Source organism: Pseudoalteromonas sp. SG45-3, from assembly GCF_014164075.1.
GTDB lineage: Bacteria > Pseudomonadota > Gammaproteobacteria > Enterobacterales > Alteromonadaceae > Pseudoalteromonas > Pseudoalteromonas distincta.
The window spans coordinates 1-57,671 of record NZ_JACJEN010000019.1 but is presented as its reverse complement, the minus strand read 5'-3'; the positions used below and the strand labels follow the sequence as shown (position 1 = coordinate 57,671).

The following is a 57,671-nucleotide window of genomic DNA, read 5'->3' as shown; positions in this document are numbered from 1 at the left end:
CGTGATTCATTATGCGCCGCAAAACTTGCTGGAGTTGCGTGGTTAATTTGTGAAGTTGCTACAAGCGCTGTTGTCATACCGCGCTCTTTTGCTATTTCCAGCATGGTTTTAACTGATTTTTTGTCTGTATCTACTGCAATTGCGCCATTGTAACTTTTATGACCGCTACTAAGTGCTGTAGCACCTGCTGCGCTGTCTGTCACATAAGTATGGTCATCAGGGTAGGTACGAGCCATACCCTTTAAAATAGTGTCAAAAACCGTGCCTTCTACTTCTTTTGTTGCAGGGTCGTCTTTAAAATAGCGATAAGCCGTGGTGTAAGCCGGACCCATGCCGTCACCAATCATATAAATTACATTTTTAGGTGCTGATTCTGCGTAAGCACCAGAAGCGGTGCATAAAAGTGCCAATAAGCTGATCTGTTTTTTCATGGTTGTACCTTATGAGTGTACCTTATTTAATAGCCGCTGATATTGTATACAGATAGTATGATAAATAAATGAATATCTAAGATATTTATAATTTAGGGTTATATGAATAGAATTGTAGTTAACGCTGTTAGTTCTATTTATTTAAATTATACTGGTTATAGCTTAACTACATATGATGCTATCACCTTTTAATTGTTCAAAAGGCATACAAAGCAAATATATTTAAAAAGATCAGCTTATTTTTTTTTGTAATTAAGCTTATGATATCGTTTAAATTTTATTTTATATTTTTTACTTTCTTTAGAACATCAAGATAATTAAATAGCGAATTTGGCACCATTTTCTCGGTTAGTGGTCTGACAACTTGTATGCTATAAATAATGATGCTCTAAATTAATAAAGGACTTGCCGTGCAGCCATTTAATATTGAAACCAATAACTTGAATATTCATGGCTTAAAAGTAGGTTCTGGGGATGAAATAGTAATAGCGTTGCATGGTTGGTTAGATAACTGCCACAGTTTTATACCAATGTTAAGTAAAGCTAAGCCAAAGCACACTTGGTACTGTATTGATTTTGTCGGGCATGGTTTATCATCTTGGCGAAGTGATGATGCACATTATTATTTTGTTGATTATATTGATGATGTGTACCAACTTATTAATGCGCTTGGTGTTAAAAAAGTGCATTTAGTTGGGCATTCGATGGGAGCCATGGTTGCAGGGCTTTTTGCTAGTTGCTTTGGTGATTATGTAAAATCTGTTACCTTTATTGAGGGGATTGGGTGTGTTACAACTCCCAGCGAAGGCGTATGTGAACAGCTAAAAAGTGCAGTATTAAATAGAGCGCGTTTAAAAAATAAGAAGCAGAGAGTTTATAAATCGAAAGAGCTTATTTATGAAGCACGTGCTCAAACAACCGATTTGAATAGTGAGCTTATTGCTCTTTTAATGCAGCGAAATATAAAATCGGTTTTAGATGGTTATACATTAACAACTGATCCAAAGCTTAAAAATCACTCAGGTTTTAGGTTTAATGAGGCGCAATGTATTGGTGCAATAAAAGATTTAATTGCACCGTGCCAATTAATTTTAGGTAACGAAGGTTATTCGTTTGTAAAACAAAATCTGGCAAAGTATATTAGTTATTACAATAGCTTAAAGGTAATTAATGTAGATGGTGGGCACCACTGTCATATGCAAAGTAGTGAACTATGTTTTAAGCATATTCAAGACTTTATGCTGCAAAATGGTGCATGTTAATTGTAAGTTTACGTAAAATGTGGGATTATTCCTCCATTAGAGTATTTGCTCAATTGTTAAAGCGCCTTACTTAGATTAAGGTTAATAAAAATATAATTATAAACAGGGGCTAAGAGTGGAAAAAATCTGGCTTAAGCGCTACCCAGAGGGTATGCCTGAAACAATCGATCCTGAGCATTACAACTCGTTACTCGAAGTGTTCGAAAAAAGTTTTACTGACTACACCGATTTACCTGCATTTACTAATATGGGTAAAACGCTGTCTTATAGCGAAATAAATACAGCAACAAAAAAAGTTGCTTCCTACATTCAAAATGATTTAGGTCTTAAAAAAGGCGACAAAGTTGCCGTAATGATGCCTAACTTACTACAAACACCAGTCACCATTTTAGGTATTTTACGTGCAGGTTGTGTGGTTGTAAATGTTAACCCACTTTACACTGTGCGTGAGTTAGAGCATCAGTTAAAGGATTCTGACACTACCGCTATTTTCATTTTAGCAAACTTTGCTGACACACTTGAAAAGTCACTTGCACACACTGATGTTAAACACATTGTAGTAACGCAAGTAGGCGATATGGTTGGTGGGCTTAAAAAGCACATAGTCAACTTTGTTGTTAAGCACATTAAAAAAATGGTGCCAAAGTTCAACTTACCAAACACAATTAACTTTTCAGACGTTCTAGCTGCAGACGAAACTAAATATACACGTCCTGAAATGAGCTTGTCCGATCTTGCTTTTTTACAGTACACCGGTGGCACAACAGGTGTATCAAAAGGGGCAATGCTGAGCCATGGCAATATGGTTGGTAACCTTGAGCAAGTTTCAGGCTGTTTAGACAAAGTGTTAAATCGTGGTACAGAAGTTGTTGTTACCGCTTTACCGCTTTATCATATATTTGCTTTAACAGCTAACTGCCTGACGTTTATGAAGTACGGTGGTTTAAATATATTAATCACAAATCCACGAGATATGCCTGGGTTTGTTAAAGAGCTAGGTCAGCATAAATTTACAGCTATTACTGGTGTTAATACGTTATTTAACGGTTTATTAAACACACCAGGTTTTGCTGAACTTGATTTCAGTCATTTAAAAATGTCACTTGGTGGCGGTATGGCCGTGCAACGTCCTGTTGCTGAAAAGTGGCAAAAAGTGACTGGCTCAAAATTAATGGAAGGCTATGGCCTTACAGAATGTTCTCCATTAGTAACTATTAGTCCTTATGATTTAGAAGCATATAACGGCTCTATTGGTTTGCCTGCGCCTAATACTGAGATTAAGCTAATACTTGATAACGGTGAAGAGGCCGCTAAAGGTGAACCGGGTGAAATGTGTGTGAAAGGCCCGCAGGTTATGGTGGGCTATTACAATCGACCAGATGCAACAGCTGAATGTTTAAAAGATGGCTGGTTTGCAACAGGTGATATTGCAACTTATGACGATGAAGGTTTCTTCTTTATTGTAGATCGCAAAAAAGACATGATCATTGTATCTGGCTTTAATGTTTTCCCTAATGAGATAGAAGAGGTAGTGGCTATGCACGAAGGTGTGCTTGAAGTTGCTGCTATTGGTATTCCTCACGATGTAAGTGGTGAACAAGTTAAAGTTTTTGTTGTTAAAAAAGACCCTTCTTTAACTGAAAAAGATATAATAAGTCACTGTCGTGATAATTTAACTAATTACAAGGTCCCAAAACTGGTAGAGTTTAGGGATGAGTTACCTAAAACTAACGTAGGTAAAATACTCCGAAGAGCCTTGAAAGATTAGCAACCTATAAAAAAGCCGACATATGTCGGCTTTTTTATTGTAGGAGATTAAGTGCAATACCAATTGATCGAAACCCAAAATCAACTGAACACTTTTGTTGAACAAATAAAAAATAAGCCTATTTTAGCTATTGATACTGAGTTTATGCGTCGTCGCACTTTGTATCCAGAAGTTGCACTTATCCAAGTTTTTGATGGTGAGCATTTAGCGCTTATCGATCCGTTAGCTGAGCTCTCATTATTCGATTTTTGGGAAATACTAAAAGATCCTAGTGTTTTAAAAGTACTGCATTCTCCTTCAGAAGATATTGAGGTTTTTCAAAAATACGCAGGCTTTGTTCCATCCCCACTTTTTGATACACAATTTGCGTTGCAGTTACTTGGGGAAGGTAACTGTATGGGCTTTGCCCTTATGGTAAAAGAGTTGCAAGGTATTGAAATAGATAAAAGTGAGTCACGCACTAACTGGCTACAACGTCCGTTAACTAAAAAACAGTTAGATTATGCTGCTGCAGATACTTTTTACTTATTGCCGTGTTTCGAGCTGATTATAGAGCGTATTAATGCCGCTGGGTTCTTTGACATTGTAATAAACGAGAGTGAGCTGATAGCTAAAAAACGTGCGTTTCAAACACCAGACGAGCTTTTATATAAAGATATTAAAAATGCATGGCAACTCAAACCGCACGAACTTGCAGTTTTAAAAGAACTTGCTGTATGGCGCAGAAACAAAGCCATTAAGAAAAATTTAGCGCTAAATTTTGTGTTAAAAGAACATAACATGACTGAAATTGCCAAACGTGGTCCTTCAAGTTTAAATGCTCTACGTCAAATTCCAGGAGTTGAAGCTATTGAAGTTAATCGCTCTGGTGTAGATATAATCAAGTGTATTGAAGTTGCCAAAGCAGTACCAGATGCTGAGCATCCTGAAGTACTTAAGCGCTTAATTGATTTTCCTACTTATAAAAAAGTAGCCAAAGATATTAAACAAAAGATCACTAAAGTCGCTAAAGAGCACAATATACCAGAAGACGTTATGGCCTCTAAAAAGCAAATTAATCAATTGATTAGTTGGAATTGGAAGTTAACTAATGAGCAAAAACAAAGCCATATTAAGCCTGATTTATTAAGCTCTTGGCGCTATAACTATGTTAAAGACGCTTTAAAAGAATGGGATACTTAAGACTAGATATTTTTTTTACTGTGTAATACTTATACCAATCCGCAATAATACTTAATCATTTTGCGGCGCTAAACGTGTCGTTACCTGTGTTAAAAAATCTCATTTAGAACAACTAAATAGCGATTTTCTTGCTTAGCTATCAACACGTTTTTCCATCCTCAAAATAGATCACTTAATTAAGCGAATTGGTATTATCTATAATTTTTGTGTTACATAGTGAAAAAGTTTTAGTTGCATGCAAGGGATTAAAACGTAGATATTTAGAAAGTTATTAAAAAGTAAATGAAAATAAAGAGGGCGCTTATAAAGCGCCCTTTCTTCAATTACTTCTTTTCTTCATCAGGTAGTGTAACGTTTAGCTCAAGTACGGCTAAATCGTCTTCGTTTTGATCAAACTGAACCTGAACTGCATCGGTACTTACGTTCACGTATTTACGGATCACATCTAAAATATCTTGTTTTAATTGTGGTAAGTAATCCGGCGTTCCTCGCTGAGAACGCTCGTGCGCGACAATGATCTGCAATCGCTCTTTTGCTAGTGACGCACTGTTTTTCTTTTCTGAGCGGAAGTAGTCAAGTAAAGACACGTTAACCTCCAAAAATCCGTTTAAATAAGCCTTTTTTCTCAACGTCTAAGAAGCGAAAATCGACGGTTTCACCTAGTAAGCGGTTAATTGCATCAGAATAAGCTTGGCCTGCATCAGATTCTGTATCCAATATAACAGGTTGGCCTGAGTTTGAAGCACTTAATACCGCTTGCGATTCAGGAATAACCCCTAATAATGGGATTGACAGAATATCTTGCACATCTTCTACCGATAGCATTTCACCTTTTTCAACACGACCAGGGTTATAGCGTGTTAATAGTAAGTGTTCTTTAATATTTTCTAGGCCTTCTTCAGCACGTTTTGATTTGCTGTGTAAAATACCTAAAATACGATCTGAATCTCGAACTGACGACACCTCTGGGTTTGTTGTAACAATTGCTTCATCAGCAAAGTACATCGCCATCATAGCGCCAGCTTCAATACCTGCTGGTGAATCACATACTATGTAATCAAAGTCTTCTTTTAGTTCATTTAGTACGCGTTCAACACCTTCACGTGTTAAAGCATCTTTATCACGAGTTTGTGAAGCAGGTAGTAAAAATAATTTATCTACACGTTTATCTTTAATAAGCGCTTGGTTAAGGTTTGCCTCACCATTAATTACATTTACAAAGTCATAAACAACGCGGCGTTCACAACCCATAATTAAATCTAAGTTACGTAAACCAATATCAAAGTCGATAATAACTGTTTTATAGCCTTTTAACGCTAAGCCTGTGCCAATTGCAGCACTTGATGTTGTTTTACCAACACCGCCTTTACCTGAGGTAACGACAATTACTTTTGCCATGAGATTTATCCTTTAACCAAAGCTGAAATTTCTAATGATTCGTCTTTTTGTTGTATTTGCACTGCATTTCCCCAATGTTCACCTTGTAGCGAATCACTGATCCAGTAATTACCATCTATTGAAACCAGCTCGGCTTCAAGTTTTTGGCAAAAAATGTGTGCTTCTTTAAAACCTTTTGCGCCTGCAATAGCGCGACCGCGTAGGGTGCCATAAATATGCACATTCCCATCGGCAATGACTTCCGCACCATGACTAACTGCGCCAAGTACTATCAAATCTCTATCTTTTGCATAAACTTGTTGTCCAGAGCGAACTGTACCGCTGATAATTTGCGCTGGTAAATGCACCGTTTTTTCTACAATCGATGTATTGGGCTCTTGTTTAACAGGTTCGCTCTTAACGTCTTGTGAATAATTTAAAACAGATAAGCCAGCAGCCTTTGCTTGAGTATGTTGCTCATCTGAGCCATTACACACACCAACCGCATTAAAACTCATTCGCTCGATTAATGATTTTAAGTGAACAAAATCAAGTGAACTGTTTTTAATTTCAATTAAATTAACGACAATAGGCGCACCCTCAAAAAACTTAGGGGCCTGGGCTATTTTTACATACAGTTGTTCTGCTAAAAGGTTTATATCAGTACTATAAAGATGCAAAACTGATAACGTAAAAAGATTCCCTTTTAACTCAAAAATTTGGTCCGACATACACGCTCAATTGATTTGTCTGATTAGAAATTAATTTTAGATAAACGTAGGCTGAATAGGGCCTTTATTGAAATTTCTAATCTAATTTTTCTAACTTATTATTACTCTCATGTTATAGTGTGCGGCATTGTTAAGCAAGAATTTATAGGGCCATAATGCTCACTGCAGTATATAAAAGTAAGAAAAAAGCGGATACGTTCTTATTTGTTGAAAAAAGAGATGATTTTAGTAAAGTTCCGGAACCTTTGATGGCTATGTTTGGTCAACCTGTTTATGTGATGATCATCAATTTAGCAAAACGTGAGCATTTAGGTGGGGCAGATTTAGAAACTGTAAAAGCAGCGTTATCAAATCCTGATAAAGGCTACTACTTACAAATTCCACCACCTGAGCAAAATTTGCTAAGCCAATTACGAAAAGACAATGGAGTTGATAGTGATTAAAAAACTTATCGTTATATTATGTGGTGTATGTTTAAGCTCACCTGTTATGGCAAAAACTCAGGCTGAATTTCAAGATTATTTAGCGAATTTAAAGCAAGAAGCTATCGCAAAAGGTTACGAAGCCAAACTTATTGACGATGCGTTTGCAACAACAACGTATAAAGAAAAAGTGGTTTCGGCTGACAAAAACCAGCCAGAAGTAAAAGAAACCCTTGAAACGTATTTACCAAAACGTGTACCACAATGGAAGATTGACCGCGCACGTAAGCTTTACGCAGAAAACAAAGAGGTACTTGAAAAAGTAGCGAAAGAGTTTGGCGTACAAGCACGCTTTATAGTCGCGCTTTGGGGGCTTGAAAGTAACTTTGGTACAATTCAAGGCGGTCATAACGTTATTTCATCATTAGTGACACTTGCTTTTGATGGACGCCGAGAAGCACTTTATAAGCGCCAGCTTTGGGCTGCACTGGATATTTTAAAGTCGGGCCACATAACGCTTGATAAATTTAAAGGCTCTTGGGCAGGCGCAATGGGGCAAACGCAATTTATGCCTACCTCTTTTAATGCTTACGCGGTTGATTACAATAACGATGGCCGTAAAGATATTTGGACTACAAAAGAAGATGCTTTTGCCTCAATTGCTAATTATCTAAAGCAAGAAGGCTGGAACGACTCTCTTACGTGGGGTCGCCAAGTTCAGTTACCTGAAAACTTTGATAGTAAATACGTTTTAGTGCGTGGTACCAAAACTCGCAAGCAGTGGTTAGAATATTGGAACGACTCAGAGCGCTCATTAGCTGATTGGCAAGCACTGGGTGTTCGTAAAGCTGATGGTTCTGATTTACCTAATGTAGACGTACGTGCTGCGCTGGTTATGCCTGATGATATAAATGGTCGTATGTACTTAGCGTACGATAACTACAAAGTGTTTATGCATTGGAATCGCTCGTATTACTTTGCTACTAGTGTAGGTTACTTGTCGGACAGAATTGGTTATCCAAAAATCTAATTTTTAAAATATACCTATAAATAAAGCCGCAATTGCGGCTTTATTCTTTTTTGAATATCTTTTCTTTTAGGTCAATAACTTTACCAATTCCAGAACCTAGCTTCATTAGCTTATTAAGTTGCTCTGGCGTTAAACGCTGTAGTTCTGATGACCATTTAGTGACGGTTTCAAGTAGGTTGTGAATCTCACCCATTTGTTTTTGTGCATAAAGCTCATCATCGTTACTGGCTTCGTCTAATAAGTTATCGCGTAGTAGTGTTAAGGTGGGCTCAATTTCACGTTTTTTACGTTCTTCAAATACGCGATTTGCCATATCCCAAATATCGCCAGCAGGGGCGTAGTACTCTTTACGATCGCCAGGAATATGCTGTACTTTAATTAACTGCCACGATTGCAGCTCTTTAATGCCCATACTTACATTACCGCGAGAAATACTAAGCGCATCTGCAATCTCATTAGCTGTCATTGGGTTTTTAGTAATAATCAGCAAACCACACATTTGTCCGATCGTACGATTGAATCCCCATCGGCTGCCCATCTCACCACAATGCATTACAAAGGCAAAATTTTTTTCGGATAAACTCATAGCTTAGTAACTTTCAGTAATTTCAGAAAGTAAATGCTAGCATGCTCATTATGGATAGCAAGTTCTTAGCAGGCTTATAAGTTAATTTAAATGACTAAAATATGATTTAGATTAATATTTATACATCTATATTAGGATATGTTGTACACAACAATACATAAATAAATCCTTATCTTTAATTTTCTTCACATACGATGGAATGACTATGAAAGCTGCAATTAATACTCAATACAAAGGTAAATTAGAAATAACAGACTTACCAATTCCTGAGGTGGGAATAAATGATGTTTTAGTAAAAATAGCGGCCTGTGGCGTTTGCCATACCGATTTACATGCCTGTCATGGGGATTGGCCAGTAAAACCAAAAATGCCATTAGTACCAGGGCACGAAGGTGTCGGTGTTATCGAAAAAGTCGGAAGCAACATTAAGCACTTAGAAGTTGGCGATAGAGTCGGTATTCCTTGGCTCTATAGTGCATGTGGGCACTGTGAGTTTTGTCTAGATGGTAAAGAAACACTGTGTTTATCGCAGCACAATACTGGCTATTCTATTGACGGTAGTTATGCAGAATATTGTTTAGCGCATGGCGACTACGTTGTAAAAATACCAGAAGAACTCGGTTTTTCTGAGGCTGCTCCATTATTTTGTGCAGGTGTTACAACCTATAAAGCATTAAAAGTATCCGGTGCTAAACCAGGGCAGTGGGTTGCTATTGTTGGTGTGGGCGGGCTTGGTCATTTAGCAGTACAGTACGCTAAAGCAATGGGTTTTAATGTAATAGCTGTTGATACAGGTAAAGAAAAACTCGCGCTTGCTAAAGAGCTAGGCGCAGATATCACCCTCGATTTTAAAGAGGTGGTTCCAAGCGAAGCTATTTTTGAACAAGTCGGTGGCGCGCATGGTGTTGTGTGTACTGCAGTGTCTAAAGCGGGGTTTGAACAAGCCTATAAAAGTGTACGCCGTGGCGGTAAATGCGTATTAGTGGGATTACCTCCAGAGGATATGCCACTTCCTATTTTTGATACTGTGCTTAATGGCATTTCAGTAGTGGGCTCTATTGTTGGTACGCGTAAAGATTTGCAAGAATGCTTGGAATTTGCAGCGCAAGGTAAAGTAAAAGCGATTACTGAAGAAAAACGCTTAGAGGACATTAACGAAATTTTTGATGATATGCTCAAAGGTGAAATTAACGGTCGCATAGTGGTTACTATTTAATTTAGATTAAGCGTTTATAAAACACAAAAAAGCACGGCTTCTAAATTAGAAAACCGTGCTTTTTAAGTATTTAACTAACCTGAGCGCTGAAAATAGCTGCTTGAGATAGATTTATTTATCCAGAGTTCAGGTTAACCAATTAAAGTGTGTAACTAAAACTTAGTTTTGCATTACGCTCTTCCCCTGGCATACCACCTAAAAACATCGCTTTTGAGTAATACTTTTTGTTGAACAAGTTATTTAAGTTTAACTGCATATGCCATTTATCAGTTGTATACGATACAGCTGTATCGTAAGTCGTATAACTTGGTACATAACCATCAGGAATCGAGAATGAACTTGAATTAGTACTTCTGTTATCTACAAACGTAATACCACCACTTATATTTACAGCTTCAGGTAAATTAAACATATCTGCGTAGTAGGTTACCCACGTACTTGCTGTTACGTAAGGCACACCTTTTTGGCGTGTGTCGTAACTGCTGCTGTTAGGATTACTTTTGTCACGTGCATCTTGATAAATACCGTTTACGTTTACTTTCCATTTATCGTTCAAGTAAGCATTTAAATCAAGCTCAACACCTTTTGTTTGCTCTTTACCATCATAATAGCTTTCAGGTACATCTGAGCCTGATGTTAATGCGTCATAAAGCGGGTTTGCGTATTCTAAATTAGTACGAGAGCTTTCAAATATAACAACAGATGCGAGTAGTTGGTCATCAAATGCTTTAAATCTAAAGCCTAGGTCGTTACTTATAGACTCTGAATCTTCACGGTCAGCTTCGTTACCTGCCACAGAGCCTAATACACTATACGCTGTACGCCCTTTTGAATGATTTACAAATACAGATAAATCTTCAGATGGCTGATACGTTGCACCAAGGTTATACGTTAAGCCAGAATCTGATGTACTCGCTTCAGGTGTTGGCTCTGCACGGCTAGAACTGTAGCGCTCATCAACACCAAAGTGCTCATAAGTTTGCTCAATTCGGTTATATGCCACACCAATACGCGTTGTAAGTTCTTCAGTTATGTAACCAACATGTTGAATGCCTAAGCCCCATGCTTGTACTTTTTTATTGTAGTCACTTGTTTTAAGCGGATCGTAATCTTCAAAGTTACCGGTTGGCCAATTTGGTTCTCTTATATCGTAAATATACGGCAAAGAACCTTGGTACTTTACATCACCATCATTGTTTGTGAGTACGTAATCCTGATCCCATATTGAGAATTGTTTAAAACGAATATCTCTATCTTCGTAGTTGGCGTTAACTAGTAATTCGTTATCTACGTCGCCTAACATAAAGTCATAACGTAAATCTAAGAAGTACTGCCATGATTTTTCATCTGCTTCTACTTGGCGGTATTCTTGTCGGCGTGCTGCATACGGGTAAAGTACACCGTCTTCAACTAATGGAGCACGAGGGTCGTTATTAATTATTCCATCGCGTGTTGAATAGACGTAGTTATATGCACCAGTTTGGCGCGCAAAACTTGATGTGTAGTTACGGTACTGTAGCTGCTGGTTTAAAAACAAATCGTCAGTAATGTAATAGTTATGCGTTAATTTAAAACGCAGCTCTTCACCTTCGTTAGCATCAGCCATTGGTGAAATAATACCATTTGTGCCAAAGCTATAAGGTGTTAAGCCATCAGATGCAGATAATGAATTAGCAAGTTGGTCGCGCTGTGCATCACTTAACTGTACGCCGCTTCCTGTCGGATCGTTTACTAAATCGGCACCAGTTACTTCACCCGCGCTTAAGCCGTTTGCAGTTTCTGCACTGTAAATACGAATAGGATGACCAATAGAATCAACCGCTATTTCATCTTTTATATAGGCTGCAGAAAGCATGATGTTTTGTCTGTCATTAAGCACGTATTTAAGTGAGGTATAAATTTCGTCGCGATCTTCTTTTAAATCGCGAAATCCGTCACTTGACGCTGTTTTAGCCATAACACGATAAGCTAAATCATCTGTTATAGCGTTAGTGCTATCAAACGATAATGAATAGCTATCCCACTGGCCAAGCTCAGCCGATACTTTGTGTTTTTCTTCAAACTCGGGTTTTTTTTCAATTAGGTTAATTACGCCACCTGCACTACCAATGCCATATAAACCTGTTGCAGGGCCTTTTAAAACCTCAACAGATTCAACATTTGTAAGTGAACGAGTTGGGTTAAATGTATTACCCAGGCCTGCACCACCATACATACCATCGTAGGTGTAGTTTGCATCTAAACCACGAATTACTAAGTTATCACCAATACCGTAATTATTACCTGCTTGTGTTAAGCCACTTACGTTTCTAACTAAATCTTGTAAGCTATCTACACCTTGAGATTCAATCAGTTCTCGGTCAATAATTACTACCGGTGCAGGAGTTTCCATTAAAGACATGTCTGATTTAGTAGCAAGACCAGAGCTCATCACCACGCGGTTTTGCTTTTCGTATACGCTGATGCGTTCAATATCAGCATCAACTTGTGTATTTTGGGCAAATGCCACATTTGCATTTAAACAAGCAAGAGTAATAAGAGAGTACTTAAACGTTTTCATAGAGTGATAACTATTCGCGTTATTGAATTTGCGCGAATGATAATGGTTATTGTTTTTAAAGTGAATAGAAAGTTCATTTTATTTGATTAAATAAAACTGTTCGGATAATTAATAGACAAAAGCGAGTCTAATAGGGGGGGCGGTGACCCTTTTATGGCATATTCAATATTGGTGAGAGTTTTATTAAGGCTGAGTAAACTCAGCCTTAATAGCGTGTATTTACAATTGGTTTTTATAAACAACCCCTGCTTTCATTACAAAAGGTACTGCCTCTAAGGTTTTAATACTTTTAAGAGGATTTGCTTTAACCGCAATTATATCAGCTGCAAATCCGGTTTTAATTTGTCCTAACTGAGTATCCATTTTTAATAACTTAGCGCTATTAATAGTTGATGCTTGAATGGCTTGTAGTTCTGTCATGCCAAATTCAACCATGCGGCTAAACTGTTTTGCATTATCTCCGTGCGGGTAAATTGCTGCATCGGTACCAAAGACCATTTTAACACCCGCTTTTACAGCACGGCTAAAGCTATCACGTTGCCTTTTAGAAACTTGGCGCTCTTTATTTAGGTTTTCTTCGTCTACGCCGTTTTGCTCGCCATAAGTGAGTGTGTATTCGGTGTTATAAATATCCATAGAAAGCCAAGTTCCATGCTCTTTGGCAAGCGCTATCGCTTCGTCATCTAAAAAGCTGGCATGCTCTACGCTATCAACACCTGCTTTAATGGCTGTTTTTATACCGCTTGTACCGTGTGCGTGAGCAGCTACTGGTAAATCTCGCATGTGGGCTTCATCAACAATGGCTTTCATTTCTTCAAAAGAATACTGCTGTGCACCTACTTTAGTCCCTTTTGAAAATACTCCACCTGTGGCGCAAAACTTAATAGCATTTGCCCCGAATTTAATATTTTCGCGTACTTTTATACGCGCAGCCCATGGACCGTCTGCGACGCCACTTGAAGTATATTTAAGCTCAGGAGGTAGGCGGTTGTTATCACAGTGCCCGCCAGTAATGCCGAGTGATGGGCCTGCAGCCCAAATACGAGGGCCAACTATGTCACCCGCATTTATGCCGTCACGCACGGCTATGACGCTGTAACCTTCTGCGCCAACATTACGTACTGTTGTAAATCCAGCTTCTAAGGTTTTTTTAGCAAAATGAGCCGCTTTAATCGCCATTCTAGGAACTGACTGGCCTAAACGTTCAGTGCGCGGCACCGTAGGGTCGCTTGTTAAATGCACATGCATATCCATTAAACCTGGCATAAGGGTCAAATCAGGGAGTTGAATATGTTTATCATCTTTAGTTAGCGTTGGTTTTTTATTTTGTTCAACATTAGTGATCACGCCATCATCTATAGTAATTAAGGGCGATTTAATGAGCTTGCCATCTTTAACATCAATCATGGCTTTAGCCGATAGGTATGTAACTGCATGGCTATTAAAAGTGGTTAAGCAAAGTAAGGCAATAGAGGTGCTGAGTAGTTGTTTTTTCATTTTATTTTTCTTTTAAATCATATTTGAATTAATAGAAATGTAACAAGTTCAGATAAAAGTGCAAATTTAATACGATGAATGCAATCTATCGTAATTTCTTTATTAAGCACGGTTTAATGCGCATAATTAAAAAACGATATTAAAAAGGATTATCATGAAATCAATTAAATTAGCATTAGTTGCCAGTGGCGTTATGTTTGCTTTAAGTGGCTGTATGAATACTGAGCTTAGTACACAGACTAATACCAGTACACAGTTAAACACAGTTAACGCATCAGCAGGTATTGTTTCAGAGCTTTCAGCAGAGCAACAACTCGATGTACTTGTTGCACAGTATTACGATGAATCGCTCACATATAGCCCCATCAGCGCAACGTACAATGGTCGTAATGAGTTTAACGATCAATTCACGCCTGTGATTTCAAAAGAAAATAGAGCAAAAAAAGCCGCTTTTTATAAAAAATATCAACAGCGATTAAACTTTATAGATAAAGCACAGTTAACAGGGCAATCGCTTTTAAGTTTTGAAATATTAGAGCGTGACCTTGCACTTAAATTAGAAGGCATGCAGTTTCCTGATTACTTACTACCAATAAATCAAATGGCAGGTGCGCATAACACCTTTGCAGGTTTTGGTTCAGGTCAAAGTGCTCAGCCGTTTAATACCGTTGAAGATTACACGGCTTTTATCTCGCGCAGCGAAGGTTTTGTAAAGTGGCTTGCCAGTGTAGAGCGCTCAATGGCGCAAGGCATTAAACTAGGTATTACGTTACCAAAACCACTTGCTGAAAAACTGCAGCCACAATTTGCGGCTCATGTAGTTAAAAATGCTGAAGACTCACTGTTTTGGGGATCAATTAAAAAATTACCAGAATCGTTTAGTGCACAGCAAAAGCAAAAAATTACAGCGCAGTATCGTCAATTGATTATGCAGCACTTAGTACCGGCTTATAAAAGCATGAGTGACTTTTTAGCTAATCAGTATATTCCTAATAGTCGAGAAAGCGTTGGTTATATTGACTTACCAAACGGTAAAGCATGGTATGAATACCAAATTAAGAAAAACACAACGCTTAGTTTATCTGCAGATGAAATTCACGACATTGGATTAAGTGAAGTGTCGCGCATTTTAAGCGAAATGAAAAAAGTAAAAGAAACCGTAGGCTTTAAAGGTGAGCTATCTGAATTTTTTGATCATTTACGTGATTCAGATGAATTTTACTACGACACGCCTGAGGAGTTAATTGAGGCATATGAAAACGTTAAGAAAAAAATAGATGCGCGTTTGCCTCTACTTTTTAACATAGCCCCCAAAGCACCTTACGTTGTAAAAGCAGTTGAAGCCTACAGAGCGCAGTCGGCAGCAGGTGCATCCTATGCATCTCCGGCGCCTGATGGCTCTCGCCCTGGTATTTTTTATATCAATGCTTATAACTTAAAAGCGCAGCCTAAATTTTTACTCGAAACTTTATCGATTCACGAAGCAGCCCCAGGTCATCACTTTCAAATAGCACTTCAGCAAGAAATAGAGGGCTTACCTGATTTTCGTAAATTTGGTGGCTATACCGTGTTCGCAGAAGGTTGGGCGCTTTACGCAGAAAGCTTAGGCAAAGAGCTAGGCTTATTTACCGACCCTTATATGTGGTATGGACGTTTATCGGATGAGCAATTACGCGCAATGCGTTTAGTGCTTGATACTGGTTTTCATGCAAAAGGGTGGACGCGTCAACAAGGTATAGATTACATGCTTGCAAATTCATCTATGGCTAAAAGTGATGTAATTGCTGAAGTAGAGCGATATATTGCATGGCCAGGACAAGCGCTTTCTTACAAGTTAGGGCAATTTAAAATTCAAGAATTACGTGATTTTTCTAAAAAAGAACTCGGTGATAAATTTGATATTAAAGCGTTTCACACGCAAATATTAATTGATGGCGCATTACCAATGCCAATCCTTGAGGAAAAAATTAAGCGTTGGGTTAAATCTCAAAGCTAATTTGTAGCGCAAAGCCAGTACTTTGAAAGGGTATTGGCTTTGCGCCATTTACAGCAATACGGTAGAATGCGCGCTCTTTAGGGGGCACGAGTAAACTATGTTTGATCAACAATTAGCAAATACACAATTTTGGCTTAAAAAAAGCTTAAGCGACATGAGTCAAAACGAATGGGAAGCCATTTGTGATGGATGCGGAAAATGTTGTTTAAATACGTTTATTGATAGCGAAGATGAAGACGAATTTACCGCCACCGATCAGTTACGCGAAGGTGAGCAATTAATATTTACTAATATTGTATGTCAGTATCTTGATAACAACACCTGTGGTTGTAGCGAATATGAAAACCGCCAAACGCTTGTTCCTTCTTGTGTAAAACTCACAAAAGAAAACCTTAAAGACATCTTTTTTATGCCACAAAGCTGCAGTTACCGTCGTTTACATGAAGGTCGTGGTTTGGCTTCTTGGCATCCGTTATTAAATAATGGTGATAAAACAAAGATGCATGAGCTAGGTATTTCTGTAAAAGACAAAACAGTAAAAGATTGCGATGTAAAGCTCGACGACTTTGATTTGTACATTGCAGAATGGCCAACAAAGGACGTAGATTAATGAGTAAACAACAAGCCGTAATTGGTTTAATCAATCCTAAAAGCCCGACTAATGTTGGCGGTGTATTGCGAGCAGCTGGCTGTTATGACGCTAAACAAGTTTTTTTTACAGGCAATCGCTACTTAAACGCCAAAAAGTTCCATACAGATACAAAAAATGTAGTGGAGCGTATTCCTTTAACCGAAACAGATAATTTAGAAGCAATAAAGCCACAAGGCGCAACGGTTGTGGTTATTGAGCTTATTGAAGGTGCAACACCTTTACCTGAGTTTAAACATCCTGAAAATGCATTTTATGTATTTGGCCCCGAAGATGGTTCTGTATCAAAAGACGTCTTAAAGTGGTGTGATGAAGTGGTATATATTCCAACTATTGGCTGTATGAATTTAGCGGCAACCTGTAATGTAGTTTTGTATGACCGCTTAGCTAAATTAGGCGGCGTTGAGAGTAGTGACGATACTATTATTAGCTCTCGTGATACAAACAATAAAATGAGGTGGCAAAAAAGCTGATTAGTTAAGGTTTATTTGTGCAAAAGTGTTAGTAGTAGCTAAACTTAAAAACACTATTAATCACAAATAGATACTAAAATGCGCTGGTTTTATTTTATATTATTGCTAACAACTAGTAATAGTTTTGCTGAAACATCGGTTGAGTATTTTCAAAATGGTACTCAACACACTTTAACTGGGCATTCCCATAAATCAGGGGTGCTCTATGAAGCTAAAAACTCCAAACAAACACTTCATCTAGCCACACTCGATTGGCCTCCTTATATTGGTAATAATGTATGTAATAAAGGCTGGGTTTATCAATTTTCAATTGCCTTGTTAAATAGTAAGGGCTACAGCGTATATATTGAATTTTTGCCTTGGGCAAGAGCGGTACGAAATGTAGAACTAGGCAGGGCTGACATACTAATGCCTGAATACTTTATAGAAGATACAGCCCCCTCCGATTATGTTGATGGTAAAACACGTCGAGAATTACTCGGCTTATCTAATTCGTTTAAAGGTGGCGAAATTGCTTTTTTAAAAAGGAAAGGCGATACAGACCATTTCACAGGAAACTTGAACTCGCTCAAAGGGCTTAAGATTGGTGTTGTTCGAGGGTATCAAAATACGCCAGAGTTTGATGCCATGATGGACAATGGTGAGTTTGAAGTTATCGCCTCTGTTGATGACTTACAGCTTGTTAAGCTACTGACTGCTAAACGTGTTGATTTGGTTATAGGCGATCCTCAAGCTTTGAAATCATCTGTGGCTTACTCCTCTTTAACTAAACCTGAAAAACAGACTTTGCTTTCTTCCATTGAGCAAGAAAGCATTCCTTTGCAATATAACTCGTTATATTTTGCCATTAGTAAGCGTGCACATAATTGGCTTTTAGTATTAGAGGATATAAACGAAGGGCTTTATCAGTTTAATAACAGTGGCGAAATAGACCGAATTATTAGAGCGACCAACACGCAATGTGAATAACACCACTGGAACGTTCCATAAGTGCGCTGACTAATTTATATTTAAACATGTAAAATCGTTTTCAACTTGTTAATGGAGTGAAAACGACGTGAGTGAAATAAATACAAACCAATCATTCGCGGTCAACGAACAGCCAAATAAAAATTATCTGTTTCCACTGACTGCAATGACGACCCTATTTTTTTTATGGGGTTTTATTACTGTTTTAAACGATGTACTAATACCACGCTTAAAAGGCGTATTTGATTTGAGCTTTTTTGAAGCGATGCTAGTACAGTTTTGCTTTTTTGGGGCTTACTTTATTGTTTCTATTCCTGCGGGGCTTTTAGTTAAGCAATTTGGTTACAAAAAAGGAATTTTAACTGGTTTAATTGTGGCTTCAATGGGGTGTATGTTGTTTTACCCTGCTGTTGTAGTACATGAATATTGGCTATTTTTAGGCGCTTTATTTGTACTTGCTGCTGGTGTAACTGTACTTCAGGTTTCTGCTAACCCTTATGTTGCAGCTCTTGGCAGTGAAAAAACAGCTTCTTCTCGTCTAAATTTAGCACAAGCACTTAATGCGCTTGGTACTACTGTTGGGCCTTATGTTGGTGGTTTATTATTTTTCGGTACTGCAGGTAGTTTAGCCGCATCGGCAGCAACTGCTGAATCTGTAAAAGTGCCTTATTTAATGCTTGCTGGCGCTTTATTACTTATCGCTATTGTATTTGCCTTTATAAAGCTTCCAGAAATTGAAGCCCACAAAGAGGAAAATAATACAGCAATTGAATCTCGTTCGTTAATGCAAGCACCGCACTTAACTATGGGTGTACTTGCTATATTTTGCTACGTAGGTGGGGAAGTTGCCATTGGCAGCTTTTTAGTTAACTACTTTGGTGAGGCACACATAGCAGGGCTTGAAGAGCATACTGCGGCCGCACTTATTAGTTATTACTGGGGCGGGGCAATGGTAGGACGTTTTATTGGCTCTGTATTATTACAAAAGATTGCACCTTCTAAAGCTATAGCGTTTAATGCATTTAGTATTATTGCGCTATTATTGATCACTATTTTTACTCAAGGTGACGTCGCTTTATACTCAGTATTGGCAATTGGTTTATTTAACTCAATTATGTTCCCGACTATATTTTCAGTTGCAATCGAGCGACTAGGATCATTGACGAGCAAAGGTTCTGGCTGGTTATGTTTAGCAATTGTTGGTGGTGCACTTGTACCATTACTGCAAGGGTTTATAGCTGATACAGTAAATATACAGCAAAGCTTTTTTGTTCCAATGTTATGTTATGTATTTATTGCATGGTACGGTTTAAATGTTGTTCGCTTAGCAAATAAGTGGAAATAACAGACTATACAAGAGTGACTGAATACGTATTCAGTCACTTATAAAGTTACATTTAATGGGAACGTTCCACAAGCTATAAATCTAGTCATTAATTAATTTAATATTAGCCAGTTATCCACAAAAGCCTTTTTTTACAATCCTTTATTCTTATTTTTCATCAATAACCTAACTGTAAGTCTCTTTTACTAAGACATTTAGCTAAATTTTTGCTAAAACAGTAAGGCTAATAATGATAAATAATAAAAAGGATGTATATGCTTAACTCGTTGAAATTTACTTCCAAAGTGACTATTGCAGCCTCCTTAATTTTGGTTTTGGTGCTAGGGTTATTTACTTTTAATAACTACATTGCGATGCGCAAGCAAACCGAGCAGCAGTTAAGTTTGGTATTGCAACAAAATTCCGAATCTGTTTCACAAAATATAGCGAGTTGGTTAAATGCAAAGTTGGCGATTGTTATATCAATTGCTAAAACCCATAAAGCGAATGATTCTAAAGCACTCACCCTTTCACAATTAAATACAGCAGAGCTTGCTGGAAGCTTTAAAAATACGTATATAGGTAAATCCAGCGGCACGTTTATATTAAACGATCAATCAGTCGTTTTACCTGCAGATTTTGATGCGACTTCTCGCCCTTGGTATAAATTAGTCGAAAACAAATCAAATACCGCTTTTACAACTCCTTATATTGATGTGACTACTAACGAGCTTACAATTTCAGCGGTAGTACCCATACTCCAAAATGGCCAGTTTAGCGGCGTTGCAGGTGCCGATATTGATATGCAGACCGTGACAAAAATTATCAACGATATTGACTTTTTAGGACTCGGTTATGGTTTTTTACTCGATAATAAAGGCCAAGTGTTAAGCCATCCAAATGCTCAGTTAAACTTAAAAAATACATCAGACATCTTTGGAACCAATACACCTTTACAAAGTGAGTTTACCCAGTACGAGATAAACGGAGAGTCTAAGCTTATTTCGTTTACAAAAATTAGTGGTATTGAAAACGTAGATTGGTACCTAGGTGTTGTTATAGACAAAGATAAAGCGTATGCCAGTGTCTCTAATTTTGGCCAAACCGCAGCTGTTTTTATGGTGATAGGAATTATCACTATTATAATTATGATGCAGCTTTTATTACGCTATTTAATGCAGCCAATGAATCGTTTAAACGATGCTATTAAAGATATAGCACAAGGTGAGGGCGATTTAACAAGGCGTTTAACCGTTGAAAACGACGATGAATTTGGCGATTTAAGCTATTCATTTAATATTTTCATCGAAAAAATTCAGCATTCAATAGAGCAAGTAAAAGAGTCTACAAAGCAATTAGATACAGCTATTGAGAGCTTGGTATCACAAACACATTCTTCGCTGTCTATGTATGATGATCAAAGTAAACGAACCGATATTGTTGCAGCGGCTATTAACCAGTTTTCTGCCACATCAATGGATATCTCAAGTAATGCAGAGAGTGCATCGCAGCTTGCTAAAAATGCAGATGAACATTCAACACAAAACCAAGAAGCATTAAGCCACAGTGTTGCAACTATCCACCAGCTCTCGGGTAATATGGAAAAAGCTCAGCAAACTATAAACAGTTTAAATACGCATACAGCCAGTATTGGCCAAGTGCTTGAAGTTATTAAAGGTGTAAGCGAGCAGACTAATTTATTGGCACTTAATGCCGCAATTGAGGCCGCTAGAGCAGGAGAGGCGGGACGCGGTTTTGCCGTTGTAGCAGATGAAGTTCGCCAATTAGCGCACCGCACTCAACAGTCAACGCAAGAGATTGAAGACACGGTTAGTCAGTTGCAAAAAGGCTCAAACCTTGCGGTAGAGCTTATGAAAACAAGCCTTGAAGGCAGTGAACAAAGCGTGCAACAAGCCGATGCTGTTGGCAATTTAATGAGCCATGTTATACAAGCGATTCAACAAATTAACGATGCAAATCACTCTGTGGCCACTGCAACAGATGAGCAAAACCAAGTTGTTAAGTTATTAGATACAGATATTCAAACAATTAATTCGCTTTGTATACAAGGCAAGGCCAACTTAAATGACACGCTTGACGAATGTACCAAACTAAAACAACAGTTTAGTGCTTTAGAAAATATGGTTCAAAAGTTTAAAGTATAAAATTAATGACTAAAAAAAATGTGAATAAACCAAATTGGCTCAGTCTGATAAATATCGACAGTGTTTATAGCTCAGACATGCAACGCAAAGCGTTTTCCTTATTTACCATGATTGGGATTTCAATTGTGTTGATCGCAGTATTAGTGTTTTTTAATTATAAGCTTTATTCGCCACTACTGACCGCTTCATTAATTATCGTTAACATTACAAATATAAGCTGTTCTATCTATTTTATAAAAACGGGTAATCTGCAAGTTGTGGCATTAATAAGTATGAGCATTGTGTGCATGATGTTTATTGCACTTGTTTATACCGGCGGTAAAGATAATACCGCGCTATATTGGCTAATGTTTTATCCTGTCGTAACGTTTGCATCTTTAGGGGTTAGATTAGGTGCTTGGTTAGGCTGTACCTTACTGTTTTCTTGTATTGTTATTTTATACGGCCCTGACTTTGGTCAAGTTAGCTATGGCAACGTAGAAAAAACACGTTTTATAGCGTCCTTTTCTATGGTGTTTTTATTCTCATTTATTGGTGAGTATTTTAGGCATAAAAGCCACATGGCTATTGCCGATATTACGCTAGAGCAAAAACAAGATGCTTATACTGACCCCCTTACTGGCATAGCAAATAGGCGTTTTATTACCTCTCATTTTTTAAAGCTTGCTCAAACACGCCCAGAGCAGTACTTACCTTTTTCAATTTTGTTAATTGATTTAGATAATTTTAAATCTTTAAACGATACGCATGGCCACGATTTTGGTGATACGGTATTGATAGAATTTACCAAACTTCTTGAGTCTCAATTTTTGGCAACTGCGTTAAAGGCCCGTTATGGCGGTGAGGAATTTGTTGTTATTTTACCGCAGCTCACAGCCTCTGCAGCCTCTGTAATTGCGAACAAATTTCGAGAAGCCGTGGCAGGGCATGTTATATTTACTGATGACAAGCAGCGTATTTCAATCACCTGTAGCATTGGTATTTCCCAAGTAAATAAAGTAACTGATTATGATGATTCATTAAAGCAAGCTGATGAAGCTCTTTATAGTGCAAAGGCTGCTGGTCGTAATAGTGTCGTCTCAAACTAGTTGAAGGATTAATATGTCTCAAAGTAAGTTAATATATGTTCATGACCCAATGTGTAGTTGGTGTTGGGGTTACTCACCAACCTGGCTTAAGCTAAAATCAGAGCTTGCTGGTAAAGTGGCGATAGAATATAAAGTAGGTGGTCTTGCTCCCGATAGCCAAGACCCAATGCCACAAAATATGAAAGAGATGCTTGAGGGGACTTGGCATAAAATTTCAGCGCAGTTAGGTACGCAATTTAATTATAACTTTTGGCGCAACTGCCAGCCAAGGCGTTCAACGTATCCCGCATGCAGAGCTGCACTTATAGCGCGTAAAGCGGGTAAAGAAGCTCAAATGGTGGCTGCTATTCAACACGCTTATTACCTAAACGCACAAAACCCGTCTGATGAAAGTACATTAATTAGTTTGGCTGAAAAAATTGGCTTAAATAAAGATGAGTTTTCGGAGCAGCTAACATCAAGCGAGCTTAATGATGAATTTAAAGCTGAGTTATCGTTTGTTCGCACTTTACCAATTCAAGGTTTTCCCTCACTGGTGCTTATTAAAGATAATAAAGCTCACCCTATAGAAATTAATTATACCGATTGGCACTATTCTCTTAATCAAATTAATTCAATTTTGGATTAACCACCTTCTTGCATCTTCTTAATAAGGGGTATTTGGCCAGCAAGTACCCTTATTCGCGTTAAAACTTCCTCGTAAGTCTTAATTGTTACCATTGTCATAAAAGCGACTTTTTTGCGCAACATCCTTGTCATGTTTCATCTATAAACTCCTGCTCATTGAATTATTAAGTCATAAATTATTTATATAACAAAGTTTATGACCTAAAAAAACAAACTAGCAAATCCGCTAACTAACGAGTAAAGGTGTATGCGATGAAAGGCGTTAAACCATTAATCTTAGCTGGTATTGTGGCCGCAAGTGCAGCAGTACACGCAAACGATTTAGATAAGGTTATTGATAAAAGCAGTGAAATTAATAAATCAGCTGCGCAATCACAAACAAAAATAGACAAGATTGCAGATTCAATGCAAGGACGTTTACAGCAATTTAAAACCCTCAATAAAGAGATTGATGGTTTAGCTGTATACAACGCCCAGCTAACTAAACAATTAAATAATCAAATAGAAGAGATGGAATCTTTAAACCTGTCAATGGATCAGGTTTCTATTATTGAACGTCAAATTACGCCGCTAATGCTTAGAATGATTGAAGGTCTTGAGCAGTTTGTATCTTTAGATGTTCCATTTTTAGCTGATGAGCGCACTAAGCGCGTTACGTCTTTAAAAGAAATGATGAATCGTGCTGATATTAACTCAAGTGAAAAATTCCGCCGTGTACTTGAAGCGTATCAAGTAGAAGTTGACTACGGGCGCACTATTGAAGCTTATACCGCACTTTTAAATGTGGATGACAAAGAGCGTGAAGTTGATTTTTTACGCATTGGCCGTTTAGAGCTTATTTACCTAACACGCGATGGCAAAAAAGCAGGTAGCTGGAATGCAGAGACAAAATCATTTGAAGCATTACCAGACTCTACAATAAGCCAAATTAATAAAGGTTTACGCATTGCGCGTAAACAACTTGCCCCAGATATGTTAACTCTGCCAGTACATGCAGCAGAATAAGAGGTTGAAAATGAAATTGTTTACTCAAATGACAAAAATAGCTCTTTTTGCTGCAAGCCTAAGCATTACTGGTGCAAGTATAGCGGCAGAGCCAATGAACTTAGATTCATTACTTAAAACGCTCGAAAATGGTAAATCAGCTCAAAGCGAGCAAAATAAACAACGTGAACAAGAGTTTGCTGCTCGCCAAAACGAGCAAGTACAAACACTTAAAAATACCCAAGCAAAGCGCAATCAAATGCTGGTGGAATCTGAGCGTCTAGAAACGCAATTTGAAGAAAACGAAGTAAAACTTGCTAACTTAACAGACACGCTTTCTAAACGCATGGGTTCGCTTAAAGAGTTGTTTGGCGTTCTTCAACAAGTTGCAGGGGATTCTAGTAATAAATTTGCGACATCAATAGTATCTGCTCAGATTGCTGGGCGCAGTACGTTTATGGATGACCTTGCTCAAAAGATGGGTTCAACTTCAAAACTTGCGTCAATAGAAGATATTGAAAAAGTATGGTTTGAATTACAACGCGAAATGACCGAGCAAGGTAAAGTAAGTCGTTTTAACGCAAGTGTTATTGTTGAAGGCGGTACTAAAGCACAGCAAGAAGTTGTGCGAGTGGGGGCATTTAACCTTATATCAAACGGTAAGTATTTAGAGTTTAATTCCTCGACTAATTCTTTGAGTGAATTAACACGTCAACCTGTATCGCGCTTTACTGCAACAGCAGAAGAGCTACAAAGCACTAAAAGTGGCGTGGTGCAATTTGCACTTGACCCAACAGGCGGCTCTATTCTTGGTTTATTAGTACAAGCACCTGATACACAAGAACGTGTTCATCAAGGTGGCACAGTGGGTTATGTGATTTTAGGCGTAGGTGTTATTGCACTTCTTATATCACTTGAGCGTTTTTTCTCACTATTGATTATGGGCGGTAAAATTCGTCGCCAGCTTAAAGATACAGTTGCACGTGATGACAATCCGCTTGGACGCGTAATGAAAGTAAAAGATCAATTTCCAAGTGTTTCACACGACACACTGGAGCTTAAACTAAGTGAAGCTATTTTACGTGAAATGCCAAAAGTGACGCGTAATTTAACACTTATCAAAATCATCTCTGTTGTTGCGCCGCTACTAGGTTTATTAGGTACGGTAACCGGCATGATCAATACATTCCAAGCAATCACCTTATTTGGTACTGGGGATCCTAAGCTTATGGCGGGTGGTATTTCTCAAGCGCTAGTAACAACGGTATTGGGCTTAGTGGTCGCCATACCAACGGTATTTTTATACACCTTACTTAATACGCGCGCTAAAAATATCTTGTTAACTATTCAAGAGCAGAGCGCCGGTATTATTGCAGAGCGAAGCGAGAAAGGAGCATAAACCATGGTGCTATTGATTGATTCAATCAATGCTATCCGTGATTTTCTCGACACTGGTGGCCAAGTTCTCTTGGTCATCGGGGTGTTAATCTTCGCGATGTGGTTATTGATACTCGAGCGATTTATTTACTTTTTTAATGGTTTTAGAAGCTATAAACACGCTCTTAAAGCCAATTGGATTAACCGTGCAGAACGTGATAGCTGGAATGCAGAGCAAATACGCGAAGCGATGATATCGCGAGCTGGTATGCGCTTAAACACCAATCTTTCTTTGATTAACGTGATGGTTGCTTTGTGCCCGCTACTTGGTTTGTTAGGCACGGTGACAGGCATGATAGAAGTGTTTGATGTAATGGCAATTACCGGCACAGGTAGTGCGCGCTCAATGGCATCAGGGGTATCAAAAGCAACTATCCCGACAATGGCAGGCATGGTAGGTGCGTTATCTGGGGTATTTGCCTCAACGTATTTACAACGAAAAGCTAAGCGCGAAGTAGAACTACTACAAGACAGCATGGTTTTAGACCATTAAGCAAAATTTTGATAAGCGGCTTGTATAAAGCCGCTCATCCTAGGAGAATAAAAATGAGAGCCCCGTTAGGAAACCTATTTCAAGAAGACGAAGCTGAAGAAATAAACATGACCCCAATGTTAGACGTTGTATTTATCATGCTTATTTTCTTTATTGTAACTGCCTCTTTTGTTAAAGAAGCCGGTATTGATGTAAACCGCCCAGAAGCCGCAACAGCTGTTAAAAAAGAGCGTGCTAATATTTTAGTGGCTATTTCTGATACAGGCGAGATTTGGATTAATAAACGTCAAATTGATGTACGCGCAGTACAAGCCAATATCGAGCGTTTAAAAGCAGAAAATCCACAAGGTAGCGTTGTGATTCAAGCGGATAAAAAAGCCACTACCGAAATGTTAATAAAGGTGATGGATGCCTCGCGCGCGGCGGGCGCATTTGATGTATCAATTGCCGCACAAGATGCGTCTTAAGGGCTAGTTATGTTGCGATATTTAGTTGCATTAGTGATAGCCGGTGTAGTGACCTTTATGTTGTTTTTAGGCATGCAGGCACTGATCACTGGCGGTGAAGGCGCTATGACGGATCCGGTTAAGGGTAACGTACTTGATTTTGTTCGCTTGAAAAAAGAAGAAACCGTACAAAAAAAAGAGCGTAAGCCACAAAAGCCACCAACACCAAAAGAGCCGCCACCACCAATGGAATCACCGCAAATGCAAAATAGTGATGCTACAGCAAATGCTAACAACTTTGACTTTGGTGCCAATGTAGATGCGGATGTAAATTTAGCCGGCGGGTTAGCACTTGAAACAAGTGATGGTGAATACTTACCGATTGTAAAGGTGGCACCAGTTTATCCGCGCCGTGCGTTATCACGTGGCATAGAAGGCTACGTGATTGTTGAATTTACAGTAACTAAACAAGGCACTGTACGCGACCCACAAGTAGTAAAAGCAGAGCCTGAGTCACTTTTTGATAGAGCTGCGATGGATGCAGCCCTTAAATTTAAATATAAACCGCGCGTAGTAAACGGTGAAGCCGTTGAAGTTGCGGGTGTTCAGAACAAAATATCTTTCCAAATTAGCGGTTAATTAGTAATTAACCACGAGTAAACGGACAGAAATGCGAGGCGATTATGAAATTACTACCTACAGCTAAACTTTTAAAGTTAACTCTATTTTGTACCGCTGCGATCAGTACAAGTATTGTTACACCAAGTGCTCTAAGCCTAATTCCAGGGCTACATGTAGCTACGGCATATGCAGAGCAAGAACAAAAAACGAAACGTGTACCAGCACTACGTGAAAAGGTTTATAGCCAGCTTGCTCGTGCCCAAAAACTTGCAGACGATGGTGATGTTAAAGGTGGACTTGAAGCGCTTGATAGCATTCAAGAGCGAGCTGCAAGCATGAACTCGTACGAAGTGGCAATGATGCATAACTTTTACGGGTTTATTTATTACAACGAAAACGACTTACCAAAAGCGATTGCCTCGTTTGAAAAAGTGGTAGCTGAGGAAGCCATTCCTGAGTCACTTCGTTTAAGCACTACATTTAGCTTGGCTCAACTGGCTATGGCTAATAGTGATTACACTAAAGTTATCTCTTTTTTAGATGATTGGGACAGTATTAACACTCAGCCTAAAACAGAAGGCTACTACTTGTTAAGGGCTCAAACATACTATCAGTTAAAAGATTATAAAAAAGGGCTTGAGTACATATCTCAAGTGATTGCTTTAAGCGACAGCGAAGGCAAAATCCCTAAGGAAAACTGGTTAGTACTACAGCGTGCAATGTATTACTCGCTTAATCAAACTGACAAAGTTGTTGAAGTGCTTGAGCGCATGGTAAAGCTTTATAATAAGCCTGAGTATTGGGTGCAGTTATCGGGTATGTATGGTGAAACAGGTAGGGAAAAACAACAGTTGGCGGTAATTGAAGCCGCTTATCAGCAAGGATTTTTAACCTCTAAATCTGATTTACGCCAATTAGCGCAAGTGTATTTATACAATGGTTTAGCGTTTAAAGCTGCAAAAGTGATGAGCGATGCCATTGATAAAGATATTGCTGAAAAAACAGCAAAAAACTACGCTTTTGTTGCCGAGGCGATGATCCAAGCTAAAGAAGATGAAAAATCTATTACCTACTTTGCAAAAGCTGCTGATTTATCTGAGCACGGTAAATACGATCAACGTTTAGCCGAAGTATTTGTAAATACAGAGCAATATGAAGAAGCCGCAGATGCAGCGCGTAAAGCACTTGATAAAGGTGGCCTTGATTTTGAATCAAATGCATTTGTTGCACTGGGTATGGCGCAGTACAACATGCAAAATTTTGATGCATCAATTTTAGCGTTTGAGCAGGCAGAAAAACATAAAAAATCTCAGCGTTTAGCACAGCAGTGGATCAAATATGTAAAGCGCGAAAAAGTGCATGCAGAAACACTTAGAACAGCTTTACTGTAAATTTTAAAGCGCTTTACTAATTAACAAGTAACGCGTGTAAAACCAGTTCATAATCGCAACACTAAAACCGCCTCAGGGCGGTTTTTATCGTCTCTAAAAGCATCCAATTATTTGATTTTAAATAAGTTACTTTTGTCATCTTATGGTTATTAAACTGTAACTACTTTGTCATAAGTCTCCCGTATTGTAACCGCAGCTAAACTCAAGTGACCTTAAAGCATTATTTAAGTGTTTTATGGTGACTTGAGTTTATTTGAGCACCTAAAAAATAATTAAATACTTTAACGGAGTGAACAATGAAATTATCTGACTTATTCAAAGTAAGTTTGATTGCAACTGCAGTATCTTTAGCTGGTTGTGGTGGAGACTTAGTAGTATCTGAAGGCGACACAACTATTAATGAAGGTGATACAGTAACTAACGTTATTGAAGGCGGTGACGATACAAGTGGTGAAACCTCATCACGTGATGATTCACAAAATGCTACCACTGGCTTTCCTACTGATATTGATAATGCACTAACTCAAGGTTTAGCAACTGATGTTTCTAGTGAGTTTACATCTATTACAGATAAGCCCGTATATCGCTTAGCTGCAGATACCGTGTTCACTACTGATGTATCGTTAACAAACGACGCACACTGGATCTTAAATGGCCGTACTGCGGTTGGTAATGATCGCGCAGATAACGCCAAGCTTTATATTCAGCAAGGTACAACGATTATTGGCGAAACAGGAGATGACTTCCTAGTTGTTCGTCGCGGTTCACAAATTGAATCGGTAGGGACTGTAAGTCAGCCCATTACAATGACCTCAATTCAAGATGTTACAGCTCAAGAAACAACGATTGGTCAGTGGGGCGGTTTAGTATTATTAGGTAACGCGCCAGCAAATTCTTGCGGCGACCAAGAAGGTGAAGCAACAGCTGATGAACTTGCTAATTGTGGTGTGTCGGCTGAAGGTGATGCAGGTCAGTTTGGTGGCGATATCAGTGATGATAATTCAGGTACTTTAAAGTATGTACTTGTTAAGCAAGCCGGTAAAACGTTAGGTAATGGTGATGAGTTAAATGGTATTACGTTTGCCGGTGTTGGCTCTGCAACTACGGTTGATTATATTCAAGTACATGAAAATCTTGATGATGGTATAGAGTTCTTTGGTGGCACAGTTAATGTAAGCAATGTTGTACTTACAAATATTGGTGACGATTCGCTAGATTGGTCTTTTGGTTGGACGGGCTCAGCCACAAACGTTTATATTCAGCAAGCGGCTAACGTAGGCGATAACGCTATCGAAGCTGATAACTCTGAATTTGATTCAAGTGCAACACCATTAACACTACCTACTATTTCAAACGTTACAATTGTGGGTGCTGAGGGCAATAACGGCATTCGTTTACGTGCGGGTACTGCTGGGGTTCTTAAAAATGTATTTGTAACGGGCCCAGCTACTTATGAAAACTGCTTACGTGTAGGCTCGGATTCAGTACCTCGTGCAGAGGATGGCACACTTACGATTACAAACTCTATAGTTGCTTGTCAAACTGCAGCGAATAACTTTGGCAGCGAAGTTATTAACGGTGGCGATGTACAATCTTGGTTTGAAGGCCAAGACGCTAACCAAACACTTACCCCAGCTGATTTAATGCTAGATGACAACGGTTATACACCTCTTGCTGGCTCGCCGCTTATTGCAAATACGCAAGTTGGTGCATTTGATGGCTCAACTAATTGGATGGAAGGTTGGACTGTTGGTATTAATGGTGGCTTCCCTACTGATATTGATAATGCACTTGCACAAGGCTTAGCATCAGATGTTTCTAGCGAATTTCCGGAAATTACAGATAAGCCAGTATATCGCTTAGCTGAAGATACAACGTTTACAGCGGATGTAACACTTACAAATGACGCACATTGGATTTTAAATGGCCGTACAGCAGTAGGTAATGACCGCGCAGACGCTACAACACTTTATGTTCAAGCAGGCACGACATTAATTGGTGAATCAGGTGATGACTTTTTAGTTGTTCGTCGTGGTTCGCAAATTAACGCAAATGGTAATGCAACTGCACCTATTACAATGACATCTATTGAAGATGTAACAGGCGCTGAAACAACAATTGGTCAATGGGGCGGTTTAGTACTTTTAGGTAATGCTCCTGCTAACTCGTGTGGCGATCAAACTGGCGAAACGACGGCTGAAGAACTTGCTAACTGTGGTGTATCTGCAGAAGGTGATGCAGGGCAATTTGGTGGCGATATTAGCGATGATAACTCAGGTGTTCTTCGTTATATTGTTGTTAAGCACGCAGGTAAAACTCTTGGTAACGGCGATGAGCTTAATGGTATTTCGTTCGCGGGTGTAGGCTCTGCAACAAAAGTAGAATATATCCAAGTTCATCAAAATCTTGATGATGGCGTTGAGTTTTTTGGTGGTACTGTAAATGTTCGTAACATAGTACTTACTGACATTGGTGATGATGCATTTGATTGGTCGTTTGGTTGGACAGGTCGTGCGCAAAATATTTATATTCAACAAAGTGCTGTTGGTGGTGATAACGCTATTGAAGCGGATAACTCAGAATTTGATTCAAATGCTACACCTTTAACAAAGCCACTAATTTCTAACGTAACAATTGTGGGTGCTGATGGTACTAACGGTGTTCGTTTACGTGCAGGTACAGCGGGCGTTCTACGTAATGTAGTAATTACAGGACCTGAAGGTTACTCAAACTGTTTACGTGTGGGTTCTGACTCTGTAGCAAATGCAGAATCTGGAGAGCTTTCTATTGAAAACTCAGTAGTGGCATGTAGTGAAGATAATAACTTTGGTAGTGAAGCTATTGGTGGTGGTAACGTTCAATCTTGGTTTGAAGGCCAAACAGGTAACCAAACGCTTACAGCTGCTGCCCTTAGTTTAGCAACCGATGGCTTTACACCTAAATCTAGCTCACCATTATTAGGTTCGGGTGTTGATTCGTCAGACCTTGATTCGTTCTTTACTAAAACAGATTATATTGGTGCGTTTGATGGCGATAATAACTGGATGGATGGTTGGACAGTCGCTATAACACCAAGTTTTCCTGATGATATTCAAAATGCCTTAGAGCAGGGTTTTGCTACTGATGTATCAGCAAGCTTTCCTGAAATCACAGACAAGCCAGTTTATCAGTTAACTTCTGATGTTGTATTCACTTCAGACGTAACATTAACTAACGATGCACATTGGATTCTAAAAGGCCGTACAGCCGTAGGTAATGACCGCGCTGATGAAACGACTTTATATGTTCAATTTGGTACTACGCTTATTGGCGAGTCGGGTGATGACTTTTTAGTTGTTCGCCGTGGTTCTAAAATAGAGGCCGTGGGCAGTGCAACTCAGCCAATTACTATGACGTCTATTGAAGATGTTACTGGTGGCGAAACGACTATTGGTCAATGGGGCGGTTTAGTGCTTTTAGGTAATGCACCGGCTAACTCGTGTGGCGATCAAGAAGGCGAAGCTACCGCTGATGAGCTTGCAAACTGTGGTGTGTCTGCTGAAGGTGATGCTGGTCAATTTGGTGGTAATGACCCAGAAGATAACTCAGGTACTTTAAAATACGTGGCAGTTAAACAAGCAGGTAAAACGCTAGGTAACGGAGATGAGTTAAACGGCATTACGCTTGCTGGTGTTGGTAGTCAAACAGAGCTTGATTACATTCACGTTCATGAAAACCTGGACGATGGTGTTGAATTTTTCGGTGGTACTGCAAACATCAGTCACCTTGTTTTAACTAATATTGGTGATGACTCACTAGATTGGTCATTTGGTTGGACGGGTAAAGCGCAATACGTACTTATCAAGCAAGCCGAATCAACAGGTGATAATGCAATTGAGGCGGATAACTCTGAGTTTGATTCAAGTGCAACACCACTCACAATGCCTACAATTTCTAATGTTACTATTATTGGTAATGTAGGGGTTAACGGTATACGTCTACGTGCAGGCACTGCGGGTATGCTTAAAAACGTGGTTGTGACAGGTGGGGCAGATTATTCAAATTGTTTACGTGTAGGTTCAGATTCAGCTCCTCGCGCAGAGGATGGTACATTAACTGTTACTCACTCAGTTGTTGCATGTGAAACGGCAAATAACTTTGGTACGCAAGCAATTGGTACTGGTAATGTTGAGTCTTGGTTCTTAGGCCAAACAGGTAACTCTGTGCAAGCAGCCACAGACCTTGGTTTAGCAGATAACGGATATATGCCTTCGGCTGAGTCATTACTGTTAGGTAATGGTTTTGATTCTTCAAGCCTAGATAGTTACTTTGATTCAGTAGATTACATTGGTGCAATGGATGCACAAACAGACTGGACAGCAGGTTGGGTTAAGGTAGGTCTTTAATCCAAACCACATTATAGCCGAGCGAAAGCTCGGCTAATGTCTTGTTTTGTTTCGGAGTATAAAAATGAAATCTTTTAAACCCTCTTCTCTTGTTCTATGTAAACTAAATTGCGCAGTTATGGCTGCAATTATGGGGCTATCAGTAAACACAGCTATAGCAGCCGAAGCCGAAGAGCAAGAAATAGAAGAAGTAGTTGCTGTTGGCCAGCGACTAAAAGGTAGTGCAGGCGCAGTACTACAAGAGCGTCAAAATCAGGCATTTGTTGCTGATATTATGGGTGCTGATCAAATATCACGCACAGGTGATGGCGATGCAGCTTCAGCGCTTCGTCGTGTGACTGGTTTAACTTTAGTCGATGGTAAATATATTTATGTTCGTGGTTTGGGTGAACGTTATTCAAGTACCCAACTTAATAGCATGTATGTTCCAAGCCCAGATCCCACTCGATCAGTTGTTCCACTGGATTTATTTCCATCGGATATTATTGAAAGCTTAAGTGTGCAGAAATCGTTTTCTCCTGATATGCCAGCGCACTTTGGTGGTGGTAATGTAAATATACGCACCAAATCTATTCCTTCTGATTTTTTGTTTAAAATACAGTTAGGTACTTCATATAACACCTCTAACAGTGACACCGGTTATTTTTACAGTGGTGGTGATGATGATTGGATGGGGCGCGATGATGGTACACGTGCTTTACCTTCATTAATTTCTACAGCGCTTAAAAGTGATGCAGGACTTGAAGGTGACAGCAGTACTTCGCTTGAGCAGCGTCAAGCGCTCTTACAATCTCTAGATTGGCAAGTTGGACCTACTGAGAAAGACGTTGATCCAGGCATGAATTTTTCAGTAGCACTAGGTGATAGGTTTGAGTCTGAAGTAGGTACTTTTGGTGTTCTAGCCGCTGTTTCCTATGACAATGAATGGGAAGTAGTTAAAGAGCAAAGCGGTACAAATTTAGGTAGTTTGGGCTGCGAAGATAAATGTTTTGCACAAACTTATGATGGCATATCTACTGAACAAACCGTTCGTTGGAGTGGCACATTAAATTTAGGTTATGAATTTAATAATAACCATAAATTTGAACTAACGAATATAGCGCTTCATGATATGAGTGACAGAGTGCGTAATCGTGACTTTTTCGATGCTAACGAGTCTGAAGAAGGTGTTACTGAGTTACGCCGTGTTGACGTTATGTATGAAGAGCGTGAAATGTTCTCTACGCAGCTCAAAGGGACGCATAATTTTCCTGAATTAGAAAATTTATTTTTTGATTGGTATGCAGGTACAAGCCGCGCCAACAGGGATGCTCCAGGTGCGTTAGATGTTGTTTTTCAAACTAACTTAAATGATGGTGTATTTGAATCAGAGCAGTTACAAGATGTTGCTGCTACTAACGTAACGCGTGATTATCAAACTTTGCATGATGACGTAGATACGTATGGTTGGAATATGGGCATCCCGTTTTATGGTGATGGCTATGAGTTAGAGCTTAAGGTGGGTGGCGATTTTTCTGAAAAAAAACGTGATGCAAGTAATATTCAATTTGGTATTACGCACCGTGGTATAACAGATGAATATACATTTGGCTCAAACATAGACCAAATTTTTTCTGACGAAAATTTAGCTAATAGTGAGTTTTATACAAGTATTACAGGCTCTGGTATTTTTGATGATGGTACCGCAGATGGTGATAAGTACAGCGCTGCACATAAGTTAGACGCTTATTATTTTATGGCCGACTTTTTCTACGAAAACACATGGCGTATAACCGGTGGTATTCGTTGGGAAGACTTTTCTCAAATATCAGTGCCTTTTCAGGCTCATACTAATTTCTTTGATGGAACAATTGAAGAAGTGAGCGAAGTTGCAATAAAAGAAGATAACTTTTTTCCTTCTTTAGCAATTACTTATATTATGGATGAAGAAATGCAGTTTCGCTTAAACTTAAGTGAAACGACGATTCGCCCAGATATGCGTGATGTAAGCTCAACTTATTATGTTGACCCACTAACAGAGTTTTTAGTGCGAGGCTCGCCTACACTTCAAAGCTCTAAGCTAAAAAATGCTGACTTTAGGTTTGAGTGGTACATGCCTTCAGGAAACAATCTATCAGTTGCTTTGTTTTATAAAGATATTGAAAACCCAATTGAAATGGTTGAGTTAGCGGGTGTTGGTGGAGCTGCTCCGCAATTACTAACAGCAAATGCGCAGTCGGGTGAACTAACAGGTATTGAGGTAGACTTTTTAACTGACTTTAGTTTTATTCATAATGATTTATCTGCCATATTTTTATCAGGTAACGTTACTCTATCGGATTCAAGTGTTGAGCTTGGCATAAACGATGCTGATGGGGTTGATTCATTATTTGAACAACAACTAAAAGAGGCGTTGGAAGCTGACTCTGTTTCTAACATTGTTACTAATAATAAACGTCGTTTAGTTGGTCATTCTGAATGGGTAGCAAACTTACAAATGGGTTATGACTCTGCTGATGGTTTTCATTCTACCTCAGTTGTTTATAACGTGTTTGGGCCGCGCATAATCGTACCAGGTACGCGTGGTAACGAAGACGCAGAAGAAAAGTCATTTCATTCTCTTGATTTAGTTTATTCTTACTTCCCTAACTTTAATACTAAAGTTAATTTTAAAGTTAAAAATATACTTGGCCAAGAAAAAGAAATTGAACAAGAAAACTTAACACTTTGGCGTCAAGAAGAAGGCACTGAGTTTAGTTTAAGCTTTAGCTACGAGTTTTAATTTTCTACCCAAGGAAGGGGGATATAATAAAACCTAATTACCTATTAGCCCTGTATTTAATACAGGGCTTTTTTATGACTATGAAAAATATTTAAGTTCTACTTTATTCACTAGTTTTAGCGCGCTGGTGGTGTTATTTTGACGTTAATGAAAATTAAATCTCACGCAATGAATTTAATTTTTAATGTATTAAGGCATCTTTTATGAATCAAACAGTGGAACAAACAATGAAAAAAGTAGGATTAGTCGGTTGGCGTGGCATGGTTGGCTCTGTGTTATTAGAACGTATGCAGCAGCAAAGTGATTTTGCCCATATCGACACCACCTTTTTCACCACCTCACAAGCGGGTCAACTAGGCCCTGATATAGCAGGCGACGCAAAACCATTGCTAGATGCAAGTGACATTAGCGAACTTGCTAAAATGGATATTATTGTTACTTGCCAAGGCGGTGACTACACCAATGCGGTATATCCAAAATTACGCGAGTCGGGTTGGGATGGTTACTGGATTGATGCAGCTTCAGCACTGCGTATGAGTGAGGACAGCATAATAGTGCTAGATCCCGTAAACAAAGATGTTATTGAACAAGGCTTAGAGCAAGGCGTTAAAACGTTTGTTGGCGGTAACTGTACAGTATCGCTAATGCTACTTGCATTAGGCGGTTTATTTGAGCAAGACCTAATTGAATGGGTAAGCCCAATGACTTACCAAGCAGCCTCTGGTGCTGGTGCACGAAATATGAAAGAGCTTATTGCACAAATGGGCGCTATTCATGCAAGTGTTGCCGAGCAATTAGATAACCCAAGCTCTGCTATTTTAGAAATTGATAAAATAGTCAGTGAAACAATGGCGTCAAATGACTTACCACAAGACCAATTTGGTGTGCCATTAGCGGGCAGTTTAATCCCGTGGATTGACGTACCTATGCCAAGCGGTCAGTCTAAAGAAGAGTGGAAAGCGCAAGTAGAAGCCAACAAAATTTTAGGCTCTTCTAAGCAACCAGTGCCAATTGATGGTTTATGTGTTCGTATTGGCGCTATGCGTTGTCATTCACAAGCGATGACCATTAAATTACGTGAAGATATTAGCGTAGAAAAAATTGAAGAAATTTTAGCGTCTCATAATGAGTGGGTTAAGGTAATTCCAAACGAGCGTGAAATTAGTGCCACAGACTTAACACCGGTTAAAGTAACGGGCACTTTAAGCATTCCTGTTGGGCGTATTCGTAAATTAGCTATGGGACCAAAATACATTAGCGCATTTACAGTTGGCGATCAGCTTTTATGGGGCGCGGCAGAGCCACTTCGTCGTATGCTACGCATAATTGTTGATGGTGAGTAATACCAATTCGCAATAATACTTAATCAATTTGAGGGGTTAAATCTGACGTTAACTACGTTAAATATTTCTGATATAGAACAACTAAATAACGAAATTTTTGCCTTGTTATCGACACGATTTTCTTCCCTCAAAATAGATCACTTAATTAAGCGAATTGGTATAATATATAATCAGTATTAACAAAAGGGGTTGGCAATTTGCCAGCCCTTTTTAGTTTAATGGCTTATAAAACCGCTTAAGAGGCTAAAACAATACTTTTTTATGAATGTTCACTTTTGTTTATTATTGAACTTAAGTAAACTGTTTACATTGTGCAACAGCCTATTCAAGTAACATTAATGACCTCTCACACAAATAACTTTGCCAATAAGCGATTAGCATTTGTTAGCTCCTATTTTAGTTCTGCAATTGCTATAAACACGGTTGTTTCTTGTTTTCTTATTTTTAGCAGTATTAACCACAGCGCCTCGCAAGAAAAACTTTATTGGCTTTTTACGTTATCATTTATTTCATTACTTCGAATAGCAAGCCATGTATTTGTTAACAACACCCATGCTTTTAAATATCATCTGTATTTTATAGGTTTATTATTAACGGCTTTAACATGGGCTGCTTTTCCTATTTTGTTTTATGAAAACATGCAAATGCAGGAAAAATTTGTATCATTGGTTGTTTTTAGCTCCCTTGCTGGTGGAGGCGTTAATGTTTTAGCTTCAGATATTCGTTCCTCCTTGTCGTATATAACCTGCTTATTGGTTCCTTTTAGTATTTTATTACTTTTACAGCCTATTGAAGATGAGAATGTACTAGGTGTTTTAGGGCTCGTTTTATGGTTTATTTTGTGTTTTATAACGGCTTCACGTAGTGCAAAAGATGTAAAGTCATCAATTAATAACGAACTTAAGTTAGATCAATTTATTGAAAACTTAGAAAACGAAGTGCAACTTCGTACCGAACAAATAATTTCTTTAGAGCAAAAAGACAACCTAACTAAATTGTTTAACAGGGGGAGCTTTGTTTCTAATGTTGAACTTGATTTAGCCAATCAAAATGATGATATTAAAGCTGTTTTATTTTTAGATATGGATGACTTTAAAATCATCAACGATAAATACGGTCACGATTTTGGTGATTTTGTACTGGCTCAAACAGGTAAACGATTAGTTGAAACACAAACCCAAGGCGACTTTATTGCTTGTCGATGGGGAGGTGATGAGTTTATTTTTTATTCTCGCACTAACACCGAAGACGAACTTTTTGACTGTGTTTTTAGATTAGTTAAAACCTTAACGAAAACAGTAAGCATGGACAGCTATCAAGTAAATCCCTCTTTTAAGGTTGGGCTTTATTTTACGCGCGAAAATTTTAATCTTGCAGAGGCGATTAAATACGCTGATGTAGCTATGTATGAAGGTAAGAAAAGCCGTAATGAAATATCGGTATTTGACGAGCGAATGCATGAATCGCTTAAAAGAGAAGAAGTACTTCGCAGCTCAATTAAAGAGTGCGTAGAAAAAGGTGACTTTCATCTGTGCTATCAACCTATTGTTGATATAAGCACAAATGAAATAACTACGTTTGAAGTACTACTTCGTTGGCAGTTTAATGATGAATTTATTCCCCCTTCAGAATTTATAGATATTGCAGAGCGATATGGAAAAATTAATATACTCGGCGAATTTGTACTAGAGCAAGCTATTGCGAGCTTAAGTAGGCTAAATGCCGTAAATAGTAATATTGGATTGTCGATTAATGTGTCGGTGTTGCAACTAGAAAACCATAACTTTTTAGATTTTTTAGTTGCGCTTTTAAATAGATACGCAGTTAAACCATACAATGTGCATTTAGAAATAACAGAAACAGTCATGATTAAAAATTTACCGTATTTGTCAAAAGTGATTACGGCCATAAAAAATACTGGAGTGCGTATTTCTATTGATGACTTTGGTACCGGGTTTTCTTCTATATCGGTTTTAAAAGAGCTGTCAGTTGATTACATTAAAATAGATAAATCTTATATTGATAACATTTGTGAATGCTCAAAAGATAAAAGTATTGTATCTGCGGTAACTAACATGTCGCATATGATAGGTTGCCAAGTAATAGCGGAGGGCGTAGAAAGCCCAGCTCAGTTAACGTTATTACAAAGCTTACAAATTGATAAGTATCAAGGTTTCATATTCAGTAAACCAGTTAGATTTGCCGACGCGCTTAAACTTATTAGTTAGAGCGCTGACTTTTTCACAAAGTTTGTTTATGTAGGGATGATCCAACAGTGCCGTGCGTTTTGCTTAGCGTTTTCATCATGCTTTGTACATAATCCTGCTACTGAAAAATCAGTCGCTAAAGGTCAATACCCCTAGTAATAATGAACTTTTATTAACTTAATGTATTCACATGAGCCACCTGATTACGCCCTTCATTCTTGGCATGGTAGAGTGCTTTATCTGCTTCATTTATTGCACTCTCAATTGTCGTTTTATTACATTTAATATTTATTACGCCAAAACTTGCCGTTACATTAATTACTTTATCGTTAAAATGAATTGGGTAACTGGCCAGTGCACTTCTTAGTTTTTCGGGAAGATCTTTAGCTGACGATTCGTCGTTTCTTGCTATTAATAAAGCAAATTCTTCGCCGCCAATGCGGCCAAATAAATCACATGGGTTTATGCAGTTTTGCATTATTTTTGCAGCTTCAACTAAAACTAAATCACCACCTGCATGTCCAAATTCATCGTTTATTTTTTTAAATTTATCTATATCCCAATAAATTAAGCTGACGTAGTTATAATTATTAAGTTTATCTTTTAGTTGCTCTTGGCTTTTATTATAGAATCCACGCCTATTTAAGCAGCCTGTAAGTTCGTCGCTCATTGCAAGATGGTTCATTTTTTCAGCTAAATCTGATGCCATCATAAATATTATGAATACGGCCATGCCTACATGTGCAGTAGGGACAGTAATAAAATTAATTAATGTATACAGCGCTATATATTCTTCATTTACTTGGCTGCCTTGCAGTAACGCTATGCTTGCTGCAACAAATAAAAGTAATCCACATAGCGTATAAGTAATACTAGCGCCTATTTCGGCAGGAAGTGATTTTTGTTTATGCCTGAAAATAATAACTGCATTGAGTACAAGTAAAATCACATCATAATACACATACAAGGACATAAATAAGCCAACATGCACATATATAGCTGTAAAATAATAGACAGCAGCAAGAGTAACTATTGCTGAGATAATTAAATAGCGAATTTTTATACCCGAGTTTACCCTAATGCAATGCCCCCACGTACCTAGCAGTACTGAACCTACAGAGAAGCTACTTCCTAACATCCAATATAATGTGTTTGTGTTAAATAATGGTTCTGCCAACATTGTTGCCCATTGGCATGCAGAGAATGCAAATGCGATTGTCCAAAGCATGGCATATTGCTTTTTACCTAACGTATACCACGACATTAAAAATATGACAGACCAAATAATACTGGTGAAAAAGAGGGTAACTAATATATAAAAAATAGGATTCATGTATTTTTATTCTTGTTTGCGTTAATTTTACTTTAGTAGATGAAAGCGGTTTATTCGACCTAACGCCGGTTATTAGTTAGCTAAATTGTAAATAGATATGTATGCAATCATTTCTTAAGTTGTGTATTTGAATAGTGGTATATCCCTTGCTGTAATAACTGTTGTTTAGAGCTTTAAGCTTATATGGCTTTGCTTTGTTTATAATTTTATTCCTAACAGGTATTTAAATTACAATTCTTAGTAATTTTTACACGTTTATTTATTTGCTTAATTAAAGAATTCAGCTAGGGCTTATTTATTCTTCTAGGTTAAATTTGTAGCTGTACGTTTAGGTTTTAGGTAAAGCAGAGTTTATGTTGTGTGGCTATCTTCATAAGTGCTTTATAAAAATAAATATTAAACATACGCAGCCCTTTATATAGAAAAATTTAACCCTGAAAGGTCAAAAGGCCCCCGTTTTTAGTAAAGGAAATTACAATGCATTTTTCATCCAAAATATTTCACGACAAATACCTTAAAGGTGTAATAGCGCTGGTTGTGTTACTTATACTAACGCGAATAGCCGCGCCTTATGTAGTTCAGCACTACGTAAATTATCAGCTAAAACACACACAAGGTGTTACGGGGCATGTTGGTGACGTAGATTTGTTTTTATATCGCGGTGCCTACGCAATTGACGACGTTGAAATTTATGCTGTTGATGCAACTTCAGCTCCTAAGCCTTTGCTGAGTATTCAAACTCTCGATTTTTCACTTGCGTGGTCAGCCCTTTTAAAAGGGAATTTAGTCACAAATATGGCTTTTACGCGTCCTGAGATAGTTATTTACGATAAAGACCCCAATGCTTCTGAGCAAAATCAACAAGTAAAAGATGAAACCACTTGGGTGGGGCTGGCGAATGACTTAGTACTGTTTTCTATTGATACCTTAACAATTGAGCAAGGCAAGTTAACTTTAGTTAACTCAACGAATAGTGGTGAAAAACCCACTTTTATATCAAATATCAACGCTCGAATTGAAAATATAACCAACGCGCAAAACCTATCAAAAACACTAGTGACTACTCTAAGCGTAGAAGGTGCATTAATGGGGGAGGCCGCATTAAAGTTTGATGGTAAATTAGATCCCTTTAGCAAACAAGCCAATTTTGATTTTAACGCAGAGGTACAGCGTTTCTCTGTTAAAAACCTCGATACTGTATTTAAGGTATACACGCCTTTTGATATTGAAGCGGGTGGCATTGATGGCGCTATGGAATTGGTGGCTAAAGACAATAACTTAAATGGTTATGTAAAAGCGGGCGTTCAAAACTTGAGTGTGTTCTCGTGGCGCGAAGATATAGAAAAAGATGACGATGGAATATTTACGGCCATATTTGAAGGCAGTGTTGATTTACTGGGCTCTATACTCGAAAACGATGAGTCTAAACTTGTTGCTGCACGTATCCCTATAGAGGGGCAATTAGATAATACGGATGTTTCGACTTTTCAAGCTGTGATTTCGGTATTAGAAAACGCATTTTTTGATGCGTTTAAAATGAAAGTAGATAACGTTATTTCTTTTGAAGATACGGATGAAAAATCTGATAACGAGGAGAATTAAAGCTCTTTGGTAATGTTCGTTTTAGTTAAATACTTAAGCTGCACCCACTTTTTAAACTTTAAGTGGGTGCTTTAGTACTTTTCTCAGATTAGTTTTTGCGGTTACTCAATAGCTCTTTAAGCTCAGCAATTTGGGATTGTAGTTCGTTTACTTGCCCTTGCGTTGCAGGTAATGAGCTGTCGTCTGCGAGCTCTTCTCGCGCTTTGCGGTGCTCTTCACTCATTACTTCTAAAATGGCACCTACCATCATATTTAAAAATACAAATGCGGTTAAAAATATAAACGTAAGGTAATAAATCCAGCTTAGTTCGTACACCGCCATTGTTTCATACATTATGTCGGTCCAATCTTCAAATGTTGCCACCCTAAACAGAGTAAGCATGGAGATTGAAACATCTTGCCAAAGTACGGGGTTTATTTCAGCAAACATCATGCTGCCCATTGCAGCGTATATATAAAAAATAACAAACATTAATAGGGCTATATAACCCATTTGTGGAATGGCTTTAAGCAATGAGTTAACCAATAAGCGCAGCTCTGGGATCATCGAAACCAATCGTAACACTCTAAATATGCGCAACAGCCTAGCTATTAACATTGTAGAGCCAGCAGCAGGGTATAAACTGCCCAATACTATGATAGTGTCAAATATATTCCATCCCTTAGAAAAGAAGTCTTTAATGCCTTTGCTTGCAACAAAGCGGATTATTAGTTCAATTAAAAAGAATGCAGTAATGCCAACGTCCATCCAATTTAGAGCAAGCTCTACGGTAGGATGTAGTGAGTAAGTGTGTGCACCTACTGTAAGGGCAGAAACAATAATTACAGCTATAACAAATGATTGAAATATCTTGCTTTTGTCTATACGCTGAAACAACTTTTGTAACTGCGACATCATAGTAATAGATCCTTTGGATATTAAGATTTTATGGCGCTAATATACAATAGTATCGTAATAATTTAACGCTTTTTCGATATAGAAAGTGTAAGGAAATTTAATGTTTATCAATAAACTAAAAAGCAGCGCATTACTTATTATTGGATCATGTGTTTTGGCTGGTTGCAGCTCTGATGCACGTTTTCATGAATTACAATCGGCGCGCCTTGATGAGTGTAACTATAAAGCTGACAAAGAATATTACGAATGCCTAGATAAACAAGACTCTAACTACGAAGAGTTTAAAAAACAGCAACAAGCCCAGACTAAATAAGTAACCTTTATATTTATGACTAAAACTCAAAAACAGCGCGATAAGCAAATTCGCTTAGCGCTTACTAATGCATGCGAAGCAATAAAAGAAATGGTAATTGATTTTGATTATCTAACGCATACAGTTGATTTAAATAACGAAGTAAACACGTTAAAAGTACAATGTTACTTTATTGATGAGGTAGCCCGTGAAGATGCAAAACCGCAACTTGATGAGTTAACGCAGATTATACTTAGCCAGCTAGCAGCTATTAAGTTGAACGCAAAACCAGCACACATCTCATTTTTAGCCAATTAACAGCGGTTTAGTTGGTATGACATCACATGGACGTTATAATTAGATAAATTATTTTTAGGGTTTAAATTATGGCTGTTCCTTCGCGTTCGCAAATTTCACCAGGTACCACAGTAAATATTGTATTAAAAGAAGATCAACGCAGCGGCACATTAACTGAGGGTGTGGTTGAGCGCCTTTTAACAAAATCACCAAATCACCCACACGGCATTAAAGTACGTTTAGAAGATGGTCAAGTTGGCCGAGTAAAAGAGATTTTATAATGGCAGCGTTAACAGAGCAGGCTTTTTGGGATTTAGTAACAACGCCTGATTTAGGGCTCGATCCGCAAAGTGTGAGCGATAACCTAAAAAACAAACTTAATGATTTAAGCGATCAGCACCTTATTGATTTTGATAAACACTTTGGCATACATATGCGTAAATGTTTTACCTGGGATTTGTTTGGTGCCGCTTTTGTGATGGCTGGATGTAACGACGATTACGGTTTTAGCGAGTTTAGATGTTGGTTAATTTCGCGCGGTAAAACAGTTTTCGAAAATGCTTTAGAAAATGCTGATTCGTTAGCGCAGTGTACACCTGTTTATTACTTAAATGAGCAGCCTTACCCGTATATTGATGAGTATGATTTAATAGCTGGTTTATTATTTGAAGAACGCAGCGAAGACGAATTACCGTTTATTCCATCAGGCAGCGATGAACCCAAAGGCAAACGTTTTAAAGACAAACCTAAGTTTTTAAAGCAAAGCTACCCTTTATTATTTGCAAAGTACTGGCAATAAAATAAATAGTAATTTGTGCGCTATTTAAACAATTTAATGAGTTTAATTTCCCTACAAGTAAGCGCATTGATATAAATCGTTTTGTTGTTTAAGTACGTATTAACTAAAGTACTTAACAGCAAAATGGTTTGTAATGCAGTATCTAGGATGAATCTTTGTGGATTTAAATGTGTTCAATCTAAGGGATTTATTCGCGGCACGAGGTTTGTAACCTAATAAGCTCGGTAATTGCTCTTGCGTTATCTTACTGGCTTACACACATGTAAGAATTAGTAATAGTCGAGCAAAGCTCCCTTAGCTGCTCGCGTCTTGGTTCCTGAATACGACTTCTCTCCTTTTATAGTAAATCTCTGTTATAGTTGTTAAAAGTTATAAAAGCTAAGTGATTAGGCATTTTGCTATTATTTAACACGCTGACTCACGAGGATACACCCACGAAATGAAATATTTAACACTCGCTTTATTAACTGTCGCTTTTACAAGTGCAAATGCTTTTTCTGAGCCGAGTAATAAAACACGATTTATACCGCTTTTAAAGTCAAAATTGGGAGCCTACGAAGTTGTGTCGAGCAACTCAGGGTTATGCGTTAACAGCAATTTGAGTTTGACAGATGAAAGTGATTTAAGTGCTGGTTTTAAACTTGGTGAGCAAATTGTATTTGGATCGCTCCACAATGGTACCCGAACCATTAAAAAACCAAACTTTTGCTTTATAACCAGCACGCTTAAATATAAAAGTGATGGCCTTGAAAACGGCTTAAGAATGAGCCGTTGTGAAAGCCCAGCAAACGAAAAAACAATCAGTCAAAGTATCAAATTTTTAGCTGATAACACACTCAAATACACATTGAGCGAACCCAATGTAGAGTGCACATTTAAAAAAGCAGACGAGAGTAAATAAAGCATCTAGTAAGTAGCAAATCATTCGCAGTATATTTTAGGGATATCGCGCCAACGCGTAGTGTACTGCGGCGATAAAAAATCACGGTTCATGTGCCACCGGTCATTTAATTTACTACTTGCAAGGCTTAGCATTCCTTTTCCGTATCGATTGTTAATTGTGTCTAAGCATTGCATAAGTTTTGGATTATCAGGGCTTTTATTAAATAAGTCATTTTGCTGAAACTGTTCTGATATTAGCTCTACCGCGCCCACACCACACTTATAAAACCGTATACCGGGTTGGTAAATCTTATTAAATACCTCAGATACAGCATTAGCCATCACGCAGGTGTCGTTAGTGGGTGAGGGGAACTTATACACAAAAGACTTTTTATAATATTTATTTTCGTGCGCGCCACTGGCTGCAAAAATATAAAGCTGGTGAGTGAGCGAGTGTTGCGCTCTTAGTTTATTAGCCACTGTGGTTACATGGTTAATTAGCGCTGTTTTAAGTGCTGTTGGCTCACATATGCGCTCTCCAAAACTACGGGTTGAATAAATCTCCCGCTTATCTTGTCGTACATCATCCCAGTTTAAACATGTTATCCCGTTAAGCTCGCTTACTGTGCGTTCAACAACCACACTAAATGCACGGCGCATTGCTCTAGGGTTTTGCTGAGCAAGATCCCAGGCGGTGTGTATATTCATTATTTTAAGTTTTTTAGCTAGCCGCCGGCCTATCCCCCACACATCTTCGCAGCTCATTCTTTGTAAAATAGCTTGGCGAGTTTGTTCGCTATTTATTACTGCTACACCATTAAAACCACTGAGCTTTTTAGCGGCATGGTTAGCGGCTTTTGCTAAAGTAGGGGTCGGGCCAAAACCAACACCTACAGGTAGCTTTGTTTCGCGCCATACTGTGCGCCTTATTGTATGACCGTATTCATGCCAGTCTTTAATTAATGATGTGTAGCCATCAAAGTGCAAAAACGATTCATCAATACTGTATATGTGCTGTGTATCGCAAAAGCGAGCGATGATATTCATCATTTTGTCGCTTAAATCAGCATAAAGCTCGTAATTGCTAGAGCGAATAACAACGTTGTTTTGCTCAAGTAAATGCTTAACTTTAAAGTACGGGCCAAATTTAGGAATATTTAAGCGCCGAGCAATAGGGCAAATAGCGCATACACAGCCATCGTTATTGGTAAGTACAACCACGGGTTTTGATCGAATAGCAGGGTCGAATACTTTTTCGGCACTGGCATAAAATGACACAGCATCAACTAAGGCATACATTTTAGTAACTCTGGGCTTTGCCTGTGCATTCTTATTGATAGCGTTACTACGCCTTCGAGCTGAAACTCGTCTGCAGAGGTGAGTTGTACAGGCTTATGTAAAGAAGACGCTGAAAGCAGCCGCGCATTGGTTTTATCAAGCAGTTTGCATACAAAAAGACCATTTAAGTTAGCAACAATAACGTCACCATTTTCTGCAGGCTCTGCACGGTCGATAACTAATAAGTCCCCTTCAAAAATTCCGACTTCTTGCATAGAGTTACCCGATGCTAGGCCAATAAAGGTAGCATTTGGGTGCTTTATTAAAAGCTCATCAAGGGTTACACCTAGCTCGGTGTACTGCGCTGCGGGCGATTCAAAACCACACACGCCTGCTTCTATATAAATGGGAATTACAAACATAACACAACCTAAAACGCATATACTGTATAAGTGTACAGTATATGCGTTTTGTGTAAGTTATGCCAAGAAATGTATAACCGATCAATCCATATTTTTGATCATTTGCTGTGCGATATCTAAAAAGTCTTTGATTTGCTGAGGGTTTAAGTTTTTACACATTTGATTATTTATTTTCTGCTCTGAGGCTAATAACTTATCAAAAAGAACTTTGCCTTGCTCTGTGAGCGACAAAATAAAGCAGCGCTTATCGTGCTCACTTGCCTGTTTATTTATTAAATTTAAGCCAATAAGATCTTTAATTAAACGTGCTATTTGCGCTTTGTCGCGCTGCGTTTTAGTAACAATATCGTTAGCCGTACAGTTATTTACGTTCGCAATAATATGTATGCAGCGTACGTGCATAGCATTAATACCAAGTTCGCCTGCGTTAATTGCTTCACGAATTGTGACGCGGTAATTTTGCATCAATTCAAACAGCGTATTTGATAAAGGTGTATTCATAAAACTCTCAATGTAGTTGACAAAGTCAATCAATTTGTTATAGTTGATTTTATCAACCAATGGGGCGTTGTGCAATATCTGCTTTTATAGCAGCCAATTATTATACCAATCTGCTTATATATGGGGTCTATTTAAGGTTAAGAAAATTACGCTAGAACTAGGCTAAAATTTTTTATCTAGTTGTTCTAAATAAAAATTTTAACAACGTTATAGTGAAATTTAATTCGTTAAATTGATCAAAGATTTATGCAAGTTGGTATTAAAGTCCAAGTTTTGTAAAACGAGGTAATGCATGGGTAAACAAATTCGCAAAGCTAACATATTAAGTACGCAGCAAATCACACCACACCTACAACGCATTGTTGTAGGCTCTGATGATTTTAACGACTTAACCTCACAGCACATTGGTAACTATGTAAAAGTACTGATCCCAAAAAATGGTGAAGTAGATTTTAACTTAAAAACAGCGTGTATGCGATCTTACACAATAAGGCATGTAGATGCACAAACAGGCGCGTTAACACTTGATTTTGTTATAAATATGCACCAAGGTCCGGCAACTGACTGGGCTAAAATTGCAAAAGTAGGTGATGAGGTAGGTATTGCAGGCCCAGGCCCTAAAAAGCTAGATAATTATGGGCATTCGCATTATGTGTTGCTAGGGGATTTAACATCGGTAAATGCAATAAAGGGGTATGCGCAGCAATTACCTTTAACTTCAAAAATTGATGCATTTGTACATGCGCCCACTGAGCAAGACATTATTGATTTAGAAACAAGCCGCGATGTTAATTGGCTTGTTACCGACAATGCTGACGAAGTACTACTTAGCGCGCTTCAAAATTTGCACATTACAGCAGAGCCTCCTATTGTATTTATGGCATTGGAAGCTGGGCTTGTGCGTAAAGCAAAGACATTCTTAACAGAGCAATTTAATATACCACGCGGTAATATTGTTTCCTCAGGGTATTGGAAAAAAGGCGTGGATTCAGAAGGCTATAAAAAGCTGCGCCAACGTGATGCACAGCTTGCTTGAATACCTTAGAGCAAAATAACATATACCTATTTTGCTCTAATACCACTGCGTAACTTGAATTGACCTAATAGCAGACCCATTTAAGTGTTTTATGCTAATGATGTAATACATTGTTAGCATGCATTTTTAGGAGCTGCTATTTTGTTGAATTCCATTCCTTTTTCGTTATTAGAACTTGCCCCCATGATCAAAGGGGACAGCGTTACTAACACTCTTCATAAAAGTACTAAATACGCTCAACGTGCTGATGAGCTTGGCTTTAACCGTTTTTGGCTTGCTGAGCATCATAATATGCCAGGTATAATTTGTGCGGCCACTTCAATTTTGGTTGGTCACATTGCAGGTAATACCAAAAAGATACGCGTTGGATCGGGCGGTATTATGCTGCCAAACCACTCCCCATTAGTTGTTGCTGAACAATTTGGTACATTAGAGAGCTTATATCCAGGGCGAATAGATTTAGGGCTAGGGCGTGCCCCAGGTAGCGATCCTGTAACGAGTCGTGCATTAAACAACGATATGAGCCGCGCAGAAAATTTCCCAGGTGAGGTAACTGAACTGCAAACATTGTTAGGTCCTTACAATGGTACGCATCCTATACGTGCTATACCGGGGGAGGACACAAACGTTCCGATTTGGTTATTAGGCTCGAGTTTATTTAGCGCGCAACTAGCGGCGCAAAAAGGGTTACCGTATGTATTTGCAGGGCATTTTGCACCGCGCTTTGTGCACGATGCAATAGCGTTGTATAAGCGCGAATTTAAAGCATCAAGCGTACTTGATAAGCCATACGTAATGCTTGCACTGCCTTTAGTGGCTGCAGATACCGACGATGAAGCGCAATATTTATCGACTACTTCTAAGCAACGTGTACTCGAACTTATACGCGGTAATGAGCTGTGGCTAAAACCGCCTGTTGAAAGCATGGACGGGTTGTGGAGCGAACAAGAACGCGCTCATGTAGAGAACTTTTTAAGTCTAAGCGTAGTAGGCGGACATGTAAGTATTAAACACAAGTTAGAGATGATAGCTAAACAGCTAGAAGTTGATGAGTTTATATTTACCAATGATGTATTCGATAGTGAAAAACGCCACCGTGCACTCGAAATTTTAATGGAAATAAAACACTAAAATATAGTTAGTTAAGCAAGCGTACACTCTGGGCTTGTTAAGATTATAGACATCATCAAAAGTTAAACTTTTTTAACTCATTTTATTAACTTTAAGTGATGTCTGTATTTGTTATTTAAATATTCAAAGTAAATTTGATTGCTATTTTTAGTAAATATTTTGCTTTATATACCGTTCTGTTTTTTCAATTGAACTGATTTAAACAATCAATTTTAAGATATCACTTTTGTTTTTTATAATGTAGCTATTAAACCAGACATCATAAAATTAAAGGCAGGTACACCGTGAACTCTCTAAACACCGCAACAGCTAATTCAGTTAACAAAACAGCGCAGCCAAAAGTTGCTCTGATTGCTGAAGGTGGCGGGCAGCGAGGGATATTCACAGCTGGCGTACTTGATGCTTGGTTAGAGCAAAGCTATGACCCTTTTGATTTATTCATTGGTACTTCAGCGGGTTCGCAAAACTTAACTAGCTACTTAGCGCGCCAAAAAGGCTACGCTAAACGCCTGATTAGAGGACTTTCGCGTAATAAGCGTTTTTTTCAGCTTGGTCGCGGATTAGTGGGTAAGCATATAGTTGATTTAGATTGGTACTTTGACAAAACCACTGAAGTAAACAGAGCTATAGATTTCAAAACAGCGAAAACTAGTTTAGGTGAGCGTGAACTACTTATAACAGCAACAAACGCACGAGACAGAAAAGCTTATTACTTATCGCCTACAGGTGATAGTGGTCAATGGCGTGATTTGTTAAAGGCTTCTAGCGCACTCCCGTTTTTATACAAACAAGGTGTAAAGTTAACACCTTGGTTAAACGCAAAAGCAGCGAATGAAACACATCTTGTTGAAGAACAAGCACAGAGCGATTTTTATCTAGACGGCGGTTTAGCCGCTCCACTTCCCGTGCGTGAGGCTTACAACCGAGGTGCTCGTAAAATTGTTGTAATAAGAACGGTTGACGCTAATTTTCAAGCGCAATCTGCATGGGTACAAAAGCTAAGAACATTTGCTATAGCATCAGGCTATTGTCCAAAAACATTGGACTACTTAATACAGCACGAAAAAGCGTATTTAGATGAGCTTGAGTTTATTGCAAATCCACCAAATGATGTAGAAATAATACAAATTTTTGCAGACGAAAAACTGCATAGCAAATTATTAGGTAGTTCAAATAACGATTTACGTTTTGATCATAAATTAGGCTTAGCTGCAGGTCGGTCTTATTTAGCGCAGCAAAGCCAATTTGAGATCAGCAATACGCATAACTATACGCAAAGCGAATATAGTTACAATTAAACCAAATTCTTATACCTAGATTGCAAATAGTACTGCAACTTAAAATTGCAGTACTATTCTTCATTTAAATGACACCCACTTAAATTTGTATGTTTATTAACCCCTAGATTCTGGCGCTTCAATTCTTTAAAACTATAAATGGGTGTCATTCTAAATTTTTAAATTAGCTAAAATTATTGTGAACACTTAAATAATATAAATGGGTGTCATTTTAAACCTAAAAATAAACCTAAGTTGATGAGAGTAATATGCTCGTTTCACTATTTAAAATACCGTCTATTTCTCTTACTTGCCTAAGTACTCCATCAAACTCACTTAAATTCGCGGCCTGTATCTCTGCTACCAAATCCCAAGCACCATTGGTAGTGTGCAATTTTGTAAGTTCGGGTATACCACGCATAGTTTTAATAACTTGAGAAGTTGATTTACCAATCACTTCCACCATCATAATTGCACGAACGGCTTCGCTTTCTATGTGTTCATGCACTCTTATAGTAAACCCCAAAATAGCGCCTGAACTCACTAATCGATCTAATCTATTTTGCACTGTCCCGCGTGACACATTTAAAGAACTTGCTAAAGCAGAGATAGAGGCGCGACCGTCTTTTCGTAATTCAGCAATTAAAGCGTTATCAAGGGAATCGTAAATATAAGGAGTCATAAATCAAACCTTTTAGAGCATGGCCTACTAAAATACACAATTTGTATATACCTGCATAGCAAAATGATAAAAATTAATAAAATTTGTATAATTAATTGCCATATTAAATAGCACGTAGCCTCGTTAAACTTGTTTTAAATTAACTAATACATTTATTCAAGAGGTTTCCACATGAGTCATTTTATAGCACAGCCAAAACAAGGCGTTCCATTTGTTAGCGTTCAGGCAATGGTTAAGCTTATAAATAGCTTAGGGGTCGAAAACGTTTTGCTAGATCTAACACATAAATTAGAAACCGACTTTGCCCGTTGGACTGAGTTTGATAAGTCACCTCGCTATGCAGCACACTCACCAGAGGGTGTAATAGAGCTAATGCCAGTGAGTGATGGCCAAATGTTCAGCTGTAAATATGTAAATGGTCACCCAAAAAACACCCTTAGAGAACTTCAAACAGTCGCTGCATTTGGTATTTTAGCCGATGTAGATAGTGGCTATCCGGTTATGATAAGCGAAATGTGTTTACTAACAGCGCTACGTACAGCGGCTACATCGGCGCTGGTGGCTAAGTATTTAGCACCAAAAAACTCAACAACACTTACATTAATTGGTAATGGGGCACAGTCTGAGTTTCAGGCACTGGCATTTAAAGCTGTATTGGGCATAACACATATTCGTTTATACGATATAGATGCAAACGCGTCTAAAAAAGCATTTACTAATTTAAGTGCTTACGGGTTAAACGTAACTATTTGTAATAGCGCACAGGAAGCTGTGCAAGGTGCGCACGTTATTACAACCTGCACTGCCGATAAAACCAATGCTACAATTTTAACAAACGACATGATCCCACAAGGTGTGCACATTAATGCCATAGGTGGCGATTGCCCAGGTAAAACAGAGTTAGATGCTAAATTACTCGAGCGCGCTAATGTATTTGTAGAGTACGAGCCACAAACTCGAATAGAGGGCGAAATACAACAAATGAGTGAAAGCTTTGTTGTAACTGAGTTTCATAAAGTCGTTAATAAGCAATCGCTTGGCCGTACTAGCCAAGACGAATTAACTATTTTTGATGGTGTAGGCTTTGCGAGCGAAGACTTTACAGCGCTTGTATTTATACGCGATCAACTTATTAAAAGCGGTGAATTTACATTGCTCGATTTAATTACACAGCAAGCCGATCCGCGCAACTTGTTTTCGGTACTTAATACAGAGCAAACATCAGCACAAGAGCACGTAGCATGAGCCACGTAAATCAAGCTCCGAGTGCGGTTGTTATGGTACGTCCGCATCACTTTACGTCTAACCCACAAACAATGCTCGACAATGCATTTCAAAGTAAATGCTTAGCACCAAATCAAAGTGAACAAGCATATAGCGAAGTCACAAATGCAGTAAAATTATTAAAAAATGAAGGGGTAAAAGTTCACCTTTTTGAAGATGAGCAAACACAGACTCCCGACTCTGTGTTTCCAAATAATTGGTTTTCTACTCATCAAAGTGGGGAATTAATAATCTACCCAATGTTTGTAGAAAACAGAAGGTTAGAATATCGAAAAGATATTATTGATTTTTTAACGGATCACTATAAAGTGACGGTTGTGACTGATTATGCGCATTTAGCGAAAGAAAATTCATTCCTAGAAGGCACGGGCTCACTGGTTCTCGATCATCAATATAAACTGGCTTATGCAGCAAAATCTAAAAGAACAACTCAATCGGTTGTTAATACAGTTTGTAATTTGCTCGCATTAAAACCCGTTATATTTAATGCATATGATGAAAAAGGTACAGCGGTATATCACACTAATGTATTAATGTGCGTTGCAACTGAGTTTGTAATGGTTGGCTTAAACATGGTGCCAAGTGAGGAGCGTAAAGCGCTAGTTACTCATTTTTTACAAAGCCACCACGAAGTAATTGATTTATCACTCGATCAAATTAATCAATTTTGTGGTAACGCCATAGAGTTACAAGGTGACAATGGCCGTATTTTAGCGTTATCGCAAACAGCATTTAATGCGCTCACAACAGCACAAATAGCAGCCATACAAAAAACGGCTAAGCTTGTACCGTTACCGATTCCTACCATTGAGTCGGCTGGTGGATCACTTAGATGCATGATTGCAGGAGTTCATTTGCAAAACAAATAATGTATAGTTTTAAGGCAGCAAAAAGTATGGCTGCCTTATTCGTCCAAAATTTAAGTCGATGTCGTAAGCAAAAGCCGTTATATCCGCAACAGGATACTAATATAAAAATATAAGAAGGAATTAGCAATGTTCGATACCGTCGTCAAAAGCGTAAACAACCTTTTGTGGGGAGAAGGTCAGGTACTTATTTATATACTCTTGTTTACAGGGATATGGTTTTCAGTACGACTAAAAGCAATTCAAATACTTAAATTTAAACATATGTTTAGCCTTTTAAAAGGCAGTAGCAAATGTAAAAAAGACGACATTTCATCATTCCAAGCATTGTGTACAGGGCTTTGCGCACGAGTAGGCACTGGTAATTTAGCCGGTGTGGCTGTGGCAATTTCACTTGGCGGCAGCGGTGCAATATTTTGGATGTGGGTAATAGCCATATTGGGTATGGCTACAGGCTTTGCTGAAAGCGTACTTGGGCAAGTATATAAAGTGCGAGATAGTGGCGGCGAGTTTAGAGGCGGCCCTGCATATTATATTCAACAAGGTTTGGGTAGCCGAGCATTTGCAATTGTGTTTGCCGCGTGTTTGTTTTTAGGTTACGGCTTTACGTTTAGCGCAATGCAAACTAACACAATTACCGACGCACTTAATTACGCGTTTGAAGTTCCTACATTTTATTCAGGCCTGGTCATTACCGTACTAGCCGGCTCAATTATACTCGGTGGCTTTAAAGCAATTGCCCGATTTGCAGAGCGTGTTGTGCCAATAATGGGCATTGTGTTTGTACTTGCTGCCGTAATTATTACTATTATAAATTTCACGCAAGTACCCGCCATGCTTAAAGATATATTTTTATCGGCGTTTGGTTTACAAGAAGCTGGGGCTGGTGCAATGGGCGCAGCCATTAAAAACGGTATACAACGTGGTTTATATTCTAATGAGGCCGGTGCAGGTAGTGTGCCGCATGCTTCAGCAAGTGCCAGCCCAATTCCTAATCACCCTGTAACGCAAGGTTACATACAAATGCTAGGCGTATTTTTCGATACAATAGTACTGTGCAGCTGTACCGCGGTGATCATTTTATTAGCCGATATAGACATAAGCGGCGAAATGGAAGGCATTCGTTTAACACAAAGCGCGATGACTGCTCACTTAGCACAAGGTGGTGTTTATTTTGTAGCTGCCGCTATTACCTTATTTGCTTTTACATCGGTGGTGGCAAACTACGCCTATGCAGAGAGCAACTTGCACTTATTTAAGCTCGACAACAAAGTAGGGCGCGGCATTTACACTTCGCTTTATTTATCAATGATGTTGTGGGGCGCGTCGGCCACCTTAAAAGAAGTCTGGGATTTAGCCGATATTGCCTTAGGGTTAATGACAGTGGTTAACGTTATCGCTATTATACTGTTAACGCCGACTATTTTGTCTGTTACGAGCGATTACCACGCACAAAGAGACAAAGGTTTAGAGCCCGAATTTAAAGTAAAAGATGTAAAAGTACAGGGCAAATGCGAAGACGGCATTTGGGACTAATTCAGCACACTTAACTATAAAAAGCGGTTTTATGGCAACATAAAATCGCTTTTTTTTGCATAAGTATTCACTTTCAGTGTTGTGAAAATAACTGAAGCAACCAAAATAAAAGGCACAATTTTTTAGATGATCGAGATTCACGCAGGGAAAACAGCGGCTAAAATTATTAACGAACAGGGCTTTAAACCTGAACTTTTCACCTCTTTTTTAGGCGCAAGTGGCGGTCCTAAATGGTTTACATTATTTGGTTTAGATAAATATATTTTTGGTGAATTTTTTAAAAACCGTACCCAACCACTTAATTTAATTGGCTCATCTGCTGGCGCTTTTCGCTCTGCGTGTTTTGCACAAAACGATCCCGTTGCTGCCATTGAGCGATTAGCAAAATCGTATTCGCAAACTCGGTACTCAAGTAATAAACCAACACCAAGTGAAATAACAATAAAAGCGCGCGCATTACTTGAAGATGTTTTTGGCGATAACGGCGTAACTGAAATTATAAATAACCCAATATTTAAAGCGCACTTTATAGTAGCAAAATCGAATGGCTTTATTGCCAGCGAAAATAAATTAATACAGTTAATGGGTTTATCAAAAAGTTATATGTTAAACCGCGTTAACCGAAAATTATTAGGCTCGCAGTATGAGCGTTTTATATTTGGCCCAGCAACAAGTGACTTATCAATTACCGATACCTACAATTTTAAAACACAAAACATAGCGCTTACTAAAAATAATTTAAAAGATGCATTACTTGCATCGGGTTCAATACCACTTGTTATGCAGGGCATAAAAAATATTGCAGGCTCGCCGCAAGGTATATATCGCGATGGCGGAATAATTGACTACCACTTTGATTTAAAAATTAATAACCCAGGCTTAATTTTATATCCGCATTTTAATAGCGAGCCAAAAGCAGGGTGGTTCGATAAAAATTTAAAACGTAAAGTATCACCACTTAATTACGACAACGTAGTAATGATCAGCCCATCAAAAGAATTTGTAGCAAGTTTACCTTACGGAAAAATCCCAGATAGAAATGACTTTACCGATCTAGATGCAGACACGCGTATTAAATATTGGAATACCGTGTTTAGTGAGACCGAGAAGTTAGCTGATGATTTTGACAGAAAGCTCAATAGAGAAAATGTTGAATTGAAAATAATTTGATGATCTAATCTATCAAGTAATGACGTTCTATGTCTGGTGGTTAATTGATAATTTAAATATTACGGTACTAATATTAAAGAAAAGGGCGAAAGCCCTTATTGCTAACGCTTAAGAATACTGTAAAGCAATATAGTTTTTCTTTTGTTACTAATGAATTTTAATATAAGGCTTCATTAACTTGGTTAGCTCTTTTAAAAAAACAATTTAAATTAGAACTAGCTTCTCTATTGTATTCATAAATCATTTCTAGGGCAGTTGGTTCATCAGTGCTTTGCATTGCTCTTTTAGTACCATTAAAAGATACTGCACATTCATGTACTTTATCTAGAAATTTATAAATTCCAGATTTTGATGGAAATAGTAATTCTGAAGCATGAAATGAAGCAATAAAGTGGCTAAAAGTAATGTCAGAAATATACCCATTAGTATACTCTTGATATAGCTTCTGTGAATCTATATAAACTTTATATCTGCTATTAAAAAGAGCTAAATTAAGATTACGTTTTTGAATTCGAGTTTGAATGGACGCAATTACAAACATAGCTATAGCTATAAAAGCTGAGACCAGGGATACAATGAGTGTTAAGTTATCTATCGTGTTGATAGGCATTTTCTTTATCCTTGTTTATTTATTTAGTCTATCATATCAGAAAGAAAACAAATAAAAAGACTTATAAATCAGTGCTTTAATTGACCGTGCAGTCACTTAAACTAAAGTTTTTATTAACTTCCTGTTCTTTAAGATATTTCACCAATTATATTTAAAAGCTGGCTTTGTAGGTTAGATAAATAAATGTTCTAAGTTTTATTTTGTGCTTTAAATGTTTTATACATCTTTTCTGATATTCATTAAACAATGAAGAGAGGATGATAAGCATTGTATATTGGATTTTATAAACGTTAAATTATTTTAGCTGATAGCTGATAGCTGATAGCTGATAGCTGATAGCTGATAGCTGATAGC

51 protein-coding genes (1 of these 51 running past the window's edge) are annotated in these 57,671 nt (G+C 38.2%); 37 read left to right on the top strand and 14 right to left on the bottom strand.

Going from position 1 to position 57,671, the window contains the following annotated elements; genetic code table 11:
* Nucleotides 1–431, bottom strand: partial view of an alkaline phosphatase gene (locus H5126_RS17505; RefSeq protein WP_182720319.1) — the start only. 859 nt of this gene lie to the left of the window's left edge; the window shows 431 of its 1,290 coding nt (coding positions 1–431); it begins with the start codon at nucleotides 429–431; its stop codon lies off the left edge, out of view.
* Nucleotides 432–841: 410 nt separating this feature from the next.
* Between H5126_RS17505 and H5126_RS17500 the strand changes: the two genes are divergently transcribed.
* The 3 genes from H5126_RS17500 (at nucleotide 842) to rnd (ending at nucleotide 4,643) form a co-directional block, all read left to right on the top strand.
* On the top strand, nucleotides 842–1,693 hold the full coding sequence (locus H5126_RS17500; RefSeq protein ID WP_182692914.1) for an alpha/beta hydrolase: 852 nt from the start codon (nucleotides 842–844) through the stop codon (nucleotides 1,691–1,693).
* 115 nt (nucleotides 1,694–1,808) lie between these two features.
* Nucleotides 1,809–3,461, top strand: a complete 1,653-nt coding sequence (fadD, locus tag H5126_RS17495; RefSeq protein ID WP_182720320.1) for a long-chain-fatty-acid--CoA ligase FadD — start codon at nucleotides 1,809–1,811, stop codon at nucleotides 3,459–3,461.
* A 51-nt stretch (nucleotides 3,462–3,512) separates the two neighbouring features.
* On the top strand, nucleotides 3,513–4,643 hold the full coding sequence (rnd, locus tag H5126_RS17490; RefSeq protein WP_182681952.1) for a ribonuclease D: 1,131 nt from the start codon (nucleotides 3,513–3,515) through the stop codon (nucleotides 4,641–4,643).
* A gap of 323 nt (nucleotides 4,644–4,966) precedes the next feature.
* Here the strand turns inward: rnd and minE are convergent, their stop codons facing one another.
* Genes minE through minC form a run of 3 tightly spaced genes read right to left on the bottom strand, consistent with a single transcriptional unit; the run spans nucleotide 4,967 to nucleotide 6,751 of the window.
* Complete coding sequence (minE, locus tag H5126_RS17485; RefSeq protein ID WP_004334706.1) at nucleotides 4,967–5,230, bottom strand: cell division topological specificity factor MinE; 264 nt, start codon at nucleotides 5,228–5,230, stop codon at nucleotides 4,967–4,969.
* Nucleotide 5,231: 1 nt separating this feature from the next.
* On the bottom strand, nucleotides 5,232–6,041 hold the full coding sequence (gene minD / locus H5126_RS17480; RefSeq protein WP_004334708.1) for a septum site-determining protein MinD: 810 nt from the start codon (nucleotides 6,039–6,041) through the stop codon (nucleotides 5,232–5,234).
* A gap of 5 nt (nucleotides 6,042–6,046) precedes the next feature.
* A complete protein-coding gene (gene minC, locus H5126_RS17475; RefSeq protein ID WP_024596847.1) occupies nucleotides 6,047–6,751 on the bottom strand; it encodes a septum site-determining protein MinC in 705 nt (234 codons plus the stop codon).
* 155 nt (nucleotides 6,752–6,906) lie between these two features.
* Here minC and H5126_RS17470 point away from each other — a divergent pair, with 155 nt between their 5' ends.
* The gene (locus H5126_RS17470) at nucleotides 6,907–7,194 is read left to right on the top strand and encodes a YcgL domain-containing protein (protein WP_004334712.1); all 288 of its coding nucleotides are present in this window, start codon (nucleotides 6,907–6,909) and stop codon (nucleotides 7,192–7,194) included.
* The gene (locus H5126_RS17465; protein WP_182720321.1) at nucleotides 7,187–8,203 is read left to right on the top strand and encodes a lytic transglycosylase domain-containing protein; all 1,017 of its coding nucleotides are present in this window, start codon (nucleotides 7,187–7,189) and stop codon (nucleotides 8,201–8,203) included. The genes H5126_RS17470 and H5126_RS17465 overlap by 8 nt, the downstream gene beginning before the upstream one ends.
* Before the next feature lie 40 nt (nucleotides 8,204–8,243).
* Here H5126_RS17465 and H5126_RS17460 read toward each other — a convergent pair whose 3' ends face one another.
* A complete protein-coding gene (locus tag H5126_RS17460; RefSeq protein WP_024596846.1) occupies nucleotides 8,244–8,789 on the bottom strand; it encodes a GbsR/MarR family transcriptional regulator in 546 nt (181 codons plus the stop codon).
* A 205-nt stretch (nucleotides 8,790–8,994) separates the two neighbouring features.
* On the opposite strand from H5126_RS17460, the gene adhP reads away from it, so the two are divergent.
* Nucleotides 8,995–10,005: an alcohol dehydrogenase AdhP gene (gene adhP, locus H5126_RS17455; protein ID WP_182720322.1), complete on the top strand. Its 1,011-nt coding sequence runs from the start codon at nucleotides 8,995–8,997 to the stop codon at nucleotides 10,003–10,005.
* A 139-nt stretch (nucleotides 10,006–10,144) separates the two neighbouring features.
* On the opposite strand, the gene H5126_RS17450 is transcribed toward adhP, so the two are convergent.
* On the bottom strand, nucleotides 10,145–12,565 hold the full coding sequence (locus tag H5126_RS17450) for a TonB-dependent siderophore receptor (RefSeq protein WP_182720323.1): 2,421 nt from the start codon (nucleotides 12,563–12,565) through the stop codon (nucleotides 10,145–10,147).
* A gap of 219 nt (nucleotides 12,566–12,784) precedes the next feature.
* Complete coding sequence (locus H5126_RS17445) at nucleotides 12,785–14,062, bottom strand: amidohydrolase family protein (RefSeq protein WP_182720324.1); 1,278 nt, start codon at nucleotides 14,060–14,062, stop codon at nucleotides 12,785–12,787.
* Nucleotides 14,063–14,216: 154 nt separating this feature from the next.
* Between H5126_RS17445 and H5126_RS17440 the strand changes: the two genes are divergently transcribed.
* From H5126_RS17440 to H5126_RS17355, 18 genes are all read left to right on the top strand, one after another.
* Complete coding sequence (locus tag H5126_RS17440) at nucleotides 14,217–16,058, top strand: DUF885 family protein (protein WP_182720325.1); 1,842 nt, start codon at nucleotides 14,217–14,219, stop codon at nucleotides 16,056–16,058.
* 97 nt (nucleotides 16,059–16,155) lie between these two features.
* Nucleotides 16,156–16,668, top strand: a complete 513-nt coding sequence (locus tag H5126_RS17435; RefSeq protein ID WP_004334734.1) for a YcgN family cysteine cluster protein — start codon at nucleotides 16,156–16,158, stop codon at nucleotides 16,666–16,668.
* Nucleotides 16,668–17,180: an RNA methyltransferase gene (locus H5126_RS17430; RefSeq protein WP_024595017.1), complete on the top strand. Its 513-nt coding sequence runs from the start codon at nucleotides 16,668–16,670 to the stop codon at nucleotides 17,178–17,180. The genes H5126_RS17435 and H5126_RS17430 overlap by 1 nt, the downstream gene beginning before the upstream one ends.
* A gap of 78 nt (nucleotides 17,181–17,258) precedes the next feature.
* Nucleotides 17,259–18,149: an ABC transporter substrate-binding protein gene (locus tag H5126_RS17425; protein WP_182720326.1), complete on the top strand. Its 891-nt coding sequence runs from the start codon at nucleotides 17,259–17,261 to the stop codon at nucleotides 18,147–18,149.
* Nucleotides 18,150–18,237: 88 nt separating this feature from the next.
* On the top strand, nucleotides 18,238–19,494 hold the full coding sequence (locus H5126_RS17420; protein WP_165723870.1) for a sugar MFS transporter: 1,257 nt from the start codon (nucleotides 18,238–18,240) through the stop codon (nucleotides 19,492–19,494).
* 254 nt (nucleotides 19,495–19,748) lie between these two features.
* Entirely contained in the window at nucleotides 19,749–21,638 is a 1,890-nt protein-coding gene (locus H5126_RS17415) for a methyl-accepting chemotaxis protein (protein WP_182720327.1), read from the top strand.
* A gap of 5 nt (nucleotides 21,639–21,643) precedes the next feature.
* Entirely contained in the window at nucleotides 21,644–22,726 is a 1,083-nt protein-coding gene (locus H5126_RS17410) for a GGDEF domain-containing protein (RefSeq protein ID WP_182720328.1), read from the top strand.
* 13 nt (nucleotides 22,727–22,739) lie between these two features.
* Nucleotides 22,740–23,354, top strand: a complete 615-nt coding sequence (locus H5126_RS17405) for a DsbA family protein (RefSeq protein WP_165723867.1) — start codon at nucleotides 22,740–22,742, stop codon at nucleotides 23,352–23,354.
* Nucleotides 23,355–23,605: 251 nt separating this feature from the next.
* Entirely contained in the window at nucleotides 23,606–24,358 is a 753-nt protein-coding gene (locus H5126_RS17400; RefSeq protein WP_182720329.1) for a DUF3450 domain-containing protein, read from the top strand.
* A gap of 10 nt (nucleotides 24,359–24,368) precedes the next feature.
* Nucleotides 24,369–25,736, top strand: a complete 1,368-nt coding sequence (locus H5126_RS17395; RefSeq protein WP_004334754.1) for a MotA/TolQ/ExbB proton channel family protein — start codon at nucleotides 24,369–24,371, stop codon at nucleotides 25,734–25,736.
* A 3-nt stretch (nucleotides 25,737–25,739) separates the two neighbouring features.
* Nucleotides 25,740–26,267, top strand: a complete 528-nt coding sequence (locus H5126_RS17390; protein ID WP_010552929.1) for a MotA/TolQ/ExbB proton channel family protein — start codon at nucleotides 25,740–25,742, stop codon at nucleotides 26,265–26,267.
* A 53-nt stretch (nucleotides 26,268–26,320) separates the two neighbouring features.
* Nucleotides 26,321–26,734, top strand: coding sequence for a biopolymer transporter ExbD (locus H5126_RS17385; RefSeq protein WP_004334764.1), 414 nt, complete (start codon nucleotides 26,321–26,323; stop codon nucleotides 26,732–26,734).
* A gap of 12 nt (nucleotides 26,735–26,746) precedes the next feature.
* Nucleotides 26,747–27,352, top strand: coding sequence for an energy transducer TonB (locus H5126_RS17380; RefSeq protein WP_024597386.1), 606 nt, complete (start codon nucleotides 26,747–26,749; stop codon nucleotides 27,350–27,352).
* A gap of 44 nt (nucleotides 27,353–27,396) precedes the next feature.
* Nucleotides 27,397–28,725 carry a lipopolysaccharide assembly protein LapB gene (locus H5126_RS17375; RefSeq protein WP_182720330.1) on the top strand — a complete coding sequence of 443 codons (1,329 nt, stop codon included), beginning with the start codon at nucleotides 27,397–27,399 and terminating at the stop codon, nucleotides 28,723–28,725.
* Nucleotides 28,726–29,021: 296 nt separating this feature from the next.
* Nucleotides 29,022–33,110, top strand: coding sequence for a hypothetical protein (locus H5126_RS17370; protein ID WP_182720331.1), 4,089 nt, complete (start codon nucleotides 29,022–29,024; stop codon nucleotides 33,108–33,110).
* Between the two features lie 64 nt (nucleotides 33,111–33,174).
* Complete coding sequence (locus H5126_RS17365) at nucleotides 33,175–35,871, top strand: TonB-dependent receptor domain-containing protein (protein ID WP_182692812.1); 2,697 nt, start codon at nucleotides 33,175–33,177, stop codon at nucleotides 35,869–35,871.
* 203 nt (nucleotides 35,872–36,074) lie between these two features.
* Complete coding sequence (gene asd / locus H5126_RS17360) at nucleotides 36,075–37,214, top strand: aspartate-semialdehyde dehydrogenase (RefSeq protein WP_182720332.1); 1,140 nt, start codon at nucleotides 36,075–36,077, stop codon at nucleotides 37,212–37,214.
* Nucleotides 37,215–37,552: 338 nt separating this feature from the next.
* Nucleotides 37,553–39,442 (top strand): bifunctional diguanylate cyclase/phosphodiesterase, encoded by a 1,890-nt coding sequence (locus H5126_RS17355; protein ID WP_220491482.1) that lies wholly within the window; start codon nucleotides 37,553–37,555, stop codon nucleotides 39,440–39,442.
* A 151-nt stretch (nucleotides 39,443–39,593) separates the two neighbouring features.
* Here H5126_RS17355 and H5126_RS17350 read toward each other — a convergent pair whose 3' ends face one another.
* Nucleotides 39,594–40,754, bottom strand: a complete 1,161-nt coding sequence (locus tag H5126_RS17350) for a GGDEF domain-containing protein (RefSeq protein ID WP_182720334.1) — start codon at nucleotides 40,752–40,754, stop codon at nucleotides 39,594–39,596.
* Nucleotides 40,755–41,231: 477 nt separating this feature from the next.
* On the opposite strand from H5126_RS17350, the gene H5126_RS17345 reads away from it, so the two are divergent.
* On the top strand, nucleotides 41,232–42,356 hold the full coding sequence (locus H5126_RS17345; RefSeq protein ID WP_182720335.1) for a DUF748 domain-containing protein: 1,125 nt from the start codon (nucleotides 41,232–41,234) through the stop codon (nucleotides 42,354–42,356).
* Between the two features lie 88 nt (nucleotides 42,357–42,444).
* On the opposite strand, the gene H5126_RS17340 is transcribed toward H5126_RS17345, so the two are convergent.
* Nucleotides 42,445–43,254: an ion transporter gene (locus H5126_RS17340; protein WP_024597578.1), complete on the bottom strand. Its 810-nt coding sequence runs from the start codon at nucleotides 43,252–43,254 to the stop codon at nucleotides 42,445–42,447.
* Between the two features lie 100 nt (nucleotides 43,255–43,354).
* Here H5126_RS17340 and H5126_RS17335 point away from each other — a divergent pair, with 100 nt between their 5' ends.
* The 5 genes from H5126_RS17335 (at nucleotide 43,355) to H5126_RS17315 (ending at nucleotide 45,543) form a co-directional block, all read left to right on the top strand.
* Nucleotides 43,355–43,567, top strand: coding sequence for a hypothetical protein (locus H5126_RS17335; protein WP_004334789.1), 213 nt, complete (start codon nucleotides 43,355–43,357; stop codon nucleotides 43,565–43,567).
* Nucleotides 43,568–43,582: 15 nt separating this feature from the next.
* Nucleotides 43,583–43,864, top strand: coding sequence for a hypothetical protein (locus H5126_RS17330; protein WP_024608119.1), 282 nt, complete (start codon nucleotides 43,583–43,585; stop codon nucleotides 43,862–43,864).
* Between the two features lie 68 nt (nucleotides 43,865–43,932).
* Entirely contained in the window at nucleotides 43,933–44,124 is a 192-nt protein-coding gene (locus H5126_RS17325) for a YwbE family protein (RefSeq protein WP_004334795.1), read from the top strand.
* Nucleotides 44,124–44,642, top strand: a complete 519-nt coding sequence (locus H5126_RS17320; RefSeq protein WP_182720336.1) for a DUF4240 domain-containing protein — start codon at nucleotides 44,124–44,126, stop codon at nucleotides 44,640–44,642. The genes H5126_RS17325 and H5126_RS17320 overlap by 1 nt, the downstream gene beginning before the upstream one ends.
* A 439-nt stretch (nucleotides 44,643–45,081) precedes the next feature.
* Nucleotides 45,082–45,543: a hypothetical protein gene (locus tag H5126_RS17315; protein WP_004334802.1), complete on the top strand. Its 462-nt coding sequence runs from the start codon at nucleotides 45,082–45,084 to the stop codon at nucleotides 45,541–45,543.
* A 20-nt stretch (nucleotides 45,544–45,563) separates the two neighbouring features.
* Here H5126_RS17315 and H5126_RS17310 read toward each other — a convergent pair whose 3' ends face one another.
* From H5126_RS17310 to H5126_RS17300, 3 genes are all read right to left on the bottom strand, one after another.
* Nucleotides 45,564–46,823, bottom strand: a complete 1,260-nt coding sequence (locus H5126_RS17310; RefSeq protein WP_024597582.1) for a Y-family DNA polymerase — start codon at nucleotides 46,821–46,823, stop codon at nucleotides 45,564–45,566.
* Nucleotides 46,811–47,224: a S24 family peptidase gene (locus H5126_RS17305; protein ID WP_004334808.1), complete on the bottom strand. Its 414-nt coding sequence runs from the start codon at nucleotides 47,222–47,224 to the stop codon at nucleotides 46,811–46,813. The genes H5126_RS17310 and H5126_RS17305 overlap by 13 nt, the downstream gene beginning before the upstream one ends.
* A gap of 81 nt (nucleotides 47,225–47,305) precedes the next feature.
* Nucleotides 47,306–47,725, bottom strand: a complete 420-nt coding sequence (locus H5126_RS17300; RefSeq protein WP_004334811.1) for a MarR family winged helix-turn-helix transcriptional regulator — start codon at nucleotides 47,723–47,725, stop codon at nucleotides 47,306–47,308.
* A gap of 292 nt (nucleotides 47,726–48,017) precedes the next feature.
* Between H5126_RS17300 and H5126_RS17295 the strand changes: the two genes are divergently transcribed.
* The 3 genes from H5126_RS17295 (at nucleotide 48,018) to H5126_RS17285 (ending at nucleotide 51,190) form a co-directional block, all read left to right on the top strand.
* Complete coding sequence (locus H5126_RS17295) at nucleotides 48,018–48,761, top strand: siderophore-interacting protein (protein WP_182720337.1); 744 nt, start codon at nucleotides 48,018–48,020, stop codon at nucleotides 48,759–48,761.
* A gap of 141 nt (nucleotides 48,762–48,902) precedes the next feature.
* The gene (locus H5126_RS17290; protein WP_007583209.1) at nucleotides 48,903–49,892 is read left to right on the top strand and encodes an LLM class flavin-dependent oxidoreductase; all 990 of its coding nucleotides are present in this window, start codon (nucleotides 48,903–48,905) and stop codon (nucleotides 49,890–49,892) included.
* A gap of 284 nt (nucleotides 49,893–50,176) precedes the next feature.
* On the top strand, nucleotides 50,177–51,190 hold the full coding sequence (locus H5126_RS17285) for a patatin family protein (RefSeq protein WP_182720338.1): 1,014 nt from the start codon (nucleotides 50,177–50,179) through the stop codon (nucleotides 51,188–51,190).
* Nucleotides 51,191–51,419: 229 nt separating this feature from the next.
* On the opposite strand, the gene H5126_RS17280 is transcribed toward H5126_RS17285, so the two are convergent.
* Nucleotides 51,420–51,851, bottom strand: a complete 432-nt coding sequence (locus H5126_RS17280) for an Lrp/AsnC family transcriptional regulator (RefSeq protein WP_182720339.1) — start codon at nucleotides 51,849–51,851, stop codon at nucleotides 51,420–51,422.
* Between the two features lie 171 nt (nucleotides 51,852–52,022).
* On the opposite strand from H5126_RS17280, the gene H5126_RS17275 reads away from it, so the two are divergent.
* The 4 genes from H5126_RS17275 (at nucleotide 52,023) to H5126_RS17260 (ending at nucleotide 56,707) form a co-directional block, all read left to right on the top strand.
* Nucleotides 52,023–53,096 (top strand): ornithine cyclodeaminase, encoded by a 1,074-nt coding sequence (locus H5126_RS17275; protein WP_182720340.1) that lies wholly within the window; start codon nucleotides 52,023–52,025, stop codon nucleotides 53,094–53,096.
* Entirely contained in the window at nucleotides 53,093–54,004 is a 912-nt protein-coding gene (gene ctlX, locus H5126_RS17270) for a citrulline utilization hydrolase CtlX (RefSeq protein ID WP_182720341.1), read from the top strand. The genes H5126_RS17275 and ctlX overlap by 4 nt, the downstream gene beginning before the upstream one ends.
* Before the next feature lie 126 nt (nucleotides 54,005–54,130).
* Entirely contained in the window at nucleotides 54,131–55,537 is a 1,407-nt protein-coding gene (locus tag H5126_RS17265) for a sodium:alanine symporter family protein (protein WP_182720342.1), read from the top strand.
* Nucleotides 55,538–55,663: 126 nt separating this feature from the next.
* Entirely contained in the window at nucleotides 55,664–56,707 is a 1,044-nt protein-coding gene (locus H5126_RS17260; protein ID WP_182720343.1) for a patatin-like phospholipase family protein, read from the top strand.
* A gap of 157 nt (nucleotides 56,708–56,864) precedes the next feature.
* Here H5126_RS17260 and H5126_RS17255 read toward each other — a convergent pair whose 3' ends face one another.
* Nucleotides 56,865–57,317, bottom strand: a complete 453-nt coding sequence (locus H5126_RS17255; protein WP_182720344.1) for a hypothetical protein — start codon at nucleotides 57,315–57,317, stop codon at nucleotides 56,865–56,867.
* Between the last annotated feature and the right edge of the window lie 354 nt (nucleotides 57,318–57,671).

What these genes read in the sequence shown, in the direction of transcription:
- minD (WP_004334708.1), bottom strand. Translation starts at nt 6,041, where the DNA reads ATGGCAAAAGTAATTGTCGTTACCTCAGGTAAAGGCGGTGTTGGTAAA.
- minC (WP_024596847.1), bottom strand. Translation starts at nt 6,751, where the DNA reads ATGTCGGACCAAATTTTTGAGTTAAAAGGGAATCTTTTTACGTTATCA.
- H5126_RS17470 (WP_004334712.1), top strand. Translation starts at nt 6,907, where the DNA reads ATGCTCACTGCAGTATATAAAAGTAAGAAAAAAGCGGATACGTTCTTA.
- H5126_RS17460 (WP_024596846.1), bottom strand. Translation starts at nt 8,789, where the DNA reads ATGAGTTTATCCGAAAAAAATTTTGCCTTTGTAATGCATTGTGGTGAG.
- adhP (WP_182720322.1), top strand. Translation starts at nt 8,995, where the DNA reads ATGAAAGCTGCAATTAATACTCAATACAAAGGTAAATTAGAAATAACA.
- H5126_RS17450 (WP_182720323.1), bottom strand. Translation starts at nt 12,565, where the DNA reads ATGAAAACGTTTAAGTACTCTCTTATTACTCTTGCTTGTTTAAATGCA.
- H5126_RS17445 (WP_182720324.1), bottom strand. Translation starts at nt 14,062, where the DNA reads ATGAAAAAACAACTACTCAGCACCTCTATTGCCTTACTTTGCTTAACC.
- H5126_RS17440 (WP_182720325.1), top strand. Translation starts at nt 14,217, where the DNA reads ATGAAATCAATTAAATTAGCATTAGTTGCCAGTGGCGTTATGTTTGCT.
- H5126_RS17435 (WP_004334734.1), top strand. Translation starts at nt 16,156, where the DNA reads ATGTTTGATCAACAATTAGCAAATACACAATTTTGGCTTAAAAAAAGC.
- H5126_RS17430 (WP_024595017.1), top strand. Translation starts at nt 16,668, where the DNA reads ATGAGTAAACAACAAGCCGTAATTGGTTTAATCAATCCTAAAAGCCCG.
- H5126_RS17425 (WP_182720326.1), top strand. Translation starts at nt 17,259, where the DNA reads ATGCGCTGGTTTTATTTTATATTATTGCTAACAACTAGTAATAGTTTT.
- H5126_RS17415 (WP_182720327.1), top strand. Translation starts at nt 19,749, where the DNA reads ATGCTTAACTCGTTGAAATTTACTTCCAAAGTGACTATTGCAGCCTCC.
- H5126_RS17410 (WP_182720328.1), top strand. Translation starts at nt 21,644, where the DNA reads ATGACTAAAAAAAATGTGAATAAACCAAATTGGCTCAGTCTGATAAAT.
- H5126_RS17405 (WP_165723867.1), top strand. Translation starts at nt 22,740, where the DNA reads ATGTCTCAAAGTAAGTTAATATATGTTCATGACCCAATGTGTAGTTGG.
- H5126_RS17400 (WP_182720329.1), top strand. Translation starts at nt 23,606, where the DNA reads ATGAAAGGCGTTAAACCATTAATCTTAGCTGGTATTGTGGCCGCAAGT.
- H5126_RS17395 (WP_004334754.1), top strand. Translation starts at nt 24,369, where the DNA reads ATGAAATTGTTTACTCAAATGACAAAAATAGCTCTTTTTGCTGCAAGC.
- H5126_RS17390 (WP_010552929.1), top strand. Translation starts at nt 25,740, where the DNA reads ATGGTGCTATTGATTGATTCAATCAATGCTATCCGTGATTTTCTCGAC.
- H5126_RS17385 (WP_004334764.1), top strand. Translation starts at nt 26,321, where the DNA reads ATGAGAGCCCCGTTAGGAAACCTATTTCAAGAAGACGAAGCTGAAGAA.
- H5126_RS17375 (WP_182720330.1), top strand. Translation starts at nt 27,397, where the DNA reads ATGAAATTACTACCTACAGCTAAACTTTTAAAGTTAACTCTATTTTGT.
- H5126_RS17370 (WP_182720331.1), top strand. Translation starts at nt 29,022, where the DNA reads ATGAAATTATCTGACTTATTCAAAGTAAGTTTGATTGCAACTGCAGTA.
- H5126_RS17365 (WP_182692812.1), top strand. Translation starts at nt 33,175, where the DNA reads ATGAAATCTTTTAAACCCTCTTCTCTTGTTCTATGTAAACTAAATTGC.
- asd (WP_182720332.1), top strand. Translation starts at nt 36,075, where the DNA reads ATGAATCAAACAGTGGAACAAACAATGAAAAAAGTAGGATTAGTCGGT.
- H5126_RS17355 (WP_220491482.1), top strand. Translation starts at nt 37,553, where the DNA reads ATGACCTCTCACACAAATAACTTTGCCAATAAGCGATTAGCATTTGTT.
- H5126_RS17350 (WP_182720334.1), bottom strand. Translation starts at nt 40,754, where the DNA reads ATGAATCCTATTTTTTATATATTAGTTACCCTCTTTTTCACCAGTATT.
- H5126_RS17345 (WP_182720335.1), top strand. Translation starts at nt 41,232, where the DNA reads ATGCATTTTTCATCCAAAATATTTCACGACAAATACCTTAAAGGTGTA.
- H5126_RS17340 (WP_024597578.1), bottom strand. Translation starts at nt 43,254, where the DNA reads ATGATGTCGCAGTTACAAAAGTTGTTTCAGCGTATAGACAAAAGCAAG.
- H5126_RS17335 (WP_004334789.1), top strand. Translation starts at nt 43,355, where the DNA reads ATGTTTATCAATAAACTAAAAAGCAGCGCATTACTTATTATTGGATCA.
- H5126_RS17330 (WP_024608119.1), top strand. Translation starts at nt 43,583, where the DNA reads ATGACTAAAACTCAAAAACAGCGCGATAAGCAAATTCGCTTAGCGCTT.
- H5126_RS17325 (WP_004334795.1), top strand. Translation starts at nt 43,933, where the DNA reads ATGGCTGTTCCTTCGCGTTCGCAAATTTCACCAGGTACCACAGTAAAT.
- H5126_RS17320 (WP_182720336.1), top strand. Translation starts at nt 44,124, where the DNA reads ATGGCAGCGTTAACAGAGCAGGCTTTTTGGGATTTAGTAACAACGCCT.
- H5126_RS17315 (WP_004334802.1), top strand. Translation starts at nt 45,082, where the DNA reads ATGAAATATTTAACACTCGCTTTATTAACTGTCGCTTTTACAAGTGCA.
- H5126_RS17310 (WP_024597582.1), bottom strand. Translation starts at nt 46,823, where the DNA reads ATGTATGCCTTAGTTGATGCTGTGTCATTTTATGCCAGTGCCGAAAAA.
- H5126_RS17305 (WP_004334808.1), bottom strand. Translation starts at nt 47,224, where the DNA reads ATGTTTGTAATTCCCATTTATATAGAAGCAGGCGTGTGTGGTTTTGAA.
- H5126_RS17300 (WP_004334811.1), bottom strand. Translation starts at nt 47,725, where the DNA reads ATGAATACACCTTTATCAAATACGCTGTTTGAATTGATGCAAAATTAC.
- H5126_RS17295 (WP_182720337.1), top strand. Translation starts at nt 48,018, where the DNA reads ATGGGTAAACAAATTCGCAAAGCTAACATATTAAGTACGCAGCAAATC.
- H5126_RS17280 (WP_182720339.1), bottom strand. Translation starts at nt 51,851, where the DNA reads ATGACTCCTTATATTTACGATTCCCTTGATAACGCTTTAATTGCTGAA.
- H5126_RS17275 (WP_182720340.1), top strand. Translation starts at nt 52,023, where the DNA reads ATGAGTCATTTTATAGCACAGCCAAAACAAGGCGTTCCATTTGTTAGC.
- ctlX (WP_182720341.1), top strand. Translation starts at nt 53,093, where the DNA reads ATGAGCCACGTAAATCAAGCTCCGAGTGCGGTTGTTATGGTACGTCCG.
- H5126_RS17265 (WP_182720342.1), top strand. Translation starts at nt 54,131, where the DNA reads ATGTTCGATACCGTCGTCAAAAGCGTAAACAACCTTTTGTGGGGAGAA.
- H5126_RS17260 (WP_182720343.1), top strand. Translation starts at nt 55,664, where the DNA reads ATGATCGAGATTCACGCAGGGAAAACAGCGGCTAAAATTATTAACGAA.
- H5126_RS17255 (WP_182720344.1), bottom strand. Translation starts at nt 57,317, where the DNA reads ATGCCTATCAACACGATAGATAACTTAACACTCATTGTATCCCTGGTC.